Source organism: Dyella sp. (genome assembly GCF_035503745.1).
Taxonomy (GTDB): domain Bacteria; phylum Pseudomonadota; class Gammaproteobacteria; order Xanthomonadales; family Rhodanobacteraceae; genus Dyella_B.
Genome location: NZ_DATJTC010000018.1, coordinates 115,344 through 171,642, shown reverse-complemented (window position 1 = coordinate 171,642; position 56,299 = coordinate 115,344). Strand labels below are relative to the sequence as shown.

Genomic DNA, 56,299 nt, shown 5'->3' with positions numbered 1-56,299 from the left:
GAACCGGTAACACGCTCCATCGCAACATAGCCAGCCGAACCCTGCACGCTGCTCATCGCGGAGAGCATTTCGCCCAGACTGGTCGCCTGCAGGTCGCCATGGAACTGCTTGTCGAGGGTCTGCCGGCCGAGGTTGGCCTGCTCGATGCCCGGTGCGGCCGGCTGGGGCGCGAGTTTCACTTCGAAGGGACCGTTTGCTTGCATGATGGGAGGCTCCATTCGCTTTCCGGCCGTCACCTTAGTACAAGGTAGCGCATGACGATTGGAAAAACGCGACACGCCCGCGCCATCCGGAACGGCGCACCATGAATACGGACCTGGGCAAGCCCAGAGGGGTACTGCGCCAGCAGTTGGCGCACGGCCAGTACCAGCATGCCCGGCGCGCACCTTCGCCCGCCTTGGCCGGGTTGGTCGAGCACTACTGGCAAGTGTCGTGGGATCTGCGCGGCTTGCCCGCACAACTGCAGGAAACCCTGCCGCATCCGAACGTGCAGTTCGTTGTCGAAGCCGGCGCGACGGGCATTTATGGCGTGCACACCGGGCGCTTCAAGCGGCTGCTCGAAGGACAAGGCCGCGCCTTCGGCATCAAGTTCAAGGCCGGTGGCTTCTTTCCGTTTTACGGTGCGCCGGTGTCGCAGCTGATGGATCGCTCGCTCGCCGCGGCACGCGTTTTCGGCGACACCGCCGCGCACTTGGAGTCGGAGATCCTGGCCGCGCCGGACATGGATGCCATGGCGCTGCTCGCCGAACAACTGTTGCTGGCACACCGCCCCGCCGATGATGCGAACGTCGCGCGCATCAGCGCGCTGGTAGCAACCATCGCAGCGGACAGACTGCTCACCTCGGTCGAACAAGTGGTGGAACTGGCCGGGCTGTCCAAGCGCGCACTGCAGCGCCTGTTCCATCAATACGTCGGCATCGGCCCCAAGTGGGTAATCAACCGCTACCGGATCCACGAAGCAGTGGCGCAATTGCAAGCAGGCATGCCGGTCGCCCTGACCGAACTGGCGCTGCAATTAGGCTATTTCGACCAGGCGCATTTCGTACGCGATTTCCGCAAGCTGGTGGGCTGCCCGCCGGCCGAATATGCGCGTGCGCAGGCACGACCCGGGCTTTGACGTTTGATGCGCCGGCGATCGGCGCGAGTCCATGCAACGGCAATTTTTATGCGATTTATACGCGCGGCGGCACGGGGCGCTATCGCAATTTTATGCAGCGACGGCCCAGAATCATGTCATGAGAAAACCTGCCGTACATACCGCGCTGACGCCACGCACACTGCAAGGCTTGGGCCGTCTATTGCTTGCGCTGCTGTTCGTATTGTCGGTTTTCGAGCTTGCTCACTTGCCCGCCGCCGCCAGCCATGGCCTTGTCGATCTTTGGCGTGGCGCGGTCGCGGGTTCGTTGTTCTTGTTCTTCTGCTTTCCAGCACCGGCGCGCCCGCGCGCGGATCCCTGACACGTCAGGCTTACGCTTTTTTTTTGCCGTTCCATGAGGGGATGGCAAGCCGAACCACCGGCTCGATCCCTCTCCCGCGGGGGAGAGGGATTTTTGCAGCATCCTCGCCGAGCGGCATTTACGCCTTGCGATAAACCTCCGCGCCTTGCGCGCGGAATTGCGCCGCCTTCTCGGCCATGCCCTCGTCCAGCGCGGCCGTCTCGTCCACGCCATGTTCGGCGGCGTAGTCGCGCACGTCCTGAGTAATTTTCATCGAGCAGAACTTCGGTCCGCACATGGAGCAGAAGTGCGCGGACTTGTGCGCGTCCTTGGGCAGCGTTTCGTCGTGGAATTCGCGCGCTTTTTCCGGATCGAGGCCGAGGTTGAACTGATCGTCCCAGCGGAATTCGAAGCGCGCCTTGCTAAGTGCGTTGTCGCGCACCTGCGCGCCGGGATGGCCCTTGGCCAGGTCCGCCGCGTGTGCGGCGATCTTGTAGGCGATGATGCCGTCGCGCACGTCCTGCTTGTTGGGCAGTCCCAGATGCTCCTTGGGCGTGACATAACAAAGCATGGCGGTGCCGAACCAGCCGATCATCGCCGCGCCGATGGCGCTGGTGATGTGGTCGTAGCCGGGCGCGATGTCGGTGGTCAGCGGCCCCAGCGTATAGAACGGCGCTTCGTGGCATTTTTCCAGCTGGCGCTCCATGTTTTCCTTGATCAGCTGCATCGGCACGTGGCCGGGGCCTTCGATCATGGTCTGCACGTCGTGCTTCCAGGCGATCTGGGTGAGTTCGCCCAGCGTGTCCAGTTCGCCAAACTGCGCCGCGTCGTTCGCGTCGGCGATACAGCCCGGACGCAGGCCATCGCCGAGACTGAAGGACACGTCGTAGGCCTTCATGATTTCGCAGATGTCCTCGAAATGCGTATAGAGGAAATTTTCCTTGTGATGGGCCAGGCACCACTTGGCCATGATCGAGCCGCCGCGCGATACGATGCCGGTGACGCGCCTGGCCGTGAGCGGAACGAAACGCAGCAGCACGCCGGCGTGGATGGTGAAGTAATCCACGCCCTGCTCGGCCTGTTCGATCAGCGTGTCGCGGAACAGTTCCCAGGTGAGGTCCTCGGCCACGCCGCCGACCTTTTCCAGCGCCTGGTAGATCGGTACGGTGCCGATGGGCACCGGCGAATTGCGGATGATCCATTCGCGCGTTTCGTGGATGTTCTTGCCGGTGGAAAGGTCCATCACGGTGTCGCCGCCCCAGCGGATCGACCACACCAGCTTTTCCACTTCCTCGGCTATCCCCGAGGACACCGCGCTGTTGCCGATATTGGCGTTGATCTTGGTGAGAAAGTTGCGACCGATGATCATCGGCTCGCTTTCCGGATGGTTGATGTTGGCCGGGATGATGGCGCGCCCGCGCGCCACTTCGTCGCGCACGAATTGGGGCGTGATCAGCTTGGGCAACGCCGCACCGTACGACTCGCCCGGATGCTGCGTGCGCAACGCGCTGTCCTGCAGCGCTTCGATGCGCTGGTTCTCGCGGATGGCGATGTACTCCATTTCCGGCGTGACGATGCCGCGGCGCGCGTAGTGCATCTGCGTGACATTGGCGCCGGCCTTGGCGCGCAGGGGCTTGCGCAGATGGGCGAAGCGCACGGCATCGAGCCGGGTGTCGGCGGCACGCTCGCGGCCGAAGCGGGAGCTCAAGGCCGGCAGTTCTTCCACATCGCCGCGCTCGGCGATCCAGCCTGCGCGCAGCGCCGGCAGGCCGGCGGCGAGATCGGCGCGGTAGGCCGGATCGGTGTACGGGCCGGAGGTGTCGTAGACGGTGACCGGCGGGTTGGATTCGCCGCCGAACAGCGTGGGCGTCTGTGCCTGGCAGACTTCTCGCATCGGCACGTTAAGGTCTGGGCGGCTGCCCTGCACGTGGATCTTGCGCGAACCCGGGATGGGCCTGGTCACGGCTTCGGAGAGCTCTTGCGCGGCGCGCACCAGATCGGAGGGCAAGGCATTCATCGGCATTCGTCCTTCAGCAATCCGCGCGGCATGCGCGGAAGTTGGTGCGGAATCCGCACAGGATCGAAGCGACGGCGCCAACGCACGGTGTCCAGTGCGCAGAAGCTCCCTACACCGGTGCTAACCGGATCAGGTTCGAAGGGTGTCTCTCAGCCGACTGTGGTCGGCACCCCCGCTTCCAAGGCGTCTATTGGAACACGAAGCGGGGCTGCAGACGAGTGGGGCTCAGCGCGGAGCGTACGCGCGTAGAAACATGGCCACGCCGGCCAGGGCGTTTTCCTCGATTTCCCTGGCGTAGGTCTGCACGCAGTCGGCGCAGCCGAACATGCGGCGCATCATCATGTCGCCCTTGATCAGGGACATGAACTGGATGCCCGCGCGCGGCACATCCTCGATCTGGAGCTTGCCCGCATCGACCGCCTGCTGCAGCAGGCGCTCCATCAGGGCGCGCGTGCGCATCGGACCCTCTTCCCACATCAGCTTGCCGTAGCGGGGGTTGCCCTGGCGGCAATCGCTGAGGATGGCGCGGAAGGTACCGACGTTTTCCGGATCGCAATCCAGATGGGCGTGGATCAGGGCGACGCGGTTGAGGATGTCGCCGATCTTTGCGTTGGCGTCGAAACCATAGGTTTCTTCGGGCAGGAGGTCCTGGATGCGCGCGCGGATCACTTCGCGGAACAGGTTGTCCTTGTCGCCGAAATGGCTGTAGACGGTCAGCTTGGAAACGCCCGCTTCGGCGGCGATCGCATCCATGCTGGTGCCGGCGAAGGCGTTGCGGATGAACAGGGCCTTGGCCGCCTCAAGGATGGCCGCACGCTTTTCCATGTCCTTCGGGCGGCCTGGCCCGTGCGGCTTGGGAAGCGGGATCGAGTTCATGGTTGCACCTTCACAAATCAAATAACCCAATTTATTATACGAGACGGTTTAATTATTTCCTGAATCATACCCAATTCTGGACCAATGTGCGCGACTACCCCTGAATTGACGCTCAGCGCCCCCTACCGCACGGCGCAACGCCTGCTGGCGAGCTGGCTGGAAGGCGACCGCATCCGGGCGCGCAGCCAGGTTTTTGCCTTGCGCACGGCGCTGGCGGCATTGAACGCCACCGAGCGCCACAGCCTGTCGCGCTGGGTGGCTTGGCTATGCGTGGCGGCGGCCAGCCGGGGCGAGTCCATCCTGGGGCGCATCCGGCAGCTGGACGACATGCTCGGCAGAATGACTTTCCAGGCGCTTTCGCAGCTGCCCGCCGGCGGGCCTTTCCTGCTCGCCAGCCAGCACTGGAAAAGCGCGTAAATGTCCGCGGACACAGCAAGTTTCATGACTTACGTCAGGTTGTTGCGATGACTTCCGGCACTTCGTAGGCAAGGGTTCTGCCCGCAGGCTAACCATTGTCGAAACAGGGGTTAAACGCTTATCCTTTTTGACCTTTTTTCGATCCCCAAAGGCTTGGTTTCTCATGGCGATGAACTTCGATCAGGCGCGTCAAAACATGGTTGAAAACCAGGTGCGTCCCTGGGAGGTGCTGGATGCGCGCGTACTTGACGTGCTCGGCCGCGTTCGCCGCGAGGAGTTCGTCGCGCCCGCGCACCGCCAGCTGGCCTTCGCCGATCTGTGCCTGCCGCTGGGGCATGGCGAAGTGATGATGAAGCCGGTGCTGGAAGGCCGCGTGCTGCAGGCGCTGGCACTGAAGCCCCAAGACCAGGTGCTGGAAATCGGCACCGGCTCGGGCTTCCTCACCGCCTGCCTGGCCAGCCTGGCCGCGCACGTAACCAGCGTGGACATGCATCCGGATTTCACCGCCGCCGCCGGCCAGCGCCTCAAGGCCGCCGGCATTGAAAACGCGGAGCTGGTGACCGGCGATGCCGTGAACGCCTGGCAGCCGCAGGGCAGTTTCGACGCCGTGGTGGTTACGGGCGCCGTCTACCGTATCCCCGACCGCTTCCTGGGCTGGCTCAAGCCGGGCGGCCGCCTGCTGGCGATCCGCGGCGAGTCGCCGGTGCAGCAGGTCCTGGTGCTTACCCACGAGGGCAACGGCCGCTACCGCGAAGAGAGCTTGCTCGAAACCGACCTGCCCTACCTCGCCCACGCAGAACCACCCCGCCGTTTCGTTTTCTAACCCCGCTACCGACCCGAAACCCACGAGGCGAATCATGCGCTTGAAGCTTCTGACCCTTGCCCTGTCTATGGCCGCAGTGTCCCTGCCCAGCCATGGCGAGGATTTGCTGGATGCATATCGTCAGGCGCGTGCAAACGACCCTGTACTGGCCCAGGCCGATGCAACCAACCGCGCCGTTTACGAAGGCGTTCCGCAGGCACGCGCGCTGCTGCTGCCGCAAATCAATGGCAGCCTTGGCCTCACCCAGGAGAGCGGTAGTAGCAGCAGCGATTCGTCCCTGACCGACGGCGGCAGCAGCGGCCACATTCGCACGCGCTCGATGTCGGTGGAGCTGGACCAGACCATCCTCAACCTCGCCGACATCGCCAACCTGCAGGCGGCGCATTCCACTGCCGACTCGCAACAGCAGACCTACGAAGCCGCCGCGCAGGATCTGTTCGTGCGCGTGACCACGGCCTACTTCACCATCCTCAACGACCAGGAACAGCTCAAGTTCGCCAAGGCCAACGAAGACGCCTACCGCCTCACGTATGACCAGGCCGAACAGCAGTACAAGGTCGGCATCGCCGCCATCACCAACGTCTACCAGGCCAAGTCGTATTACGAAGCGGCCAAGGCGACCACGATCAGCACGGAAAACACCCTGCAAAACGATCGCCAGGCGCTCAGCGTCATCACCGGCAAGCCGGTCGGCGAACTGAAAACGCTGCGCGAAGACCTGCCGCTGGATCTGCCCGTGCCCGCCGATTCGCAGGCCTGGGTCGACAGCGCGATCAAGAACAATCCGACCCTGCTGGCCTCGCAGCTGTCGGTCGATGCCGCCGAACACAGCGTCAACGCCGCGCGCGCCGGCCACCTGCCCACCATCACCGCCAGCCTGGTCCACGGCAAGAGCAGCACCTGGCTGGAAAACGGCAGTTACGCCAACGGCAACGGCGCGGCGCTGGGCAACGGCCGCTGGGGCAACACCATCGGCGTGACGCTGTCGGTGCCGATCTTCGCGGGCGGCGCCACGCAGTCGAAGGTTCGCCAGTCGATCGACCAACGCGACGAAGCGCGCGATTCGCTGGAGCTGACCCGCCGCCAGACCGTGCAGAACACCATCAACGACTACAACGCGGTGATCGCCGGCATCAGCGAAGTAAAGTCGGGCAAGGCCGCGGTCGATTCCGCGCAGGAAGCGCTGGACGCCACCAAGGCGGGCTTCCAGGTCGGCACGCAGATCTTCCTGAATGTGCTCACCGCCATCCAAACCCTGACCCAGGACCAGAGCACCTACGCCACCGCGCGTCACCAGTTGGTGCTCAACCGCCTGCTGCTGCGCCAGTCGGCCGGCACGATCGACTACAAGGACATGGAATACGTCAACTCGCTGCTGCAGTAAGTCGGCATGCATGGCAAAAAGGCCGGGATTTCCCGGCCTTTTTCATTCCTGCAGCATGCGGTCGATGAGGCTCATCACCCGCCCCACCGCTCCGCGCTCGCTATCGAACACCACCCGCGCCTGCTGTCCCATCTGCTTGCAGCGCACCTGGTCCTGCAGCAACTCCAGCACCTCGTTGCCCAGCGCCTCGCTTTGCAGTACGCGTTTGGCGCCGCCGCCGCGGATCAACGCCAGCGTGATTTCCTCGAAATTGAAGGTATGCGGCCCCACCAGCACCGGCCGCGCCAGCGCCGCCGGTTCCAGCACGTTGTGGCCGCCGATCGGCACCAGGCTGCCGCCCACGAAGGCCAGATCGGACGCTGCGAAAAACGGCATCAGCTCGCCCATGGTGTCGATCAGAAACACCTGGTGCGAAGCGCCCGGGATACCATCGGCGCTGCGCATCGCCATGGAAAAACCCAGGCTGCGCACCGAATGCTCGACCACGCGAAAACGTTCCGGATGGCGCGGTGCGATCAGCAGCAATGCATCGGGTACGCGCCTTAGCACCTCCAGGTGCGCCTCGAGCACGGCCAGCTCTTCGCCTTCGTGCGTGCTCGCCGCAATCCACACCGGACGCAAATGGCCCCACTGCTGCCGGAACACGCTGCCGCCTTCCACCGCACCATCGGGCACCGGCATGTCGAATTTCAAATTGCCGCTGACGGTGACCAGCGCCGGGTCTGCACCCAGCAGCCGGTAGCGCGCGGCGTCGGTGCGCGACTGCGCCGCAATCTGCCGCACGCAACGCAGCGCCGAACGCAGCAGCGCGCGCATCGGCGCATAGCCGCGCAGCGAACGGCCGGAGAGGCGCGCGTTGACGATCATCAATGGGATGCCGCGCCGATGGCAGCCGAAATACAGGTTCGGCCAGATCTCCGTCTCCACGATCAGCGCCAGCCGCGGCCGCACCTGCTTGAGAAAGCGGTGCACCGAGAACGGCAGGTCGTAGGGCAGGTACACATGAAACACGCTGCCGCCGAACAACTGGTGCACGCGCGCCGAGCCGGTCGGCGTGACGGTGGTGACCACCAGCGGCGCATTCGGATAATCCTCGCGCAGGGCCTTGATCAGGGGCTCGGCCGCGTTGACCTCGCCCACCGACACCGCATGCACCCAGATGCTGCCGCGCAAATCCGGCGCCTTGAAAAAGCCGAAGCGCTCGGGCCAGCGCTGGTGATAATTGCCATAGCGCATGCCGCGCGTCAGCAGCCGCAGCACGATCAGCGGCGTGGCCAGGTACATGAGGATCGTATAGAGGTAGCGCAACGCAGATTCCCGGCAGTGACGCGGCAGTATAAGGGGCTCCACGCAAAGACCCGCCATCGGCAGCAGACCGCGCCGTGCCGCGCCGCTACAATGCGTCCGATGCCCGGTACGCCTTACCCCGCCTTCTCCCGCTCGCTGCTCGCTCCACGCCTCTGGCCGGCGTGGATCGGCGTGGGCATCATGAAACTGATCGCCATGCTGCCCTTCACGGCGCTGATGGCGATCGGACGCACGCTGGGCGCGATCATCGAGCGCGTTCCCTCGCCGCGCCGGCAGGTGGCCGCCACCAACGTCGCGCTGTGCTTCCCGGAACTGGATGCGGCGGCCCAGAAGCGGCTGGTGGACGCGCACTTGCGCGACATCGGCATGATGCTGATCGAGTTCGCGCTCGGCTGGATGGGCTCGGACCGAGCGATCGCACGCATCCCCGTGCAGTTTGAAGGGCTGGAGCATCTGCAAGCCGCGCACCGCGCAGGACGCGGCGTACTGCTGGTAGGCGGCCACTTTTCACACCTGGAGCTGTGCGCGCGGCTGGTGTCCCAGCGCATCCGCATCGCGGGCATGTACCGGCGCATGGACAACGCGGTATTCGAATGGGCGGTGCTGCGCGCGCGCCTGGGCTACGCGCGCGCCATGTTCGACAAGGACGACATCCGCGGCACGGTGAAATACCTGCGCGGCGGCGGCACGCTGTGGTACGCGCCCGACCAGGACATGCGCAGCAAGGACAACGCCTTCGTGCCGTTCTTCGGCGTGATCGCGGCCACCATCAACGCCACCCATCACCTGGCGCGAATGTCCAACTCGGTGGTCATCCCCTTCTTCCACCGCCGCCTGCCCGGCAACCAGGGCTACGCGCTGCGCCTGGGCGCGCCGCTGGAAAACCTGCCCAGCGAGGACGCCCAAGCCGATACCGCCCGCGTCAACCTGAGCATCGAGGAAATGGTGCGCGAGGCGCCGGAGCAGTACCTGTGGGTGCACAAGCGCTTCAAGACCCGTCCGGAGGGCGAACCGCCCATTTACTGAAGCCCGACAGGCAGGCGACAGGCAGCCCCGGTACATAAGCCGGCTGGCCTCTTTCCCCACCTCCATGTTCGATAGCCGTCCACACCCCCGCCCGGCCCTGGCGTTTGCCGTAAGCTTTGCCAGGTGGCCGATACGGAGCGCCGCATGACCGCAAGCGAAGGACAGGCTCGCGCCTGCCCGATTTTCATGTACCACAACATCGCCCAGGCGCCGCGCGGCCTGCGCCGCTGGCGCAGCCTGTACGTAAGCCCCGGCGCATTCGCGCGGCAGATGTGGCTGCTCAAGCGGATGGGCTACACGGGCCTGTCGATGTCCGATGCCATGCCTTACCTGCGCGGCGAGCGCAGCGGCCGCATCGCGGTGGTGACGCTGGATGACGGCTACGTCGATAACCTCCAGTCCGCGCTGCCCGTATTGCAACGCTACGGCTTCACCGCGACCTGCTACGTCGTCAGCGGCAGCATCGGCCGCTACAACGAATGGGATGCGGACAAACTCGGCGTGCGCAAGCCATTGATGACCGCCGCGCAGATCCGCGCCTGGCATGCGGGCGGCATGGAAATCGGCGCGCATACGCGCAGCCATCCGCACCTGACTCAATGCGACGACGCGCAGCTCAAGGACGAGATCGCCGGCAGCAAGAGCGACCTGGAAGACCAGCTCGGCGCGCCCGTCACGCAGTTCTGCTACCCCTATGGCGACATGAACGACCGCGTCGCCGACATCACGCGCGCAGCCGGTTACGCCGCCGCCACCACCACGCAGCGCGGGCGCGCCCTCGTCGGCACCGACCTGTGGCACCTGCCGCGCGTGCAAGTGGCGCGGCACCACGTGTTGCCGCAGTTCGCCATGCGTGCGTTCACCAATTACGAAAACAAACGCCACCAAAGCGTGCGTTACGACAGCGAGCGTCACGAGAGCCACCGCGCATGAAATTTCTTTTCGTCGGCACCAACCCAGAAAATACTGGGGCTGCCACGCACTTCGTGGCCCTGGCCCAGGCCCTGGTCGAAGCGGGCCATCAAGTCAGCGCCGTGGTTTATCCGGACAGCCTGATCGCCAATGCGCTGGCCAAGTCGGGCGTTCGCCTGTACAAGTCGCAGTTTCGCAACATCTTCGATCTGCGCGGCTATTTCGCCACCTTCAAGGCGGCGCGCGACCTGCGTCCGGACTGGCTGGTCGGCAACTTCGGCAAGGAATACTGGCCGCTGATCCTGATCAGCCGTCTGCTTAGCGTACCGGTGGCGCTGTTCCGCCATCGCACGCCGGCGATGGGCCGCGTGTCCGGCTATCTGGTGCCGCGCCTCGCGCAGCGCTTCTTCGCCGTTTCCAGCCACGCGCGCCAAGCCTATCTGGATCGCGGCGTGCCGGCGGCATTGGTGCGCGTGCTGTACAACCCGGTGAACATGGCGTTGTGCCGGCCCGATGCGGCAAAGCGCAGCGAGATTCTGCGCAACCTAGGCATGCCGCAGGATGCGATCGTGCTGGGTTATTTCGGACGTATCCATCACAGCAAGGGCATCTTCACCCTGCTGGAAGCGGCCGAAGGCGTGATGGCGCAGGAACCGCGCCTGCATTGCATGTGGCTCGGCCACGGTCCCGATTCGCAGGCGCTGGGCGAGCGCATCGACGCCGGCTCCTTCGCGCACCGTCATCATGTGCTGGGCTGGATCGACGATGTGCATCCGTACTACAGCGCGGTCTCGATGCTCGCGTTTCCGTCGATCGCCACCGAGACGTTCGGGCGTGTCTCGGTGGAGGCGCAGGCGGCCGGAGCGCCCGTGCTCGGCAGCAATATCGGCGGGATTCCCGAAACCTTATCGACCAATGTCACGGGAATGTTGCTGCCGCCCGGCAATGTCCCGGCATGGCGCAACGCGATTTTGCGCATGTGCGATGCCGACGTGCGCGAGCCGATGGGTTTGGCGGCGCGCGATTTCGTGGACCGGCATTTCAGTACGCGCGTGATCGCGGATGAATTCGTGCGGATTTTGGGGGATGGCTGAAGCCTCGGTGTTCACCGGTGGCGGCGCTTTTATCACGGCCTTCCTTTGATCCTGCGCGCTTCATGCAGCTTGGCGTATTTGAGAAAGACATAGAACGCGCCGAGCACGCTGGCGATGAAGCCGGCCCAGCCGCTGAGAAAATAACGCTTGAGCAGGTATTGGCGCAGGAAGAACAAGGGCGGGTAGATCACCATGCGAAAGCCGGTGAAACGCTGGCCGCGGCGCAATTTGTGCGCGACCATGCCGCTGCTGTAGCGGTTGATTTTTTCCACGCGGGCGGCGATGTCGCCGTCACCGTCGTTGACGAAGTCCGCACCCCATAGCGTTTTGACCGGGCCGCGCACTTCCACCGCCGCGTGCACTTCCACGTCGTTCATGCCGCCGCGCTTGCGGTTGAACAGGCGCAGGTGGCCGTTGCGGTGGCTCCAGCGGTGTTGCACGGTCCAGAACATGCGTTCGCGCCGCGGCAGGCGAAAGCCCGCGTGGCGGGGATCCTGCAGCGCTCGCTCGATGATGGCGCGCGTACCAGGCGAGAGAATCTCGTCGGCGTCGAGGTTGAGGATCCAGTCGTTGCGCGCAAGATCGTAGGCACGCTGTTTTTGCGGGCCGTAGTCGTCGAACGGATGCGTTTCCACGCGCGCGCCATGCATGCGCGCAATGGCGACGGTGTTGTCGGTGGAACCGGAATCGAGCACGATGATTTCATCGGCCCAATCCACTTCGCGCAGGCACGCATCGAGCGTGTCGCCGTTGTTGTAGGTGATCAGCACTACCGACAGCAGTTCACGCGCCATCGCCCTGCTCCTTCGTTCGCGCGTACAACGCCGCACACCACCATCCCAGCAACCAGGCAAACAGCAAACCCCACCAGGCCGAATAAAACGCCAGATGCGTGTTAAGCGGAAAGAGCATGGCCAGCAGGCATACCGTCACCGGAAAAGCGCCGTCGCGATCGGCGCTGTCCGCGCGTCGCCACGCTCGCCAGGCCACGACGGCGCCCGCCACCCACAGCAGCAAACCGATGGCACCGGTCTCGGTGAGGATTTCCAGCACGAGTTGGTGCGCGTGGCAGGCACCTTCGCCGTCGCCGCAGGTTTCGGCGGTCATGAAGTGGTCGTTCGCCGGCGCGTAATGCGGATAGGCGTAGCGAAAATCGCGCACGCCTACGCCGGTGAGCGGGTGCGCGGCAATCATCGCCACGCTGTTGCGCCAGATATCGAGCCGGCCGGTGGTGGCTTCGTTGATGTCCTGCGCGCTGCCGCCCAGCGCGGTTAGCGTGTGTTGCAGGCGCGTGTCGAAACGCGTGGAGGTTTTCCAGGCGATGCCCCCTGCAGCGAGTACCACGGCCGCGCCGATCGCGCAGACGGCGCCAAAGCGCCATGGCGAGCGGGCCTCGCGCCACGCGAACAGCAGCGCCACCACGCCGTAGCAGATCCACGCGCCACGCGAGCCACTGAGCATCACCGGCCCCAGCAGCAACAGGAAGGCGCCAATCAGCCCCGGCAAACCCCAGCGCCCACGCGCGGCCCACAAGGCCAGCGGGGCCAGCACCGACAGCGTCGGACCCAGCTTGGGATCGTCCGCGCCGAAGATGCCGGAAATGCGCTGCGGTTCGGCATGCCCGCGCAAACTCCAGCCGGTGAGCATCTGCATCCACGCATCGAGGGTCCAGAACGCGATCACCACCGCGACAGCCACGTAAAACCCTTGCAGGCGTTGCGCGCCGCGTAGGGCGTAGCACGCGTACAAACCCAGCGGCACGTAGCGCAGCAGCCCCAATACGGTGGACCAGCTCTTGCCCGGCGCCACGGCCATGAACGAAGAAAGCAGCGCCGCGCCGATGTAACAGGCCAGCAACGCCAGCAGCAGCCGTGCGCCGGGACGCTGGAACAACGCAGTGCGCTCGCGACGCCACGCCAGAACCGCGCCGACCAAACACGCAAACGTACCGAACTCGGCGCTGCGCCCAAACGGCAATAAGGCAACGACCAGCCAGAACGGCAGCAGCGGGGATGTGAGCAGGTTTTTAAGCACCAGCGTGGAGGAACTCATGCGCGATCCCGAACGGCCATCCGCGCATTGTAGGCGACAGACCGCCGCCGGTCGGTCAGCTGGCCACTTCCTCGTACAGGGCCAGCGCGGCGTGCTGCATGTCGATCAGGCGGTAACGCTGCAACGGCGAGATCGGCGGGGCGACGCGCAGCAACTCGGCGGCGCGCTCGACCAGGCGCTCGCGATCGCCGGGGGGCACGCGGCCGGCCGGATAGAGTTCGGCCAGCAGCTCGCCGACGCCGCCGTGGGCGTAGCCGAGCACCGGGCGGCATAGCGAAAGCGCCTCGACCACGGTGCGGCCGAACGCTTCGGGCTTGTTGGACAGCTGCAGCACCAGCGCGGACATGGCGTAGATATCGCGCACGTCATCGCGCGGCGGCGTCATCACCACCTGTGCGGCGATACCGCGGGCTTTGACCAGGTCGTTGAGCTCATTGACGTAGGCCTCGCGGCCGGGCTCGATCACACCCAGCAACAGCAGGCGCGTTTCAATGCCGCGCTGCTTCAGCTCGGCCACCAGTTCGATGGCGTCGCGGTGGCCTTTCAGGCGCGTGCCCCGGCCCGGCAAGGTCAGCAGCGGGGCGCCGGCCAGGTTCGGGTATTGCGCGAAGAACGCCTTCTGCCAGGTTTCGTCGGGCCGGTGGCCGTACGGAAACGCCTCCGGATCGATCCCGCGCGGGACGATGCGGATGCGCGCGGTGTCCAGGGTCCGGTAGTGGCTGATGAGGTAGTCGCGCACCGTTTGCGACACGACCACCACGCGCTCGCCGCGCAGCATGATGGAGCTGTAGCGGCCGGGTGAATTGAGCCCGTGCACGGTGGTAATGAAATGCGGCCGGGGCGACATGCCCTTGAGCGCCCACCAGCCCATCCAGGCCGGCAAGCGCGAACGCACGTGCACCACGTCGGGGTTGAGTTCGCGCAGGACTCGTCGCAAACGGCCCAGGCGCGCCAGCGTACCCAGCGACTTGCGGCCGATGTCCAACGTGATGTGCTCGCTGCCTTCGGCCTGGAGCTGGGCCGTCATGCGACCGCCCGCGGAGATCACCACCGAACGGTGGCCGGCCTGCACCAGCGCCTGCCCCACTTCCAGCACCGAGCGCTCCGCGCCTCCGGCGCGCAGCGCAGGGATCAACTGCACTACGGTCAGTGCCCGGGCCGGCGTGGCGGCAACAGACATGGTTCCCTCATTTGCAACTCTCATCCGTCAAAACAAGCACCAATCGTGCCGGTTGGCGCCTCCAGGCCCGGGCGGCGGGGGGTGCTCAGTCGCGCAGCACGTAATGCGCGCCACAGTAAGGGCAAATGGACTCGCCGCCGTCTTCGACGATGGGCAGATAGACCTTCGGGTGGGAGTTCCACAGCGCCATACCGGGCATCGGGCAGGACAGCGGAAGGTCCGAACGCGTCACTTCATAACGATTTTGGGCATTCGCCAGGATCGGCGTAACCGCGGCAGTGGAACCCGACATGGGAGGTTGCTCCGGGTAGGACAAAGGGACCAGCAATGGTAGCAGGCCGACGGCCGGCATGGCCTAAACAGCGCTTTTTCCGGACCAACAAAAAAGGGCCCGCGCCAGATGGCGCGAGCCCTTAGGTATGGCCAAAGCCCGGCGCTTACTTGCCCGAACCGTTGCCCGGCACCAAGGCTTCGGTGGTGATGTTGAGCTTGATCTCATCGCTCACCATGGGCACGTACGCGCCCAGGCCGAACTGCGAACGGTTCAGCGTGCCCGTGGCGTCGAAGCCGATCGCCTGTACCTTGTGCAGCGGATGCACGCCGGACTTGTTGAGCGTGGCGTTCAGGGTCACCGGCTTGGTCACGCCGTGCACGGTCAGGTTGCCGGTCACTTCGTACTGGTTGCCGCCCAGCGGCTTCACGCTGGTGCTTTTGAAGGTGATGGTCGGGTACTTGTCGGCATCGAAGAAATCGGGCTCCTTCAGGTGCTTGTCCAGCGCCGGCACGTGGGTGTCGAGGTTGGCGAGCGGCATGGTCACGTCCACCGAGGAATTGGCTGGGTTCTGCGCATCGAACACCAGCGTGCCCTCGCCGATGCCGATGTCAGCGACCGGGTGGGAGAAGCCCAGGTGGTTCCAGCTGAACAGCACCATGGTGTGGCTGGGATCGAGCTTGTAGGTGACCGGCGCGGCCTGGGCCGACATCGCCGCGCCGAGCAGGCCGGCCAGCATGACATAACGGAACGTACGCATCGGAGAATTCTCCTGTTTCAATGGCTAGGGGGTAGTGAAGGTAGCGCCGGCAACACCGGTGCGAATGACGCGGACTGCAAATCTGCCAGCGATGAGTAGTGCAACCTCGACGATATCCGGTTTACTCCACCCGGCACGTTTCGTCGAACGACAGGCGCGGGTTACGCGGGAACAGGTCGCGGCTGGCATCGCCGTAGCCGATGTTGATCAAGAAGTTCGACTTGACCGGCGTGCCGGCGAAAAACGCCCCGTCCACGCCCGCGTTGTCGAAACCGGACATCGGGCCGCAATCCAGCCCCAGCGCGCGCGCCGCCATGATCACGTAGGCGCCCTGCAGCGTGGCGTTGCGGAACGCGGCGCTATCGATCAGCGCCTGGTTGCCGACGAACCAACTGCGCGCGTCGGCATGCGGAAACAGCTGCGGCAGTTTCTCGTAGAACTCATGGTCGTTGGCAATGATCGCCGTGACCGGTGCGGCCATCGTCTTGGCCCGATTACCTTCGGACAGGAACGGCTTGAGCTTCTCCTTCGCGGCCGCCGATCGAACGAACACCACGCGCATGGGTGAGGAATTGGCGCTGGTGGGGCCGAACTTGGCCAGCTCATACAGCGCATGCAGCTTCTCGTCGGTCACTTCCTTGGGCAGGAAAGCGTTATAAGTGCGCGCATTGCGGAACAACTGGTCCAATGCCGCCTCGGCAAGCTTCTCGCTCATGGGTATCCTTTGCACGAAAGACGCGCCGCCACGGGCGCAACGGACCTCAGTGTAAGGGCAAGCCTGACACCCCACGAGTAAACGGAACGAAACGAACTGTGCACCAACGGGCGACAATCCCATGACCACCGCCGCCTTGCCGGGCGAATGCTGGGCCATCACCGACCATGCCGCGGGCAACCAGCGTCAGGCGCTGGCGCTGGCCGAACGGCTGGGCATGCCGGTGCGCCACCTGGTCCTGGCGCCGCGCGCGCCGTGGTCGTGGCTGGCGCCGCGACTGGCCCTGGGCGGCCCGCTGGCGCTGCCCGCCGCGCAGCGCGCGGTGTTCGTGCCGCCATGGCCGACGGTGGCCATCGGCTGCGGCCGTGGCGCGGCGCTGCTGACCCGGGTGCTGCGCCGCTGCGCGCAAGGGCATTGCTACACGGTGCAGATTCTGGACCCGCGCATCGATCCCAGGCACTGGAACACGGTCATCGCGCCGCGCCATGACGGCTTGAGCGGACCGAACGTACTGCAACCGCTGGGATCGCTCAATCCGATCGACGATGCCTGGTTGCAAGACGGCCGCGATGCGTTTCCGACCTTGGCCGCGCTGCCCCGCCCGCGCGTGGGCGTATTGCTTGGCGGCCCGCGTGGAAACCTGCGCATCGACCGGGCTTACGCCCAGCAGTTGTGCAGCCGGCTGCTCGCACACCAGCACAGCGAAGGCGGCAGCCTGCTGGTGCTCGGCTCGCGCCGCACGCCGGTGGAGGTGCTGGAGGCGATGCGCGCGCCACTGCGCGATGTACCCGGACTGATCTGGCCCGACCCCGGCAACGACGACAATCCCTACCCCGGCGTGCTGGGCTGGGCCGACCGGCTGGTGGTGACGCCCGATTCGGTGAACATGCTCAGCGAGGCCTGTGCGGTGGGCTGTGCGGTACAGACCTTCGTGCCGGTGCCGTTGGCGGGCAAGCTATCGCGCTTTCATCAAAGCCTGCGCGAGGCGGGGCTGCTGCATGATCTGGACAATGCTGCAACGTCCGACCAGGCACCGTTGCGCGAAACCCAGGCGATCGCCCAGACATTGCGCAGGCATATCCTGGTGCCTTGATGCCCCTACCTGCGCGCGCAGGGGCAAGGAGCCGTGACGCGGCTAGAACGAAAACCCCAGCGCGTGCGTCACAACCTTTACGTCGCTGCACAAGGCTTCCAGCTCCGCATCGCGCGGCGCAATACGCGAGCGCAGATCCAGCGTGCACAGCAACGCACGGCGCAACAGCTCCGCGTGCGCACGGGTAAGGCAGTTCGCCTGCGCGGTATCGAGCAGTCCCGCATCGCGGCAGGCTTCGATCAGGCCGGCATTGGCCGTCACCGACAGCAACGCGGGCCATTGCGCGGCATACGCCAGCACCAATCCCTGTAGCGCGAATTCGATATCCAGCAAAGCACCATGCCCCTGCTTGAGATCGATCAGCACCTCGCTCGAACGATCGCGTTCGGCACGCCAGCGCTGACGCATGCTGCTCACCTCGGCCAACACCGCCTTGCGCTCGCGCGGCGCGGAAAGGGTGCGGCGGCGCACCTGGGCCAGTTCCGTGTTGAGGACCGCATCGCCCGCCACCGGGCGCGCACGCAACAGCGCCTGATGCTCCCAGGTCCACGCGCGGCTTTCCTGATAGGCGACGAACGCTTCCAGGCTGCCCACCAGCAAACCTTTCGATCCGTCCGGACGCAGGCGCGTATCCACTTCGTAAAGGCGCCCGGCGCGCGTCAGCACGGTCAGCCAGTTCATGACGCGCTGGGTCAGGCGCTGATACCAGCGCGAGCCCTCCAGCGGACGCGGGCCATCGCTCATTTCCAGCGCGCGCTGCCCGTCGAAGACGAACACCAGGTCCAGGTCCGAGGCGAAACCCAGTTCCTCGCCCCCCAGGCTGCCATAGCCGAGCACCGAGAACCCCGAACCTTCGCCCGGCAAGCGGCCATGCTGCGCCACCACCTCGCGCTCGGCCAGCGCCGCCACCGCGTTCACCACCGACTCGGCCAGCGCCGCCAGCCGGCGCGCGGTGGCCACGGCATCGGCGCGGCCGTCATTGAAGGCCAGGCCCAGCCGGAAAGCAATGCTCGACTTGAATTCATTGATGCGCTCCAGCTCCGCCTCCGCTTCGCGCTCGTCCAGCGTGGTGAGCACGTGGGCGATCTCGGCGCTGATGTCGGCGCGCTTGAGCGGCAGCTGATCGATGCGCGGATCCAGCACGTCGTCCAGCAACAACGGCTGCGCGATCACCCGTTCGGCGAGAAAAGCGCTGTCGGCAAACAATTGCGCCAATCGCTTGCGCGCCGCGGGCTGCTCCTCCAGCAGGGCCAGATAGGAAGGCCGCCGCGCCACCGCCTGCACCAGCCGGTTCAAACGCAACAGGCATGGCACCGGCGCCGCCGTATCGCGCGCCACCGCCAGCAGCTGCGGCATCACATGATCCAACTGCTCGCGCGCACGCGCGGACATCGCTCGCAACTGCGCCGCCTGCTGCAATTTCAACAACGATTCGGCCGCTTCCGCGCCGGGCACAAAACCGGATGCCTCCATGGTCTTGGCATCGAGCGATTCATCGCACGCGCGCTGCCACAGCACCGCATCGGCCGCCGGCACGCTGGCGCGCGCGCCGCCTTCGGGCATCAGCACGGCCGCGAATTCGGTCGCCACTATGTCGCGATGCTTGGCCAGCTCCTGTTCCAGCGCCTCCCACGCCGGATAATCCAGGCCCAGCGCCAGGCGCTCGCGCGTCAGCGCATCTTCGGGCAGATCGTGGGTCTGCGCATCGCGCAGCATCTGCACACGGTTTTCCAGTTGACGCAAAAACACATAGGCTTCGCGCAAGGCGCGTGCGCGCGCCAACGGAATGTGCCCGCGCGCCTCGCACGCGCTGAGCGCCGGCAGCAGGCCGCGCACGCGCAGGCTCGGCTCGCGCCCGCCGCGAATCAGCTGCACCAGTTGCACGATGAATTCGATCTCGCGAATACCGCCCGGACCCAGCTTGAGGTTGTCGGCCAGATCCTTGCGCGCCACTTCCGCATCGATCAGCGCCTTCATCTCGCGCAACCCGGCAAACGCGGTGTAATCGAGATACTTGCGGTAGACGAACGGCCGCAGCATTTCCTGCAGTTGCTTGCCCTCGCTGCGATCGCCGGCCACCGTGCGCGCCTTGATCCACGCATAGCGCTCCCAGTCGCGGCCCTCGCGCTGGTAGTACTGCTCCATCGCGCTGAACGGCAAGGCCAGCCGGCCGGCATTGCCGAATGGGCGCAGGCGCAGGTCCACGCGCGCGCAGATGCCATCGGTGGTGGGCTCGTGCAGCAGGCGCACCAACTGGCGCCCGAGGCGCACGAAATATTCGCTGTTGTCCAGCGCGCGCGCGCCGTCGCTTTCGCCGCCGTGCGGATAGGCCAGCACAAGGTCGATATCGGATGAGAAATTAAGCTCGCCGCCGCCCAGCTTGCCAAAACCGATCACCACCAGCCGCTGCAGTTCGCCCTCGCCGTTGCGCGCATGGCCATAGCGCGTGGCCATCGCCTGCTCGGACCAGTCCAGCGCACGACCCAGCAGCGCTTCGTACAGCACGCTGGTGGCGGAAAGGATTTCCGGCAGTTCGTCCAGGCCGTTGGTGTCGCGAAACACCACGCGCAGCGCCTCGGCGTGGCGAAAGCGCCGCAATGCGGCCATGCATGCCGTTTCGTCGGCATCGAGCTTCAGCGCATCGATGCGCGCGGAGGCATCGCTGCCCGAACGCAGCCGCTCCAATCCCTGCGGCGATAGCAGCTGCGGCTGGCTGCGCCATGTCTCGAAAGCGAAATCGCTGGCCAGCAATGTGCGGCGGATACGTTCGGCCACACCCGCATCGTCGTGCAAGGGCACGCCGGCGGCACGGCAGCGGGCGACCAGCTGCGCGTAACGGTCATCGATCAGCGCGCGCAGCGCGGGGGATTCGAGCGAGGGCGATGCAACGGTCATCCACGCATTATGACCGCATCGTGCCTCCCGTTGATGAAAGGCCGCCGCCGGTCTCCCGCTGGCGCGCTCACGCCTCCAGCCGCCGCCATGAGCCGAGGGTGATGGGCGAGGCGCCTTGCGGCGGCTGGAATGCCTTGCTCGCCACCACCCGCCCCTGTGCATCGCAGCCGTAGACCGTCAACGACTGGATCTGCACGTCGATTGCATCACCCGCCGCCATAGCCTGGCCAAGCAGTTCGCGCTCGTTCCATTCGGCTTCGAGCGGTTCCTCCACCCCCGGCAGCAGCAGGCTCACACGCACCGCGCCCGCGACGCGCCGCACATTCAGCACGCGCGCCTGCCAGCCTTCGCGATGGAATTGCGTGGGAAAGATGTCCTGCGGCCGTATATGCAAGGCGATCGAGGCGATGCGCTCGTCGGCTAATCCGCCGATAGGCCATGCACGCCCCAGCGCACGCAAGGTTCCATTTGCCACTTCGACGGGTATCGCCTGGCCGCGCGCAATGAAACGCGACACGAACGGCGTGGCCGGATGGCGATGGATGTCCTGCGGCGTGCCGATCTGCTCGATGCGCCCGTCATTCATCACCACCACGCGATCGGCCATCTCCAGGGCCTCGTCCTGGTCGTGGGTGACAAACAAGGTCGTAATGCCCAGCGAGCGATGGAACTCGCGCAGCCAGCGTCGCAACGTCACACGCACCTGTGCATCCAGCGCACCGAATGGCTCGTCCAGCAGCAGCAGGCGCGGCTGGATCGCCAACGCGCGCGCCAGCGCCACGCGCTGGCGCTGCCCGCCGGAAAGCTGGGCCGGATAGCGCGCCGACAGATGCTCCAATTCCACCCGCCGCAACAACTCCTCCACGCGCTGCTTGATCGCCGACGCGCGCGGCCGCTGCCGCCACGGGCGCACGCGCAGGCCAAACGCCACGTTCTGCGCCACGGTCATGTGCGGAAACAGCGCGTAATGCTGAAACACCAGGCCCACGCCGCGACGACGCGCATCGAGGACGAGCAGATCCTCGCCATCGCGCTCGACGCTCCCCGCATCGGGCAGGTCGAGCCCGGCCAGAATGCGCAGCAGGCTCGTCTTGCCCGATCCGGAGGGCCCCAGCAACGCGACGAACTCGCCATCGGCAATCGAAAGACTGACATCGTCCAATGCGATGGATTGATGGAAGCGGCGCTGCAGATGGGAAATCTCGATACCCATGAAAACTCAGTCCCTCAATGCCCGTTGCGCGCGCCGCCATGGCGCCATTCCAGCCATCGCTTCAGCCCCAGGGTCAACAGCGTAAGCAAGGCCAAAAGCGAAGCCACCGCGAACGCGGCGGAAAAATTTTCCTGATAGAGCTGGTCCACCTGCAGCGGCAACGTGTTGGTCAAGCCAGGCAGATGCCCGGACACCACATACACGGCGCCGAATTCGCCCATGGCGCGCGCGTTGCACAACAGCACCCCGTAAAACAGCGCCCAACGCACGCGCGGCAGCGTCACGTGCCAAAAAATACGCCAACCGCTGGCGCCCAGCGTAAGCGCGGCTTCTTCCAGCTCCGATCCTTGCGCCTGCATCAGCGCGATCAGTTCGCGCGCCACGAACGGCAGCGTGACGAACACCGTCGCCAGCACCAGGCCCGGCAAAGCAAAAATCACCTGCACGCCGTGTGATTGGATCCACCCGCCCAGCCATCCGTCCTGGCCGAAGACCAGGATCAACATCATGCCGGCCACCACCGGCGACACTGAGAACGGCAGGTCGATCAGCGCGCTCAGCAGGGCTTTGCCGGGAAAAGCGAAGTGCGTCATCGCCCAGGCGGCGGCAAGGCCAAATACCAGGTTCAGCGGCACCGCAATCGCCGCAACCGTCAACGTCAGGCGCACGGCCGCCAGACTATCGGCCTGGCCGATCGCGTCCAGGTAAAACGACCAGCCCTGGCGCAACGCTTCGGTAAAAATCACCACGAGCGGCAGTACCAGCAACCATGCCAGCACCAGCAACGCCGCCGATATCAGCACGGCGCGCACTGCGCCGGCCGAACGCGACGGCCGCACACCGATCGACACCGCTGCCGCCGTCGCCGCCATCAGCGCGCCACCGCCCAGCGCCGCGTCCAACGCTGCAGCAAGGCCATGGCCACCAGCAGCAGCAAGGATGCCGCCAGCATCACCGTACCCAACGCCGCGGCGCCGCGGTAATCGTATTGCGAGTCGATCTTTTGCACGATCAGGTAGGGCGCGATCTCAGTCTTGAACAAGCGATTGCCGGAAATGAACACCACCGATCCGTACTCGCCGATCGCCCGCGCCAGCGCCAGCGCATAACCGGTCAGCAAGGTCGGCGCGAGCAGCGGCAGCAGTACGCGCCAGAAGCGCTGCAACGGCGAGGCGCCAAGCGTGTAGGCCGCCTCCTCCAGATCGCTTTCCATGCTCTCCAGCACCGGCTGCAAAGTACGCACGACAAACGGCAAGCCGACGAACACCATCGCCAGCAACACGCCAAGGCGTGTGTAGGCCACCTTGATGCCCAGCGGCGCCAGGCGGCTGCCGAGCCATCCATGGGGCGCGTACAGCGTCGTCAACGCGATGCCCGCCACCGCCGTGGGCAAGGCGAACGGCAGATCGACCAACGCATCGCACAGGCGGCGAAACGCGAAGCGATAGCGCACCAACACCCACGCCACCAGCAAGCCAAGCACCACGTCGATGCTCCCCGCCAGCAACGCCGTGCCGAAACTCAGCCGCAACGAGGCCAGCACACGCCTGGTGGCGATCTGCGCCCACCATCCGCCGGGCCCCAGTTCGCACGCCGTCCACACCAGGGCCGCCAGCGGCAGCAGCACGCTGCCGCCCAGCACGGCGAGCGTGTAGCCCATACTGAGGCGAAATCCCGGCAACACGTGGCGTGGCACGGCTCAGCGCTCCCCTTCGGTGATCTGGTCGAACACGCCGCCGTCAGCGAAGTAGGTGGCTTGTACCTTGCGCCAGTCGCCGAATTGCTCGGCGATGGTGAACGCTTTCACGGGCGGGAATTGTCCGGCATAAATAGCCGCGACCGACGCCAGTCGCGGGCGGAAGAAGTGTTTGGCGGCAATCGTCTGCCCCTCGGGCGTGTACAGAAATTGCACGAACGCCTCGGCGGCTTTCTGCGTGCCGCGCTTGGCTGCCACGGCATCGACCACCGCTACCGGCGGCTCGGCCACGATCGTCACCGACGGCACCACGATCTGGTAGCTGTCCTTGCCAAACTCCTGCTGGGTCAGCAGTGCCTCGCTTTCCCACGCGATCAGCACGTCACCCAGGCCGCGCTGCACGAACGTGTTGGTGGCGCCGCGCGAACCGGTGTCGAGCACCGGCACGTTCTTGTATAGCGCGCTCACGTAGGCGCGCGCTTTTTCCGCGCTGCCGCCGGGTTGGCGCTGTGCCCATCCCCACGCGGCCAGGAAATTCCAGCGTGCGCCGCCGGAGGTCTTCGGGTTGGGCGTAATCACCTGCACGTCCGGGCGAATCAGGTCGGGCCAGTCGCGGATATGTTTCGGATTGCCCTTGCGCACCAGGAACACCACCCGCGAGGTGTACGGCGAGCTGTTGTCCGGCAGGCGCGATTGCCAGTTCTTGGCGACCAGCCCTTTGTCCGCCAGCACGTCGATGTCGTAGGCGAGCGCCAGCGTCACCACGTCCGCCTGCAGTCCATCGAGTACCGCACGCGCCTGCTTGCCCGAACCGCCGTTGGAGGTGGTGACGGTGACGACATCGCCCGACTGCTTGGCCCATTGGGCCTGGAAGGCCGCGTCTTCGGCCTGAAACATCTCGCGCGTGGGATCGAACGACACGTTCAGCAACCGCGTATCGGCCGCCACCGCGTTGCCGACGGCGAAAGCGAGCAACACGACGGGCAAGACGAATGACCATGACATGCAAAGACCCTCCTTGAGGTAGGCGATGAACGCCCACCATGGACTTTAGGTTTGGATGGCCATACGGCTGAAAGCGCGAATGGTTCTATCCATATGGCCGCGCGAGACGTCCGGCTAGATGAAAATTTCAGCCCGCAACTCAAACACATGCGGATCGATGACCAGCCCTTTCTTATCGCTGAAGGCGCGGATGTAGTTCGCCTGCAAGCGCAGGTGCGTGCCCAGGTACCAATTGGCGCCGGCAGTCCAGTCATGCTCCGTGCCGCCGGACACCTTGCCGTCGTTCAGATCCAGCTCGCTGTAGCGCAAGGCAAGCTCGAAGGCGCCCCATGGATGCGCGGGGATCACGTTGGTGACGTTGCCATTATGGTATTGGCGCGATTCGCCGGTGAGCACCCAGGTGCCATAGGTATAGAAACCGCCGATGTCGTAATCGGGCTTGCCGTTGTCGAAGGTCGTCTGCGCGTGCAGGTATTCGCTTTGCACCGACCAGGGACCATCGATCCACAACTGCTCCAGGCCCAGCCGGTTGATGTGATCGACGTCGCTGAGCGTGCCCGAGCTGATCAGCGTTACCTTGGTGAGCCCCGCTTCGGGCGGCGTCTTGAAACTGGTGGTAGCCGGCTGCTGCACACCGGCTTCGTCAACGAGCCCGTAGGGACGTTCTTGCGAGGCGGAAATCCCCAGGTGCAGCACATCGTCCGCCTGGTGGATCGGGATCCATGCGGCGCGGCCCGCCCAGGTATGGCCGTGGTTCTTGCCCTGCAGGTTTTCGCCGTAATAGCCGGCGCTGGCCAGCCAATGCGTGCGCTGGATGGCCCAGTCCAGGCCGATGCGGCGGTTCTCGTAGATCGCCTGCGACGGCAGCGCCAGCTCGATGAAGGTGGTCTGGGTAGAGGTGGTATTGCCTTCGAAACTCAGCGGCGTCTTGCTCTGGCCGAAGCGCACGGCGCCCAGATCCTCGCCAAAAATCGCCTGGGTTTGCAGGCGCGCAAAGACGTCCTGCCATGCCTTGGACTGAAAGTCGTAATACACCGTGGCGTCGTAGACGCCGGGCTTCTTGACATAAAAGCCCAGGTATTTACGCCGATTGGTCTGCGCATCCTGGAACTTGTCGTCATCGTGCGAAAAGTCGTTGACGTCGTACTGATAGCGCAACACCAGGCCCACGTCGGTGCCATCGTTGAAGGTGTAGTGGGTGGGCCAGTTGTTGAGCCAGTCGTAGTCGCCGGCCCGGGCACCCGCCGGTACCAGTGCGGCCAGCAGGGCCGACGCGGCAAACGGCAAGGCGGCATTCGTGGACTTCGGTCTTCGCGGCATGCATTCCCTCCGGCGCCCGCCCGAGGCGGCGCCCTGTGTCGATTGAAAACCCCATGGGGAGCGTCGGGGACGGCGTCCCAGGATCCATGCTGCCCATCTTCATTCACGCAGCGGAAAGGAAGGAACGGCATGGAGATATGCCGCCCCATCATTTCCTCGGCAAAAAACGCGGTTCTAACATTTCACATCTAGTGAATGGACGTCTAAACGTCCATGGAAGACAAATATGACGGCCGCCATCCTTTCCCCCCTTCCCGAAGACAAGCACCCCCTCGTCGGCAGACTGATCGAAGGACTGGATGCGCCTGCGCTGCAGTGGCTTTCCGGCTACATCGCCGGCGTGGCGGCGCAGCGTCAGAATGGCGTGAAAGGCTCGGTTTCCGAGGCGCCGCCGGCCGCCAACGCTCAAGCGCAGAGCCGTCTGACGATCCTCTACGGCAGCCAGACCGGCAATGCCAAACGGCTGGCCGAAGACCTGGGTCGTCGTGCCGGTGCGGCGGGACTGGCCGCGCGCGTGGTGCGCGCCGATGCATATGCGGTGCGCGAACTCAAGCAAGAGAGCCTGCTCTACCTCGTCATCAGCACCCAGGGCGACGGCGAGCCGCCCGACGATGCCCGCGCGCTGGTGGAGTTTCTCGCCGGCGCACGAGCGCCCAAATTGGCGCAACTGCGCTACGCCGTGTTGGGCCTGGGCGATTCTAGCTACCCGCAGTTCTGCGCGGTCGGCCGCCAACTCGACGAGCGGCTGTCCGTGCTCGGCGCGCAGCGCCTGTTCGCCGCGGGCGAAGCCGACGTCGACGTGGAAACGGTCGCCACGCCCTGGCTGGAACTGGCCCTGCAGCAGGCGCGCGAGCAGTTGAAGGCGGCCACGCCGCTGGCCAAGGTCACCGCACTGCGCCCGGCGCGAAGCGGGCCGGCATGGCACCGCGAACAGCCATTCGGCGCATCCGTATTGCTCAACCAGCGGGTTACCGGCCGCGACAGCGATCGTGATGTCCGCCACGTGGAACTGTCGCTGGAAGGGTCCGGCCTGCGTTATGCGCCGGGCGACGCGCTGGGCGTGTGGCCCACGCAGTCGGTGACCCTGGTCGATGCGGTGCTTGAAACCTTGCGGCTGGACGGCCATACGCCCGTGCAAGTCGCCCAAGAAACGCTGCCGTTGCATACGTGGCTGACCGAGCGGCGCGAACTGACCCAGCTCACGCGCCCGTTCTTTGCCGCGCACGCGGAACGTCATGGCAGCCCGGCATTGCATTCACTGCTCGCAGCCGAAGCGCGCGATGCGTTGGCCGACCTCTTTTCCCAGTGGCAAGTGCTCGACCTGTTGCGCCGGCACCCGGCCGATTGGACCGCCGACGCCTTGGTCGCCGCGCTGCGCCCGCTGGCGCCGCGGCTGTACTCGATCGCGTCCAGCCAGGCGGTAGTGGGCGAGGAAGTGCATCTGCTGGTAAGCCACGTCGATTACGCCTTCGACGGGCAAGCACGCTGGGGCACCGCCAGCCGCTATCTGTCCGAGCGCGGCGAAGGCTCCACCACACCCGTGTTCGTGGAGACCAACGAACGCTTCCATCTTCCCACTGACGATCAGCGCGACATCGTGATGATCGGTGCCGGTACCGGCGTAGCGCCGTACCGTGCCTTCGTGCAGGAACGCGCCGAGCGCGGCGCGGCCGGCCGCAACTGGCTGCTGTTCGGCAATCCGCACTTTTATAGCGATTTTCTGTATCAGGTCGAATGGCAGCAGGCGCTGAAGAACGGCCAACTGCATCGCCTGGACCTCGCTTTCTCGCGCGACCAGGATCAAAAGATCTATGTGCAGCACCGCCTGCGGGAACAGGGACAACGCCTCTACGCATGGCTGGAAAGCGGTGCGCATCTCTACGTATGCGGCGATGCCACCCACATGGCCAAGGACGTGCACAAAACGCTGGTCGCCATCGTCGCCGAGCACGGCGCGCGCTCGACCGAAGATGCCCAAGCCTGGTTAAACCAGTTGATCCAGCAGGGCCGTTACGCCCGCGACGTGTATTGAGGCCCGCGATGAGCGATTCTTCCGTATCCGAATTCGAACAGATCAAGGCGCGCAGTCGCCTGCTGCGCGGCACGCTGGCCGAAAGCCTCGCCGATCCGGTGACCGGCGCAATCAGCGACGACGACAACAAGCTGCTGAAATTCCACGGCAGCTACCAGCAGGACGACCGCGACCTGCGCGAAGAACGCCGCAAGCAAAAACTCGAACCCGCCTACCAGTTCATGGTGCGCGCACGTCTGGCCGGCGGCGTGCTGAGCCCGGCGCAGTGGCTGTCGTTCGACCACATCGCGCGTACCTGGGCCAATGGCACGCTGCGCATCACCACGCGGCAGACGTTTCAGCTGCACGGCGTTCTCAAGCGCCATCTGAAGCACTCGATCGCGGGGCTGAACGCGGCGCTGGTCAGCACCATCGCCGCCTGCGGCGACGTGAACCGCAACGTGGTCGCCAGCGCCAACCCCGTGCAGACACCCGCCCATCGCCTTGCCTATCGCTGGGCGGAGCGGCTTTCCGAGCACCTGAAACCGCACACGCGCGCGTATCACGAAATCTGGCTGGACGAGCAACGCGTTGCCGGCGGCGAGGAGGAAAGCGAACCGCTATACGGACCGACCTACCTGCCGCGCAAATTCAAGATCGGCATCGCCGTGCCTCCCACCAACGACGTGGACGTGTTCGCGCAGGATCTGGGTTTCATCGCGATCATCGAACATGGCGAACTGCTCGGCTTCAACGTGGCAGTAGGCGGCGGCATGGGCGCCAGCCATGGCGATCCCAGCACCTACCCGCGCCTGGGCAGCGTGATCGGCTTCGTGGTACCGGAACAATTGCTGCGCATCGCCGAGGGCGTCATCGAAGTGCAGCGCGACCGCGGCGATCGCAAGGAACGCAAACACGCGCGACTGAAGTACACCCTCGACCGCATGGGGCTGGCTGCATTCAAGGCCGAACTTCAACAACGCATCGGCTTTGCGCTGCAGCCCTCGCGCGCATTTCATTTCGATCACAATGGCGACCGCTACGGCTGGACCGAAGGCGACGACGGCCGCTGGCACCTTACCCTGCAGATCGAATCGGGACGGCTGGCCGACCTGCCCGGCCAGCCGCACCTGAGCGGCTTGCGCGCGATTGCCCAAGTGCACCAGGGCGATTTCCGCCTCACCTGCAACCAGAACCTGATCATCGCCAACGTACCCTCGGCGCAACGCGCGCAGATCGATGCGCTGGTGGCCCAATACAAGCTGGATGGCCACCGTCGCCTGAGCGGCGTCCGCCAGCATGCCGTGGCATGCGTGGCGCTACCTACCTGCGGTCTGGCGATGGCTGAAAGCGAACGTTATCTGCCGCAGCTGCTGCCCAAACTGGAAGCACTGCTGGAGCGCCACGGGTTGCGCGAGGAGCCGATCCTGCTGCGTCTTTCCGGTTGCCCGAACGGCTGTTCGCGCCCGTATCTGGGCGAGATTGCGTTGGTAGGGCGCGCGATCGGCCGCTACGACCTGCGCCTGGGCGCCGATTTCGCCGGGCGGCGACTGAACCGCACGCTGCGCGAAAACATCGATGAAACCCAGATTCTGCAGGAGCTGGATGGCTTGTTCGCGCGCTACGCCGCCGAGCGGCAGGCGGGCGAACGGTTTGGCGACTTCCTCGTGCGCAGCGACGTACTGCCACCGCCACGGCATGCCATCGACGCGGAGGTTTTCGCATGACGCCGGCGACGCCCAGCGAGGCCGCCGTCGATCGGCAGGCCTTGATCAAGCTGGACGCATGGCTGCTGGCGCAGAGCGCGCAGGAGCGCGTGGACTGGGCGTTGCGGCAGCTTCCAGGCCAGTACGTGCTGTCCTCCAGCTTCGGCGCGCAATCGGCGGTGTCGCTGCATTTGCTGACGCAGCGGCTACCGTCGATCCCGGTCGTGGTGGTGGATACCGGCTATCTGTTCGCGGAAACGTATCGCTTCATCGACGAACTCACCGAACGCCTGTCGCTGAACCTGCGCGTGGTCCGTCCGCAGTTATCGCCCGCATGGCTCCAGGCCCGCCACGGCGAGCTATGGAAGCAGGGCCGCGAGGGCCTGGATCACTACAACCGCCTGGTAAAGGTTGAGCCCATGCAGCATGCGCTGGCCGATCTTGGCGCCGGCACCTGGTTTGCCGGGCTGCGCCGCCAGCAATCGCTCAGCCGCGCCACCGCGCCCGTGCTCGATCACCGTCACGGCCGCTGGAAGGTGCATCCGATCCTCGATTGGACCGATCGTGACGTCGGATTGTATCTGCGCCGCCACGATCTGCCCTATCACCCCTTATGGGACAAGGGTTATGTCTCGATCGGCGATACGCACACCACGCGCCGCTGGGAGCCTGGCATGCGCGAGGAGGACACCCGCTTTTTCGGCATCAAGCGCGAATGCGGTTTGCATTTGGATGTCTAAACGCAACTACACCATAACGATCGATCATTGCCCCGAGAAGGAAACGCCATGAAAGCCGTCGCCGCCGAGCTTGTTTCGGCCGAACTGGATGCGCTCATCCCGCCGCACGGCGGCGTGCTGCGCGAACTTTACCTACCCGCCGCCGAAGCGTCGGCACTCAAGCGCGATAGCGCGTCGCTGCCGCAGTGGACGCTCAACCAGCGCCAGCTGTGCGACCTGGAACTGCTGCTCAACGGCGGCTTTTCGCCGCTGCAGGGTTTTCTTGGCCGCGCCGATTACGACCGTGTGGTAAAGGACATGCGCCTGGCCGACGGCACGCTCTGGCCGATGCCGATCACGCTGGATGTCGACGAAGCGTTCGCCGCAGGCCTGCCCGATGGCGCGCAGATCAGTCTCAACGACGTGCAAGGCACGCCGCTGGCGGTGCTGACGGTGCAAGACGTTTATTTTCCCGATCGCATCGCCGAGGCGCGCGCCGTGTTCGGCACCACCGACCGCACCCATCCGGGCGTGGCCGAACTGCTCGATCGCACCGGCCCTGTCTACCTGGGTGGACGCGTACAAGGCATCCAGCCCCCGGCGCATTACGACTTTTCCGCGCTGCGCCACAGCCCGCGCCAATTGCGCCAATGGTTCATCCAGCATGGCTGGGAGCGCATCGTGGCGTTCCAGACGCGCAACCCGATGCATCGCGCGCACCGCGAACTGACCCTGCGCGCGGCCGAACAGGTCGGTGCGAAATTGCTGATCCAGCCGTCGGTAGGACGCACCAAGCCCGGCGACGTGGACCACTACACGCGCGTGCGCTGCTATCGCGCCCTGCTCGAACACTATCCGCGCGACCGCGCCACGCTGTCGCTGTTGCCGCTGGCCATGCGCATGGGCGGCCCGCGCGAAGCGCTGTGGCACGCGATCATCCGCAAGAACTATGGCGCCAGCCATTTCATCGTCGGCCGCGATCACGCCGGCCCCGGTACCGGCGCGGACGGCAAACCGTTCTACGAACCTTATGCGGCACAGCATCTGCTCGCCGCGCACGAAGAGGAGCTGGGCATTCGCATCGTGCCCTTCCACGCGATGGTGTACGCAGCCAACCGCGACGCGTATCTGCCGCAGACCGAAGTGACCGGCCAGGACGACATCCGCGATATCTCCGGCACCGAACTGCGCCGGCGCCTGCATAGCGGCGAGACGATCCCGGAGTGGTTCACCTTTCCCGAGGTGGCGGACATTCTGCGCGAGCGCCATCCGGCGAATGCGCAGCAGGGCTACACGCTGTTTTTCACCGGCCTGTCCGGCTCGGGCAAGTCCACCTTGGCGCAGGCCGTGCTATCGCGCCTGCTGGAGACCGGCAGCCGCCCGGTCACCGTGCTCGACGGCGACGAAGTGCGCCGGCATCTATCCAAGGGGCTGGGTTTTTCGCGCGAGGATCGCGACGCCAACATCACGCGCATCGGTTATGTAGCGAGCGAAGTCGTGCGCCATGGCGGCATCGCGATCTGCGCACCGATTGCACCTTATGCCAACGCGCGCGCGCAGGCGCGGCAGCTGGTGCAGGCGCATGGGCGCTTCGTGGAAATCCACGTGTCCACACCGCTGCAGGTATGTGAAGCGCGCGACCGCAAGGGACTTTATGCGGCCGCGCGCGCGGGCAAAATCAAGGGATTCACCGGTATTGACGATCCCTACGAAGTGCCCGCCGCGCCGGAACTGCGCCTGGATACCAGCGAGCTTTCCGTGGCGCAGGCCGCAGAACTTGTGGTGGAGTGGCTGCGCGGGCAGGCGCTGGCGTGATCGGCGCGAGGAGCATCCCGGCAAACGCCGGGATGAAACGGGCGAATAGGCAAAGCGCGTCGCGCCGCCGGTCAGGCGGCGCGGGAAGCCACGCGCCGCGCGGTGCTGCGCGGCTGCAACTCGCTCCACAGCGGTGCCACGGGCCAGTTGGGTTCGGCGTGACCGGCCACCACGCGCCGCAGTTCCGCCTCGTCGATCTGCGGCGCGACGAAACGCGCCAGCTGTGCCACATAACTGCGCAGCACATGATCGCGCCGCAGTACCAGCCAGCTGGTGCAAACCGGCAACAGGCCATCGATGTCCAGCGTAACCAGTTCGCGCGCGTCGCCAGGGCCGATGGCCATTTCCGCCAGGATGCCGACGCCCAGGCCGGCCAGCACGTAGGTTTTGATCAGATCGGCATCGGCCGAGGTGCAGGCGATGCGCGGCGCCAGCCCCGCCGCCGCGAAGGCGCGGCGCAGCGAGGACTCCGGCTGCAGCGAGGATTCGTAGCTGACCAGCGGATGCTCCGCCAGGTCCTGGATGCGCAGCCGGCGACCCAGCTTGGCCAGCGGGTGGCCGTGCGGCACCACCGCGCGGCGGTGCCAGCGGAACAGCGGCACGGCGATGCCGCCTTCGGGCGCGTGGCCGCTGGTGCTGACCATCGCCAGATCCACTTCGCCGCTTTCGAACAGGCCGATGATGCGGCCCTCACCCTGCGGGCGGATGTGCACGCCAAGCTCGGGATAATGCTGCTTGAGGCGGGCGATGGCCTCGGGCAGCACGAAGCGCGCCTGCGTGTGCGTGGTAGCCAGCGACAGCTCGCCGTGCGCTTCTTCGCGCAGGTTGGCCGCCAGGGCGCGGATGTTGCGCGCTTCATGCAGGATGCTGCGTGCGCGCTCCAGTACCTGGCTGCCGGCCGGCGTCACCGCGTCCAGGCTCTTGCCGCGACGGGTGAACACCTGGAAGCCCAGCTCGCCTTCGAGCTGCTTGAGCTGCTTGCTGATGCCCGACTGGGTGGCGTGGACGTTGTCGGCGGCGAGGGTGATGTTGAGGCCGGCGTCGGCGATGGCGACGATGTAGCGAAGTTGCGTAAGGGTCATGAGAGCGGCTCCGGGATGGACGACGTGCAGGGCTGTGCGTTGCGCATCACGCAGCACATACAGCTCGCGAACCACCCTGAACGGCGTTTCATCACGATCTCCGCTATCGGCGCAATATCGGCCGTCTTTCGACCTTAACACAGCGTTATTTGGACGTCTATACATCTATAAGTCCCTTGGTTTCCGTTGTAACGGCTATGCCTTGCCGGCATATCGTCGGTCCGAGCGACCATTTCCACGCCCGCGGCGCCGGCGTTAGCGTGTTGATCCACTTCCGTGATGCGGACCCACGCCATGCAGCTGTACCCGCTTTTCGCCGATCTTGCCGGACGCCCCGTGCTGGTGGTGGGCGGCGGCGACGTGGCCGCCCGCAAGGCCGCGATGCTGCTGCGGGCCGGCGCCCAGGTCACCGTCGGCGCGCCGATGCTGGGGCCGGAGCTGCGCCAATGGGTGCAGCAGGGACGCATTGCTTATCGTGCCGGCGCCTATCAATCGGATTGGCTGGCCGGCGCGTGGCTGGTAATCGCCGCCACCCGTTCGCGCCCCTTGAACGCGCGCATCGCCGCGGACGGCCATGCGCAACAGCGTCTGGTGAACGTGGTGGACGATCCGGCGCTATCGAGTTTCCAGGTGCCGGCGATCATCGACCGGTCGCCGCTGCTGGTAGCCATCTCCAGCGGCGGCGTGGCACCGGTGCTTGCACGGCGCCTGCGCGAGCGCCTGGAAAGCCTGCTCGATCCTACACTGGGACCGCTGCTGCAGCTGGCGCAGCGTTATCGCGCGCGCATACGCGCCCGTCATGCCGATCTCGCCGCACGCCGCCGTTTTTACGATTGGCTGCACGATGGTCCGGTGCGCGCCCTGCTGCGCGCGGCGCAGCCCGTGCGCGCCGAACAGCAACTGGTGGCGGCGCTGTCGCTTCACCAGGAACCGAAGGCGCAAGGCTCCGTGATCCTGGTAGGCGCGGGCCCGGGCGATCCGGGCTTGCTGACCTTGCGTGCGCTGCGTGCATTGAATGAAGCGGACGTCATTCTCCACGACGCCTTGATCGATGCGCGCATACTGGACCTTGCGCGCCGCGATGCCGAGCAGATCGCTGTCGGCAAGCGCGGTGGCGGCGCACATACGCCGCAGGAAACCATCCACGCGCTACTGCTCGAACACGCGCGCGCCGGCCGGCGCGTCGTGCGACTGAAGGGCGGCGATCCCTTTGTGTTTGGGCGCGGCGGCGAAGAACTCCAATTTCTGCACGCGCACGGCATCGCCTGCGAAGTGGTGCCGGGCATCACCGCCGCGCTCGCCTGCGCCGCCTACAGCGGCGTGCCGCTGACGCACCGGGATCATGCGCAGGCCGTGCGCCTGGTGACGGCCCAATGCCAGCACGCGCTTACTCAATTGAATTGGCCGGAGCTTGCCCAGGACCGCCAGACGTTGGCCGTCTATATGGGCGTGAGCAAACTCGACGAGCTGACCCGACAACTGCTTGCCCATGGACGCGCGCCTTCCACGCCATTCGCACTGATCGAGAACGGCTCGCTGCCCAGCCAGCGCACGCTGGTCGGCACGCTGCACGAGTTGCCCGCGCTTGCCGCGCAACACGCTATTGAAGCGCCCGCACTGCTGATTCTGGGCGAAGTCGCCGCAGTGGCCGAGGCATCGCACTGGCATGGCCAATTGCTCGGCAGATATGCAACCCGATCGTCCACCGCCACCCTGGCCGACGCGGCCTGACTCGCTCGCACCTCGACGGAGATCTTCATGAGCCTGCAACTGGGCGAAATCGCCCCCGACTTCACTCTCGATTCCACCCAAGGCCCGGTCGGCCTGCATGACTACATCGGCGACCACTGGCTGGTGTTCTTTTCGCATCCCAAGGATTTCACGCCCGTGTGCACGACCGAACTGGGCGCGTTCGCACGCAGCAAGGCGCAGTTCGACCAGCGCAACACGCGCCTGCTTGGCCTGTCGGTCGATCCGGTGAGCGAGCACCTTGCCTGGATCAAAGACGTCGAAGAGGTGGGCGGCGCGGCGGTGAATTACCCGATCCTGGCCGACCCCGACCTCACCGTGGCCAAGCTCTACGGCATGTTCCATCCCAAGGCCGACCCCAAGGTCACGGTGCGTTCGGTCTTCATCATCGACCCGCAGAAAAAAGTGCGCCTGACCCTCACCTACCCGCCCAGCGCCGGCCGCAACGTGGACGAGATCCTGCGCGTGCTCGATTCGCTGCAACTGACGGACGGCCGCAAGCTCACCACGCCGGTGGACTGGCGCCCGGGCGAGGACGTGATCATCGCCCCCTCGGTCTCCGACGAAGATGCTCGCCAGCTGTTCCCGGAAGGCTGGCGCACGCTCAAGCCGTATCTGCGATTGTTGCGGTTCAGCCATACGCAACACTGAGCAAAACCCTTCTCCGTATGGCCGGGCGCATCGCGCGCCCGGCTCTCTTTTGCGTGAAAATTCCGCAAGTTAGGCCTGGACAGGGCTGAATCCGCCCTGATGTCTTCCGGAGCGCCTGACAACCGATTCATGTCAGTAGCGTTACAGTGCGCATTCCCTGGCATGGCAGGTCGCCGGACTGACTGCATGACACCCTCCTATTCCAGCTTTTTTTCCCGACGCGGCCTCGCCGTGCGCGTGGCGTTGGTCGTCGCCGTGGCGGCGGCGTTCGTGCTGCTGACCGGACGGCTGGACGGCAATGACGGCGTCGCCGCAGCGCAATTGCTCGCCCAGCCCGCGTTCCCCTTGGCCAACGCGATGCCTGGCGTGCTGGCCGCCCTGTTGCTGCTGCTGTTGACGCGGCGACTATTGCTGTCGTTCGGCCTGGCCTATCTGGCGCAGGCCGTGGTGTATGGCGTGAACACGCTGAAGGTCGCCAACCTGGGCACGCCGCTGGTTCCGGCCGACTTTCGCATGGTCGGCCAATTGGGCAAGGGCGGCATGCACGTGCTGGGCAGCTATCTGCCGCACAGTCCGTGGCCGTACCTGGCCATGCTCGCCGGCATCGCATTGATCGCAGCCCTGTGGTGGCTGGAGCCGCCGCTGTTCGCCCGGCGCACCGGCGGCAGGCGGCTGCTGGCCGGTAGCGTGCTGGCCGCCGTGCTGGCGACGCTGCTGCTGGGTGTTCCCGGCTGGGGCAACTTGTACAACGGCCGCAAGCTCTGGCTGGAACCCTGGTCGGCCGCGGCCACCGCCAGTCACTCGGGCCTGGTCAGTTCGCTGGTGATGTTCCACCTGCAGGACCGCCACACCAAACAGAAAGCCGACCCGAATGCCGTAAGCGACCTGCTGCACAGCACCGGCGACCAGGTGCGCGCACGCATGCAGGCGCAGGCGGCACCGAATGCGGCCCTGCCGGACATCGTAGTGGTCCAGAGCGAATCGTTTTTCGATCCGAGCATTCTGCGCGGCTACGAGCATGCCAACCTCACGCCCAACCTCGACCGCCTCGCCGCGCAAGGCATGAGCGGCCCGCTGCACGTGCCGACCTTCGGCGGCGGCACGATCCGTACCGAGTTCGAAATGCTGACCGGGCTGTCGCTGCGCTACTTCAGCGCCATGCAGTTTCCCTATCTGCAGCTGGACAACAAAGTGGTGCCTAGCATGGTGCGCGTGCTGCGCGCGCACGGCTATGAAACGGTGGCCATCCACGGCAACGACCCCACTTTCTGGAATCGCAACACCGCCTTCAAGGCGCTTGGCTTTGACCGTTTCGTATCGCAATCGGGCTTCCCGGCCAACGCGCCGATGGATGGCAAGTACATGGCCGATAGCGCGATGACCGACGAGATCATGGCGCAGCTGAAGGATTCAGGGCCGCCGCAGTTCCTGTTTGCGATCAGCCTGGAAGCGCATGGCCCCTACGACGTAACGCCCAAGGACACCGCCGCGCGCGACGCGATCGCGGTACCGGCTTCGGTGCCTGCCGCAGACAAGGTGCTGGTGCAGAATTATCTCTATCACATGCAGCACGCCGACCAGGAACTGGGCCGGCTTGCCGCCCTGCTGGCGAAGCGCAACCGCCCCACCTTGCTGCTGTTCTACGGCGACCACCTGCCAGGCCTGGACAACGCCTACCGCGCCACCGGTTTCGTCGACGGCCAGAACATGCTCACCGAGCCCGGTACCTGGCTGCTGATCGATCCGCGCAATCCCGGCGATGCGCAGCGCATGGACATGGCCTCGTGGCTGCTGCCGGGCTTGCTGCTGGAGCGCGCCGGCATTCATGACGATGCGTATTTCGCGCTGACCCAGGTACTGGCGCCCTCACTGGCCAAGCTCACGCGTGCACCCGGCGCAACCCCGCCGCCGACCGATCCGCAGCAGCAGTTGTTCGACAAGGATATGGCCAGCGTCGCGGTGCTGCGCATGCACGGCAAGCTGGACAAGCTGCTGCCGGCCGACCTGCTCCCGCCCACCGCGGTGGTAGCCAGGCAAGACGATGTCCCGTCCGAGCCGGCCAGTGCGTCGATGGGCATGCATCGCTGAGCGCTTTTGCCGGCATGCGCCCGACGCCTCAAAAACCCCGCTTTTGCGGTTTTTCCGGGGCCGCGCAAACATCGTCGCAGCGCTTACGCAGGCCCGCCCGCGCTGGCGGCCACGTCGCCCGCATCCAGGGTTGCCGGCGTGGGCGGCCATGCCTCGCCTAGATCGTCGGTGCGCGTCCACGCGCGCAGAAAGCGCCCGTGCGAGTCGAACGACAACAGGGTGGAATACCGCACGCGGTGGGGCCTGTTGCCGACGCTTTCCATGTGCACCCGAGCGTACTGGATCACGCTGTCGCCGCTATCGGTGCGAACCGTTTTGACCGGCTGACCCAGCGTCGCCTCGACCTGGCCGAGCGTGGTCACGCCGGCCTGAAACGAGGCGAGCGTGAGGGGACTTACCGCGGTGCCGCTCGTCTTCGCCGATGCGGGCGCGACACCACCCGTACTGCTGCAGCCGGCCTGCACAAGCGCAGCCAGCGCGATCACGGCAACGAGCTTTTTCATTGCGACCTCCTGCCGCCGGAATTTCCCCGATCACGCGCCAGCGGCTGTCTCGTTGCCTTTATACCAGCGGCGCAGGCATGGCGCATCGCCATCGCAAGCGGGCGCCTGAGCTTTCGCCTGCGTAGCGCAGGGAGCAACGAAAAGCCCCGCTTGCGCGGGGCTTTCCTTGCAACGTACAGCTTGGGCATGCAGGACTTAGAAGTCCATGCCACCCATGCCGCCCATGCCGCCGCCCGGGGCGCCGCCATGGTTGTGCTCTTCCTTCTTCGGCAGCTCCGCCACCATCGCTTCGGTGGTGATGAGCAGGCCGGCCACGGAGGAGGCGTACTGCAGGGCCGAGCGCGTGACCTTGGTCGGGTCCAGGATGCCGAACTCGATCATGTCGCCGAACTCGCCGGTGGCGGCGTTGTAGCCGTAGTTGCCCTTGCCTTCCTTGACCTGGTTGACGATCACGGACGGCTCGGCGCCGGCGTTGAACACGATCTCGCGCAGCGGCGCTTCGAGCGCGCGGCGGGTAATGGCGATACCGTGGTTCTGGTCTTCGTTCTCGCCCTTGAGGCCTTCGATGGCCTTGAGCGTGCGGATCAGCGCCACGCCACCGCCGGGGACCACGCCTTCTTCAACCGCTGCGCGCGTGGCGTGCAGGGCGTCTTCGACGCGGGCCTTCTTTTCCTTCATTTCGACTTCGGTGGCGGCACCGACCTTGATCACGGCAACGCCGCCGGCCAGCTTGGCCACGCGTTCCTGCAGCTTCTCGCGGTCGTAGTCGGAGGAGGTCTCCTCGATCTGCGCCTTGATCTGGCCGATGCGCGACTGGATCTTCGCCGCTTCGCCGGCACCGTCGATGATGGTGGTGTTTTCCTTGGTCACTACGACCTTCTTGGCGCGGCCAAGATCGGCGATGGTGGCCTTCTCCAGCTGCAGGCCCACTTCTTCGGAGATGACCTGGCCGTTGGTGAGGATGGCCATGTCTTCCAGCATCGCCTTGCGGCGATCGCCGAAGCCCGGCGCCTTGACGGCGGCAACCTTGACGATGCCGCGGATCGTGTTGACCACCAGCGTGGCCAGCGCTTCGCCTTCCACTTCCTCGGCGACGATCAGCAGCGGCTTGCCGGCCTTGGCCACGCCTTCGAGGATCGGCAGCATTTCGCGCACGTTGGAGATCTTCTTGTCGTGCAGCAGGATGAAGGGATCGTCCAGCTCGACCTGCTGGCTCTGCTGGTTGTTGATGAAGTACGGGGAGAGGTAGCCGCGGTCGAACTGCATGCCTTCGACGACGTCCAGTTCGTTCTCCAGGCCCGAGCCTTCCTCGACCGTGATCACGCCTTCCTTGCCGACCTTCTTCATCGCGGTGGCAATGATGTCGCCCACGGCGACGTCGGAGTTGGCCGAGATGGTACCGACCTGGGCGATGGCCTTGTCGTCGGCGGTGGGCTTGGAGAGCTTCTTGAGCTCTTCCACGGCCGCGATCACGGCCTTGTCGATGCCGCGCTTGAGGTCCATCGGGTTCATGCCGGCGGCAACGGCCTTGAGGCCTTCGCGCACGAACGCCTGGGCCAGCACGGTAGCGGTGGTGGTGCCGTCACCGGCGTTGTCGGAAGTCTTGGAAGCGGCTTCCTTGACGATCTGGGCGCCCATGTTCTCGTAGGCGTCGGCCAGTTCGATTTCCTTGGCGACGGACACGCCGTCCTTGGTGACGGTCGGGGCGCCGAAGCTCTTCTGGAGCACGACGTTGCGGCCCTTCGGACCGAGGGTGACCTTGACCGCGTTGGCCAGGGTGTTCACGCCCTTGAGGATGCGAGCGCGGGAGTCTTCGCCGAAGCGAACTTCTTTGGCAGCCATGTATGTATTCCTTCGAATTCAATAAGTGGGTGGAAGAGAGGGGCGGGAGAGGCCGATCAGCCTTCGATCACCGCAACGATGTCGTCTTCCTTCAGGAAGACCAGCTCTTCGCCGTCGATCTTGATTTCCTGGCCGGCGTACTTGCCGAACAGCACCACTTCGCCCGCCTTGACCGACATCGGACGGACCTTGCCGTCTTCCAGGATGCGGCCTTCGCCGGCAGCGATGACCTTGCCGCGGGTCGGCTTCTCGGTGGCGCTGTCGGGGATGACGATGCCGCCGGCGGAGACACGCTCCTCTTCCAGGCGCTTGACGATGACGCGATCGTGCAGCGGACGCAGTTTGCTCATGGGAAAACTCCAGCTATGGCTTGAGGTAAGAAAATGTGGGCGACCCCGGTGCCGGCCCTTGCAGGCTGTTAGCACTCAGGAAGCACGAGTGCCAATTTTAGCCTCCAAAAAAACCCCTGGTATAGGGGCCGGTCGAGCTCTGCAAGGCTCAATAAGGGTTGGCGGTCGGCTTTCAAGGGGCCGGCCGAAACGACGTGGTTCTGAAATGAGGCCCCGAATGCCCCCTCGCCACGCGCGCAGATGACACGGCGGGCAAAAATGCCGACGATGCCGGGTCTCCACAGAACGATCGGGCAGCCAGGCAGTGAGCACGGAACGGACATTACGCGACCAGATCGTCGCCCACGGGTTGAAGCTGACGCCCTCGGGCCTGAGCCAGGGCACCTCGGGCAACTTGAGCATCCGCCATGGGCAGGGCTTTTTGATCACCCCCAGCGGCATGCCCTACGGCGAGATCGCCGCCCAGGACATCGTGCCGGTGGCGATGGACGGACGTTACGAGCACACCCGCGCTCCGTCCAGCGAATGGCGCTTTCACCGCGACATCTACGCCGCGCGCCCTGATGTGCACGCCATCGTCCACGCGCATCCGCCCTACAGCACCGGGCTTGCGATGTGCCGGATGGACATTCCCGCCGCGCATTACATGATCGCGGTGGGCGGCGGCGATTCGATCCGCTGCTCGGACTACTACACCTACGGCACCCAGGAGCTGTCCGACGCGGTCGTGCGTGCCTTGGACGGACGCCTGGCCTGCCTGATGGCCAACCACGGCATGATCGCCGCCGGCGCGACCATGGAACAGGCGATGTGGCGCGCGATCGAAGTGGAAACCCTGGCCAGGCAGTACGCCATCGCATTGCAGGTGGGCAAGCCGGTGCTGCTGAACGATGAGGAAGTGACGCAAGTGATCGAGAAATTTGGCAACTACGGCCTGATGTCCAGGAAATGATTGCCCAGGAAACACCGCCATGGCCGATCCCGATACCGTTTTGCTTTGCTACTGCACCTGCCCCAACGCCGACAGCGCGCAGCACCTGGCGCACGCTCTGGTCAGCGAAGGGCTGGCCGCGTGCGTCAACCGCATCCCGGCGGTGCATTCCACCTACCGCTGGAAAGGCGAAGTGACCACCGACAGCGAGGAGTTGCTGCTGATCAAGACCACCGCAGCGCGCCTGGAGGCGCTCAAGGAGCGCGTGCTCGCCCTGCACCCGTACGAGCTGCCGGAGCTGATCGCGGTGCCGGTGGAACTGGGCCACGGCGCCTATCTGGACTGGGTGCGCCGCGCCGGAGCGGACTGAGCATCGGCGCGACCGGGCGGCAAGTGGTTATGTGCACATGCCATAAGGTGGCTATTTTGCCCAGCCACTGCCAAGCCTAGTCTTGGCTCCAGCCACCGCTACGCCGCCATGGAACCTGCACCATGATCGATCTGTACTTTTCCCCCACCCCGAATGGCCTCAAGGCCCGGCTGTTTCTGGAAGAGGCGGCCCTCGCCTACCGCCTGATGCCGGTGGCGCTGGGCAAGGGCGAGCAGTTCCGGCCGGACTTTCTGGCCATCTCGCCCAATGGCAAGATCCCGGCGATCGTCGATCACGAACCGGCCGGCGGCGGCGCACCGATCACGTTGTTCGAATCGGGCGCGATCATGCTGTATCTGGCGGAAAAGTGCGGCCGCCTGATCCCCTCCGACATCCACGGCCGCGCCCGCGTGCTGCAATGGCTGTTCTGGCAGATGGCCGGGCTCGGGCCGATGGCCGGACAGATCGGCCATTTCAATGTCTATGCACCGGAAAAGGTGCCTTACGCGATCGACCGCTATACGCGCGAAACGCATCGCCTGTACGGCGTGCTCGACCGGCAGCTGGCCGATCATGCGTTCGTAGCAGGCGATTTTTCGATCGCCGATATCGCCTGCTATCCGTGGATCGTGCCGCACGAGGCGCACGGGCAGAAGCTGAGCGATTTTCCGCATCTCAAGCGCTGGTTCGACGCCATCGCAACCCGTCCGGCCACCTTGCGCACTTATGAGGGCGTGGAAAACGTCTACGCGCCCCGGCAGCAAGCCGTCTCCCAAGAGGAACGCCGCGTGCTGTTCGGCCAGGGCGCCAGGCCGTGAAACCTTTGGCCGCCAACAAACGAAACGTCTACTGACAGGCTCTGTCAGTGCGCGCGCCTAAATTAGGTGCCTGCGAACCCTCCTGAATGCCGCCCATGAAAAAGTCCGACGTCGCCGTGCTGTTGCTGCTGGGCGCCCTGTGGGGGGCGTCGTTCCTGTTCATGCGCATGGGCGCCAACCAGTTCGGCGGCATGGCGATGGCCGGCGCGCGCGCGATCGGCGCGGCGATCTGCTCGCTGCCGCTGTTGCTTTCGCGCCAGCGGCTGGCGGAAATGCGTGCGCATTGGCGTGCAATTAGCTTGATCGGCCTGGTCAATTCGGCGTTGCCGTTCGTGTTGTTCGCTTACGCGGCCCAAAGCCTGCCAGCGGGGCTCTCGGCGATCTTCGATGCCATCGCACCGCTGCTGGTGGCGGCGTCGGGCTGGCTGTGGCTCAACGAAAAACTCGATGCTTCCCGTGGCGCCGGGCTGTTGATCGGCCTGACCGGCGTGGTGTGGCTGATCGGCGGCACCATCGGCTTCGGGCATGGCGGCGCCACCGCAGGCTGGGCAATGGCGGCGTGTTTGGGCGCCAATGTCTGCTATACCTTCGGCGTCCATTACAGCCACCGGCGTTTGCGCGAGGTGTCGCCGCTGGGCATCGCCGCCGGCAGCCAGTTGGCGGCGGCGGTGATACTGCTGCCGTTCACCGTGTGGCTATGGCCGGCCAAGACACCCACGCTGCCGGCCTGGGCGGCGATGATTGGCCTGGCCAGCTGCTGTACCTCGCTCGCGCTGGTGCTGTTCTACCGGCTGCTGGCACGCGTCGGTTCGACACGGTCGATGGCGGTGCTGTACCTGATCCCGGTGTTCGGTGTGCTGTGGGGCGCGGTGTTCCTGGGCGAAACCGTAACGATCGCGATGGCGGGCGGTTGCGCGGTCATCCTGCTCGGCGTTGCGCTGACCACCGGCGTGCTGCGTCCACGCGCCACTCCCACGGCTGCGTTGGAAGCGACCGAAGCTGAGCCATAATCCCTCATATCCCCTCGCACTTGAGCGCCATCGAGCCTGCTGGAGTCCCCATGCGTTCGTTTTTCCAAGGCCGCGCCGCGGTCCATCTGCTGGTCCTGCTGGCCTTGCTGTGCGGTGCCACGGCAGGCCTGGCCCAGGACACCGCCAACCTGCTGCCGGTTACCGAGGCGTACAAGCTGAGCGCCGACGCCGGCACGCCCGGCGTACTGAAACTGCACTGGACCATCGCGCAGGACTACTACCTTTATCGCGGCCGCATGAATTTCAAAGGCGGCGACGGCGTCACCCTGGGCACGCCGCAGTTGCCCGATGGGGAGAAGCACGACGATCAGTACCTGGGCCCGGTCGAGACCTATCACCACAGCATCGACGCCACCATTCCCTACACGCTCGCTCCCGGCACCACCCGGCTGACGCTGAGCGTGCGCTACCAGGGCTGTCACGAAACCGATCCGAAGGTCTGCTACCCGCCCCATACCGAGCAGCTGGATCTTGCCGTTCCCGCCGCGCCTGGCGGCGCAAACAAGCTGAGCGCGGCGCTCGGTGCGCCGCCTACATCGCTGCCCACGTCGCTGGATGCAAACCACGGTGCGCCGTTGCCGGCCGAGCAGGCGTTTCACTTCGAGGCCATCGCACAGGATGCGCATCACCTGCTGCTGCGCTGGACCATGCCCAAGGGCTATTACCTGTATCGCGACCAGACCACGCTGTCGTTGCAGGACGCGCCGCAGTTGTCGCTGACACCGGCGTGGCCGGCCGGCACGCTGCACCAGGACGCGCACTTGGGCAACACCACCGTGTATTTCGATGAAGTGGACCTGCCGGTGACGGTGAACGGCGATGTGTCGGCATTGAAGTCGCTCGCGCTCAACGCCAGTTTCCAAGGCTGCCAGGATGGCGGCTTGTGCTATCCGCTGATGACGCGCCAGGCGAACATCGATCTCGTGGGCGGTACCGCTACGGGCCAAACCGTGGCAGGACCGGCACCGGAAATGCCGCCGGCCAACCTCAAGGGCGGTTCATCCGATATCGGCCTGCTGTATGCGTTGCTGCTCGCGCTCGGCGGCGGATTGCTGCTGAACTTCATGCCGTGCGTGTTGCCCGTGTTGTCAATCAAGGTTGTTGGACTGGTCGAGAGCGGCGAGAGTCCCGCGCGGCGCCGTTCGCACGCATTCATGTATTCGGCGGGCGTGCTAGCCAGCTTCATCACCCTTGGGCTGGTGATCATCGCTTTGAGAGCGGCGTGGGGCACTCAGTTGCAAAACCCGCTGTTGGTCGCAGCGCTGTCGCTGGTGATGTTCGCGGTGGCGTTGTCGATGTCGGGGGTCGTGCAGTTCGGCGCGTCGCTAGGCAACACTGGCAGTTCGCTGGCCAATCGCTCCGGCGCCGCTGGCGATTTCTTTACCGGGGTGTTGGCGGTAGTGGTCGCAAGTCCCTGCACGACGCCACTCATGGGCCCGGCGCTGACGTATGCGTTCGCCGCGCCCGCCCTGGATGCATTGTGCGTGTTCATCGTGCTGGGATTTGGGCTTGCTCTGCCGTTTCTTGCGATAGGTCTCGTACCGGCGTTGTCGCGCTTGCTACCACGCCCGGGAAGCTGGATGGAAACGCTCAAGCAGGTGCTGGCGTTTCCGATGTACCTGACGGCGGCGTGGCTGGCGTGGGTGCTGGCAAACCAGCGCGGCGCCGATGCGGTGGGCCTGCTGATGGTGGCGGCGGTGTTGCTGGCGATGACGCTGTGGTGGTTCGAGCGCAGCCGCGGACAAGGTCTGCCCAGTCGTGCCGGCGTCGCGCTGTTGGCGCTGATCACGCTGGTGCCGATGTATGACCTCGCCACCCTGCCCGCGAGTACGCAGGCTACCGCCGCCCTCTCCGGCGGCGCGGTGGCCTACTCGCCGGAAAAACTCGCCGCACTGCGCAGCCAGGGCGTGCCGGTGTTCGTGGACATGACCGCCGACTGGTGCGTCACCTGCAAGGCCAATGAGCACGCAGTACTCGATGGCGGCAGTTTCCACGCGCTGCTCAAGCGCACCGGAACGGTCTATATGAAGGGCGATTGGACCGACGTGAACCCCACCATCTCGGCCTTCCTCGCGCAGTACCACTCGCCGGGCGTGCCGCTTTATGTGGTTTTTCCGAAGGATGGCGGCCCGGGCAAGCAGTTGCCGACCGTGCTGACCTCGGCGCTGGTTGAAGACGCGCTGACCGAGGCGGCCAAATGACGCCGCGCCCGCCCCTCCCCCTGCTTGCAGGGGAAGGCTGGGAGGGGGTTACGCGCTTGCTCTATAGGGAGGGCTCCACCCCACCCCGACCCTCCCCTGCTGCACGCAGGGGAGGGGGCACCAGCATGCTGAGTCGCGGCAACCTGTTCAGCCGAAGACGCGCTGACAGAGGTGGCCAAGTGACGCCGTGCCCACCCCTCCCCCTGCTTGCAGGGGGAGGCTGGGAGGGGGTTACGCGCTTGCTCTATGGGAAGGGCTTCACCCCACCCCGACCCTCCCCTGCTGCACGCAGGGGAGGGGGCACAAGCATGCTGAGTCGCGGCAACCTGTTCAGCCGAAGACGCGCTGACCAAGGTGGCCAAATGACGCCGCACCCGCCCCTCCCCCTGCTTGCAGGGGGAGGCTGGGAGGGGGTTACGCTTTTGCCCTATGGGAAGGCTTCACCCCACCCCAGCCCTCCCCTGCCGCACGCAGGGGAGGCGGCAGAAGCATGCTGAGCCGCGGCAATCTGCTGATCCTCGGCTTCGCCCTGCTGGCCGCCATCGCGGGCGGCTGGCTGCAACACGAAAGCCGTCTGGCCCGCGTGCCAGCGGGCGTCCAAGTGGCGAACGTCGGCGATCTTCGCCCGGACCTGGCACTCGTGGGCATGGACGGCAAGGAACATCGCCTGTCGGACTACCGCGGTCAACGCGTGCTGCTCAATTTCTGGGCAAGCTGGTGCGTGCCCTGCCTCAAAGAGATGCCCCAGTTGAACGCGGCCCAGCGCAAGTTCGGCGATCAGGGAGCGATCGTGCTGGGTATCGCGATGGATGATCCTGCCAACGTACGGGCATTTCTCGCCGCTCATCCGGTCGATTATCCGGTCCTGATCGGTCAGCTCGGCGAGCCCAGCACCTCGCTGCGCCTGGGTGACGGCGACGAAGTGCTGCCTTTCAGCGTGCTGCTGGACGCGAACGGACGCATCCTTGCCACCCGCCGCGGGCCACTGGACGCCCAGCAGCTGGCCCACTGGCTGACGCCGGCAACCGCGCCCTGATGCGGTTTCCAGGCTACATACGTCCACGCACGGTTTAACGCGCACTTCTCCGTCAAACATCGTCGATCTGCGCCGAACTGGACAACATCACCGGATGGCATCACACTGCGCCCATTCCGAGGCGCCCGGGGGCGCCTGGAGCCATCCATGGCAAAGCTGCTGGTCCTGCACGGACCCAACCTCAACCTGCTCGGTGCGCGCGAACCGGAGATCTACGGCCGGGAAACGCTGGCCGACATCAACAACACCTTGGCCCAGCGCGCCCAGGCGGCGGGGCATGAGCTTGCCTGGTATCAGTCCAACGCCGAGCACGAGCTGATCGGACGCATCCACCAGGCGCGCGATGAGCAGATCGCCTTCATCCTGATCAATCCCGGCGCGTTCACCCACACCAGCGTCGCCCTGCGCGACGCGCTGGCGGCGGTGGCGATCCCCTTTATCGAGCTGCACATGAGCAACGTGCACGCCCGCGAGCCGTTCCGGCACCACTCTTATCTGTCGGATCTGGCGGTGGGCGTCATTTGCGGCTTCGGCAGCGACAGCTACCGCCTGGCGCTGAATGCCGCGCTCGCCAAACTTGAACCCAAGCCTGCCGGCTAGTCCGCATTTACCACTTTCGTTCACTTTCCGGCCGCCAAGCTGTGGCCCCCAGACCCTGAGAAGGCAAGCCCCATGGATCTGCGCAAGATCAAAAAACTGATCGACCTGCTCGAGGAGTCCAACCTCGCGGAACTTGAAATCAAGGAAGGCGAAGAAGTCGTCCGCCTGTCCCGCGTGCCCAAGGGAACGGTCACCGTCGCCAGCGCGCCCACCGTGCAGATGCCCGCACCCGCCGCGGTCGCCGCCGCGCCGGTCGCTGCGGCCCCGGCCGCGGCGGAGCCGGCCGTCCCCGGCCTTCCCGCCGGCCACGTGGTGAAGGCGCCGATGGTCGGCACCTTCTACGCCTCGGCCACCCCGGGCGCCGCAGCGTTCGTGAAAGTGGGCCAGCAGGTGAAGGCCGGCGAGACGCTGGGCATCATCGAGGCGATGAAGATGTTCAACCAGATCGAGGCCGACGTCGGCGGCACCGTGCAGGCCATCCTGGTCGACAACGGCCAGCCGGTGGAATTCGACCAGCCGATGTTCGTGATCGCCTAACCTTGGTCTGACGACAATGCAGAAGCTCGAAAAGGTCGTTATCGCCAATCGCGGCGAAATCGCATTGCGCATCCTGCGCGCGTGCCACAGCCTCGGTATCAAGACCGTGGCGGTGCACTCCACCGCCGATCGCAATCTCAAGCACGTAGGCCTTGCCGATGAAGCCATCTGCATCGGGCCCGCGCCTTCGGTCGACAGCTACCTCAACATTCCGCGCATCATCGCCGCAGCGGAAATCACCGACGCCAACGCGATCCATCCCGGCTACGGCTTCCTGGCCGAACGCGCGGACTTCGCCGAGCAAGTGGAGCAATCGGGCTTCATTTTCATCGGCCCGACCGCCGAGGTGATTCGCATGATGGGCGACAAGGTCGAAGCGATCCGCGCGATGAAATCCGCGGGCGTGCCGTGCGTGCCCGGCTCCGGCGGTCCGCTCGGCGAAAACGTCGAAGAAAACATGCGCATCGCGCGCGAGATCGGTTATCCGGTGATCATCAAGGCCTCCGGCGGTGGCGGCGGTCGCGGCATGCGCGTGGTGCGCACCGAGGCGCACCTGGGCAACGCCATCACCATGACCAAGCAGGAGGCCAAGGCGGCGTTCGGCAACGACCAGGTGTACATGGAGAAATTCCTGGAAAATCCGCGCCACGTGGAAATCCAGGTGCTGGCCGACGGCCAGGGCAATGCCATCCACCTGGGCGAGCGCGATTGTTCGATGCAGCGCCGCCACCAGAAAGTGGTCGAAGAAGCGCCCGCGCCGGGCGTCACGCCGGAACTGCGCGCGCAGATCGGCAAGGTATGCGTGGATGCATGCCTGCGCATCGGCTATCGCGGCGCGGGCACATTCGAATTCCTGTTCGAGAACGGCCATTTCTACTTCATCGAAATGAACACTCGCATCCAGGTGGAACATCCGGTGACGGAGTTGATCACCGGCGTGGATCTGGTGCGCGAGCAGTTGCGCATCGCCGCGGGCGAAAAGCTTTCGATCAAGCAGGAAGCCGTCAAGATTCAGGGCCATGCGATCGAGTGCCGCATCAACGCGGAAGACCCGGAAACCTTCATGCCCTCGCCAGGCACCGTAAAGCGTTTCGAAGCGCCGGGCGGCCCCGGCGTGCGCGTGGATACGCATCTGTACGACGGTTACAAGATTCCGCCGAACTACGATTCGATGATCGGCAAGCTGATCGTGCATGGCCCGGATCGCGAAACAGCCATCGCGCGCATGCGCCTTGCGCTGGCCGAAACCGTGATCGAAGGGGTCAAGTGCAACCTTCCGCTGCAGCAGCGCATCATGAACGACGTGGGTTTCCAGCAAGGCGGACAAAACATCCACTACCTGGAAAAGCGCATGGCCGAACACAAGGAACATCCGCATAGCGGGCATTGATCGGCATGCTTTTCCTCCTCTCCCCTTGGGGATGCAGGGAGCGGCCAAGGACGGCCGTGCCCTGAAGAGCGAGGAGGACGATTGAGGCAAGCGGCCATCCCTGCGGCCACCTGGCAGCGACATTCGTTGCCAGGTGACGCTCATCGCAAGATGGCCCCTTGAGCCTACCCTCTCCCTAGCGGGGAGAGGGAAAATCCGTCAAACCCTTTCTCACGCTGCACGGACCGCCCATGCCCTGGCTCGAACTCTCCCTGATTGCCCGCGCCGAACAGCAGCCCCGCGTCGAGGAAGCGCTGGACGACCTGGGCGCGCTATCGATCACGCTGCAGGACGCCGACGCCGAAACGCCCGACGAACAAGCCATCTTCGAACCGGGCGTGGGCCAATTGCCGCTGTGGCCCACCATCACCCTCAACGCACTCTTCGATGCCGACACCGATCGCCGGGGGCTGGCGCAAGCTCTGGGCGAACTGCTGCCCTGGCTCGAACCGGAGCAGCTGATCTTTCGCGACGTGGCCGACGAAGACTGGGAACGCGCATGGATGGACCAGTTCAAGCCCATGCCGTTCGGGCGGCGGCTGTGGATCTATCCGTGGAACATCGAGCCGCCCGAGGACGACAGCATCGTCGTGCGGCTGGATCCGGGCCTGGCCTTCGGCAGCGGCACCCATCCCACCACTGCGCTGTGCCTGGAATGGCTGGACGGCCAACAACTGGCCGGCAAGCGCGTGATCGATTTCGGCTGCGGCTCGGGCATTCTTGCCATCGCGGCGCTGAAGCTGGGCGCGGCCGCCGCGGTGGGCATCGATAACGACCCGCAGGCGCTTATCGCCTCGGCCAACAACGCCGAACGCAACGACGTCGCCGAACGGCTGGCGCTGTACCTGCCCGAGGATTTCGCGGGCGAGCCGGCCGATGTCTTCGTCGCCAACATCCTGGCCGGCCCGCTGGGCGAACTGGCGCCGACCTTCGCCGCCGCCACCCGGCCCGGCGCGCCGTTCGCCATCTCCGGCATCCTCAAGGGCCAGGAGGACGAGCTGCTTGCGCGTTATGCCCCGTGGTTCGATGCATTGCGTGTGGACATATGCCAAGACTGGGTCCGCATCAGCGGCCATCGCCGCGCCTTCTAAGCCCCGCCAAGCGGGTCGGATGAGGTGACAGCCTTGCGTTGCGGGTGATTGGAAGTACGCTTCGATGAGATCAATGCAAGCCCCGCCCCTTCATCCCGACCCTGTTCCCGAAAGGGACAGCAAGCGAACGCAAAAAGCCATTCCCAAGCATGTATACGCAATGCCCTGAATGCATGTCCGTGTTTGCAGTGGATGCGCGCACGCTCGCGCAAGCGCACGGCTTTGTCATGTGCGGTCATTGCGGCGCCGGCTTCGACAGCATCAGCACGCTTGCCGATCAGCTTCCGCCTGAACCGTTTACCGAGCTGCCCTCGCACGAGCCGGGCGTGGAGCCGCCGCATGTCGAGCTGGTGGTTTATCGGCCCAAACCGGAAACCGAGCCCGACGCGGCGACATCCGAAACACAGGCCGCGCAGGACGCCTTCGCCGACCTGATCGTTACGCCGCGCTTCGCGCGCGAACAGCGCGACACGCGTGCGCGTCGCTGGCCATGGGTACTGGCCTGTGTCGCCTTGTTGCTGGGCCTTTGCGCGCAGCTTGCGTGGGCATTGCGCGATACGCTGGTGGCCGACCCCACCGTAGGCGGGATGCTCAGACAAGCTTGCGCCGCGCTGAACTGCCGCTTGCCCGAGGTGCGCGATGTCGCGCAACTGCACTTGTTGGCACGTGACGTGCAGACGCATCCCACCGTACCCGGCGCGCTGCTGATAAGCGCCACTTTGCGCAACGATGCCCCGTTCACGCAACCATGGCCGGTGGTAACCATTCGCCTTTCTGACGCCAACGGCAAAGTGCTGGCCATGCGCCGGCTCAATCCGTATGAATACCTTGACGACACCGAGCAATTGCGGCAAGGACTGCCCCCCGGCGCAAGCACGGCGTTGATCTTCGAAGTGGAAGATCCCGGCCGCAAGGCCGTCGCCTTTGATCTTAGCTTTGAATAACCTGCGCTTAGTGCCTGTCCCGCCTAGCGTTAGCATTTTTCCTGGCGCCACCTCTTAATTTTGTCGCCGACCGCGAGTACACTCGATCCCTCGCGTAAAGCTTGAGCGCGTTTGCCAAACCGCCGCGTAAGCGGTAACTGCCATAAACATGGCGACGGCCAATGCAGCCGTTGCGTGAGTACGTGAGGGGAAATGTCCTTGAACGCCGTCAGACTGCCTGCCAACGAGGCCGTTCGTGAATCCGCGTCCTCGTCGCAGAGCGCACTGAGTGAATGCGTCAGTCGCACCGTTCGCCGCTACCTGGCGGACATCGGCGACACCTCGTGCGACGAAGGCCTGCACGCGCTGGTCATTCGCGAAGTCGAAGGCCCCCTGCTGCGCGAAGTGCTCGCGTTCCACGACGGCAACCAGAGCCGCGCCGCGGCGGTACTGGGCATCAACCGCGCCACGCTGCGCAAAAAGCTCGCCGCGCACGGCTTGCTTTGATCCGACTGCGCGTATAGCGCGCATCGCCATTTAGCCATCCAAACCGATTCCATGCGCGCTACGGCAGGCCATGCCGTGGCGCGCTATAATGCGCGGCTTTACCGCTTCGGAAACCGCCATGTCCGCATCCGCCGTCACCCCCGTCCGCCGCGCCTTGATCAGCGTTTCGGATAAAACCGGGCTGATCGAACTGGGCCGCCGCCTGGCCGCCGCCAAGGTGGAACTGCTTTCCACCGGCGGCAGCGCCAAGGCCCTGCGCGAAGCCGGCGTGGCCGTGCAGGACGTCAGCGCACTCACCGGCTTCCCCGAGATCATGGACGGCCGCGTCAAGACCCTGCACCCGAAGGTCCACGGCGGCCTGCTGGGACGCCGTGGCACCGACGATGCCGTGATGGCCGAACTGGACATCGCCCCGATCGACCTGCTGGTGCTGAACCTGTATCCGTTCGAAGCCACCGTGGCGCGCCCCGACTGCACGCTGGAGCAGGCGATCGAGAACATCGACATCGGCGGCCCGGCAATGCTGCGCTCGGCGGCCAAGAACTGGAACGACGTCGGCGTGCTCACCTCGCCCGACCAATACGACGAAGCGCTGACGCAGATCGAACAACACGGTGGCCTCACCCGCGCCACGCGCTTCAAGCTGTCCGTCGACGCGTTCAATCGCGTGTCCAATTACGACGCCGCGATCAGCGATTATCTCTCCGGCTTGAAGCTCAACGATGCGCAGGATGCCATCGCCGGCCACGAAGCGTTCCCGGGCCAGGCCAATGGCCGTTTCGTGAAAGTGATGGATCTTCGCTACGGCGAAAATCCGCATCAGCAGGCGGCGTTTTATCGCGATTTGTATCCGTCGCCCGGCACGCTCGCGACGCTGCGCCAGTTACAGGGCAAGGAACTGTCGTTCAACAACATCGCCGATTCGGATGCGGCGTGGGAGTGCGTGCGCAGCTTCGTCAAGCCCGCCTGCGTCATCGTCAAGCACGCCAATCCCTGCGGTGTCGCGGTCAGCCTCGAAGGCATCCAGCGCGCCTACGATCTGGCCTTCCAAACCGATCCCACCTCGGCCTTCGGCGGCATCATCGCATTCAACCGCCAGGTGGATGCCGAAACGGCGCGTGCGATCGTCGACCGTCAATTCGTGGAAGTGGTGCTGGCGCCGGGCTATACGGACGATGCACTAAAGACCTTCGCCAAGAAGACCAACGTACGCGTGCTGGAAATCCCGGTGCCCAAGGATGCCGACTTGAACGCCGCGCATCCGGGCAACGACGCGCGCCGCGTCGGCTCCGGCTTGCTGATCCAGACCGCCGACCGCGGCATGATCACCGCCAACGACCTGAAGATCGTCACGCGCCGCACGCCCACCGCCGAGGAGATCAACGACCTGATCTTCGCCTGGAAAGTAGCCAAGTACGTCAAGAGCAACGCCATCGTCTACGCACGCGACCGCCAGACCATCGGCATCGGCGCCGGGCAGATGAGCCGCGTTTACAGCGCGCGCATCGCCGGCATCAAGGCCGCCGACGAAAAGCTGGAAGTGCGCGGCTCGGTGATGGCCTCCGATGCATTCTTCCCGTTCCGCGACGGCATCGACGCCGCGGCGGCCGCAGGCATTCGCGCGGTGATCCAGCCAGGCGGCTCGATGCGCGACGCCGAAGTGATCGCCGCCGCCGACGAACACGACATGGCGATGGTGTTCACCGGCATGCGCCACTTCCGGCACTGATGTTGGCGCGATCCCTCAGTCGGCCGCCGCGGTTTCGGCGGGGCCGATGCTGCGGGAGCGGTTGACCCCGGCGCGCTCGGCATAGCGGCGCGCCAGCACCGCGCACGTCATCAGCTGGATCTGGTGGAACAGCATGATCGGCAGCACGATCATGCCCAGCGCGTGCGCGGGAAACAGCACCTTCGCCATCGGCACGCCGCTGGCCAGGCTTTTCTTCGAGCCGCAGAACACGATGGTGATTTCATCATCGCGATCGAAGCCCAGTGCACGCGAACCGTAACGCGTAACGATCAACGCCACCGCCAGCAGCACCGCATTGACGATCAGCAAACCGCCGAGTACCGGCAGCGGCACCTGCTTCCACAAGCCCTGCAGCACGGCCGCACTGAACGCGGTATACACCACCAGCAAAATCGAGCCCTGATCGACCATGCCGATCAGCGGACGATGCCGCTGCACCCATCCGCCGATCCAGCGCTGCGCTACCTGTCCGGCCACGAACGGCACGAACAACTGCAACACGATATCGCCCACCGCGCCCCACGACATGGCACCGGCACCATGCGATTGCAGTACCACGCCCGTCAGCAGTGGCGTGACCACGATGCCGATCAGGCTCGACGCCGACGCCGAACACACCGCCGCCGACACATTGCCGCGCGCCATCGAGGTAAACGCGATCGACGACTGCACGGTGGAGGGCAAGGTGCACAGAAACAACACGCCGATATAAAGCTCCGGCGTAACCAGCGGCGCGAGGATCGGCTTCAGCGCCAGCCCCAGCAGCGGAAACAGCGCGAAGGTGCTGGCCAGCACCGTCAGGTGCAGACGCCAGTTGGTAAGCCCCGATACCACCGCCTCGCGCGACAGCTTCGCGCCATGCAGAAAGAACAGCAGCGCGATGGCAAGGTCCGTCAGCAGGTTAAATACCTGGGCCGCGCCGCCCCGGCACGGCAATAAGCTCGCCGTGATGACCGTGGCGATCAGGCAGAGGGTGAAATTGTCCGGCAGGAAACGGCGCAGTGACATGGCGATCACCGAAAAGCATGGGGGATTGGCGCGTATTGCACTGCCCGCCTATTGATAAATCAAATCGTTTTATTGTATTCATTGATACTAAATGAGCATGAATATCAGCCTGCGGCAGTTGCGTGCATTCCTGGCGGTGGCCCGCCAGCGCCACTTCCGCCGCGCGGCCGAGCATCTGCACCTGAGCCAGCCCGCGGTAAGCCGGCACATCGCCGACCTGGAAGAAGAGCTGGGCGTGCGCCTGTTCGACCGCAACACGCGCGAGGTGGTCCCCACCGAAGCCGGCCGTTACCTGGAAAGCGCGATCGAGCGCGTGCTGGACGAGTTGGAAGAGGTGCTCGAACACGTGCATTCGGAAGGCGAGCGGCGGCGCGGCAAAGTGCGCATTGCGTCGGTGCCCACACTCTCCGCCAGCCTGATGCCGGCATGTATCGCCGATTGCGCGCGCCACTATCCGGAACTGAGCATCCAGTTGTCCGACCAGGCGCAGACGCTGGTGCTGGACAGCGTGCGCGGCGGCGAAGTGGACTTCGGCATCGCCATCGATCCGCCGGAAGGCGGCGATTTCGATTGCGAAACGATCACGCGCGATCCGTTCTGCCTCGCCTGCCCGCCCAGCCATCCGTTGGCGCGATTGAAAACGGTGGCGTGGAAAAAACTGCAAAACCAGCCCCTGATTCTGCTGGACTATTCCTCCGGCAGCCGCCGCCTGATCGACGAGGCGCTGCACAAGCACAACGTAGAGGCCAACGTGGTGCAACAGACCGGTCACACCTATACGGCATTTCGCATGGTGGAAGCAGGGCTCGGCATCACCATCACGCCGATGCTTTCCGCACCGCCGCCCTCGTTGGCAATACGCCCGCTGACGCCGACCGAGCAACGCAGCGTAATGCTGATCCGCCGCCACCATCGCTCGCTCTCGCCGCTCGCCGCGCTGGTGTGGGAACGCCTGCGCTTATTGGCCGCAAACGGCATTCTCACATCGGATTGAACCGCCATGGCGTAGGCTAGAGGCAGGCGGCTACGCGGACACGGCGATGCGTTACGAACTGTATTACTGGACCGGCATCCAGGGGCGCGGCGAATTCGTGCGACTGGCATTGGAAGATGCCGGCGCCGACTACCTGGACGTTGCGCGCAAACGCGGCGACAAGGCCATCATGAACTACCTGGACGGCATGCACGATGGCGCGTTGCCATTCGCACCACCGTTCCTCAAGGCCGGCCGCCTGGTCATCGCGCAGACCGGTACCATCCTCGCCTATCTCGGGCCGCGCCTGGGCCTGGTGCCCGGCGGCGAGGCCGCCGAGTTTCATGCGCAGCAACTGCAACAAACCATTGGCGATGTCGTGATGGAAGCGCACGATACCCATCACCCCATTGCGGCGAGCCAATACTACGAAGAACAGCGCGCGCCCGCGCGCAAGCGCGCCAAGGTATTTCGCGAAGAACGCTTGCCGAAGTTTCTGCTCTACTTCGAAAGCGTGATCGAACGCGGCAACGGCAGGCAGGCACTGAGCCGCCATTCGTATGTGGATTTGTCGCTGTTCCAACTGGTCAGCGGACTCGATTATGCGTTTCCCTACGCCATGCAACGCATGCGCGGACGCATACCGCGACTGCGTGCGCTGGCCGAGCGGGTTGCCGATCGGCCTAATATTGCCGCGTATCTGCAATCGGCGCGGCGTGTCGCGTTCAATGAACAAGGAATCTTTCGCCATTACCGCGCGCTGGATCCGGCGAGTTGAACAACACTTCGCTTGATGGCTGATGCCGTCTTGCGTAGCCGTCACTCCCGTACAGGTCGCAGTCCCGTGGCCTTGGTTTCTTTCTGCGCGCCATCGCCAGTTCGCTTTTTCGCGCGGCGTGCGTTTCGTCAATCTGCCGAACGTGCAATCCCCCATTACTTTCCACCAACACCGCGCCCGCAGCGGCAACGCTTTTGGTCCTGGCTCTTCGCCTTCGTTCTTCGCCTTAGATTTTGCTTCTCCAAATAGTGCGCCCTTCGCGCGCTGCTCTTAACGGGGGCCCCGTAGAGCGCGGCGAACGGGTGGA

At 65.3% G+C, this 56,299-nt stretch carries 52 protein-coding genes and 1 riboswitch (1 of these 53 running past the window's edge); of the genes, 31 read left to right on the top strand and 21 right to left on the bottom strand.

The window, feature by feature from the left end:
• A protein-coding gene (locus tag VME63_RS07460) for a DUF3224 domain-containing protein (RefSeq protein WP_325431838.1) crosses the window boundary here: on the bottom strand, positions 1-203 show its 5' portion. It extends 187 nt beyond the left edge of the window; the window shows 203 of its 390 coding nt (coding positions 1-203); the start codon lies at positions 201-203; the stop codon falls past the left edge of the window.
• Between the two features lie 101 nt (positions 204-304).
• On the opposite strand from VME63_RS07460, the gene VME63_RS07455 reads away from it, so the two are divergent.
• Both VME63_RS07455 and VME63_RS07450 read left to right on the top strand, forming a co-directional pair.
• Entirely contained in the window at positions 305-1,117 is an 813-nt protein-coding gene (locus tag VME63_RS07455) for a helix-turn-helix transcriptional regulator (RefSeq protein WP_325431836.1), read from the top strand.
• A gap of 118 nt (positions 1,118-1,235) precedes the next feature.
• Positions 1,236-1,457 carry a hypothetical protein gene (locus VME63_RS07450; RefSeq protein ID WP_325431834.1) on the top strand — a complete coding sequence of 74 codons (222 nt, stop codon included), beginning with the start codon at positions 1,236-1,238 and terminating at the stop codon, positions 1,455-1,457.
• Positions 1,458-1,575: 118 nt separating this feature from the next.
• On the opposite strand, the gene thiC is transcribed toward VME63_RS07450, so the two are convergent.
• Together thiC and VME63_RS07440 are read right to left on the bottom strand one after the other, a co-directional pair.
• Positions 1,576-3,453 carry a phosphomethylpyrimidine synthase ThiC gene (gene thiC / locus VME63_RS07445; RefSeq protein WP_325431832.1) on the bottom strand — a complete coding sequence of 626 codons (1,878 nt, stop codon included), beginning with the start codon at positions 3,451-3,453 and terminating at the stop codon, positions 1,576-1,578.
• Positions 3,454-3,542: 89 nt separating this feature from the next.
• A riboswitch (TPP riboswitch) is annotated at positions 3,543-3,637 on the bottom strand.
• A gap of 41 nt (positions 3,638-3,678) precedes the next feature.
• Complete coding sequence (locus VME63_RS07440; protein ID WP_325431830.1) at positions 3,679-4,329, bottom strand: TetR/AcrR family transcriptional regulator; 651 nt, start codon at positions 4,327-4,329, stop codon at positions 3,679-3,681.
• Between the two features lie 105 nt (positions 4,330-4,434).
• On the opposite strand from VME63_RS07440, the gene VME63_RS07435 reads away from it, so the two are divergent.
• The 3 genes from VME63_RS07435 to VME63_RS07425 all read left to right on the top strand — a co-directional run bounded on the left by VME63_RS07435 (position 4,435) and on the right by VME63_RS07425 (position 6,953).
• Entirely contained in the window at positions 4,435-4,746 is a 312-nt protein-coding gene (locus VME63_RS07435; protein WP_325431828.1) for a hypothetical protein, read from the top strand.
• 163 nt (positions 4,747-4,909) lie between these two features.
• Positions 4,910-5,569 carry a protein-L-isoaspartate O-methyltransferase gene (locus VME63_RS07430; RefSeq protein ID WP_325431826.1) on the top strand — a complete coding sequence of 220 codons (660 nt, stop codon included), beginning with the start codon at positions 4,910-4,912 and terminating at the stop codon, positions 5,567-5,569.
• A gap of 34 nt (positions 5,570-5,603) precedes the next feature.
• Positions 5,604-6,953 (top strand): TolC family outer membrane protein, encoded by a 1,350-nt coding sequence (locus tag VME63_RS07425; protein WP_325431824.1) that lies wholly within the window; start codon positions 5,604-5,606, stop codon positions 6,951-6,953.
• A gap of 42 nt (positions 6,954-6,995) precedes the next feature.
• On the opposite strand, the gene waaA is transcribed toward VME63_RS07425, so the two are convergent.
• Entirely contained in the window at positions 6,996-8,261 is a 1,266-nt protein-coding gene (gene waaA / locus VME63_RS07420) for a lipid IV(A) 3-deoxy-D-manno-octulosonic acid transferase (RefSeq protein ID WP_325431822.1), read from the bottom strand.
• Positions 8,262-8,351: 90 nt separating this feature from the next.
• Here waaA and lpxL point away from each other — a divergent pair, with 90 nt between their 5' ends.
• The 3 genes from lpxL (at position 8,352) to VME63_RS07405 (ending at position 11,293) form a co-directional block, all read left to right on the top strand.
• A complete protein-coding gene (gene lpxL / locus VME63_RS07415; protein ID WP_325431820.1) occupies positions 8,352-9,287 on the top strand; it encodes an LpxL/LpxP family Kdo(2)-lipid IV(A) lauroyl/palmitoleoyl acyltransferase in 936 nt (311 codons plus the stop codon).
• 144 nt (positions 9,288-9,431) lie between these two features.
• Entirely contained in the window at positions 9,432-10,220 is a 789-nt protein-coding gene (locus VME63_RS07410; RefSeq protein ID WP_325431818.1) for a polysaccharide deacetylase family protein, read from the top strand.
• Complete coding sequence (locus tag VME63_RS07405; RefSeq protein ID WP_325431816.1) at positions 10,217-11,293, top strand: glycosyltransferase family 4 protein; 1,077 nt, start codon at positions 10,217-10,219, stop codon at positions 11,291-11,293. The genes VME63_RS07410 and VME63_RS07405 overlap by 4 nt, the downstream gene beginning before the upstream one ends.
• A gap of 32 nt (positions 11,294-11,325) precedes the next feature.
• Here the strand turns inward: VME63_RS07405 and VME63_RS07400 are convergent, their stop codons facing one another.
• The 6 genes from VME63_RS07400 to VME63_RS07375 form a co-directional block, all read right to left on the bottom strand.
• The gene (locus VME63_RS07400; protein WP_325431814.1) at positions 11,326-12,087 is read right to left on the bottom strand and encodes a glycosyltransferase family 2 protein; all 762 of its coding nucleotides are present in this window, start codon (positions 12,085-12,087) and stop codon (positions 11,326-11,328) included.
• A complete protein-coding gene (locus tag VME63_RS07395) occupies positions 12,077-13,345 on the bottom strand; it encodes an O-antigen ligase family protein (RefSeq protein ID WP_325431812.1) in 1,269 nt (422 codons plus the stop codon). Before VME63_RS07395 ends, VME63_RS07400 begins: the two co-directional genes overlap by 11 nt.
• A 55-nt stretch (positions 13,346-13,400) precedes the next feature.
• The gene (locus tag VME63_RS07390; RefSeq protein ID WP_325431810.1) at positions 13,401-14,525 is read right to left on the bottom strand and encodes a glycosyltransferase; all 1,125 of its coding nucleotides are present in this window, start codon (positions 14,523-14,525) and stop codon (positions 13,401-13,403) included.
• Positions 14,526-14,610: 85 nt separating this feature from the next.
• A complete protein-coding gene (locus tag VME63_RS07385; protein WP_115479641.1) occupies positions 14,611-14,817 on the bottom strand; it encodes a zinc-finger domain-containing protein in 207 nt (68 codons plus the stop codon).
• 145 nt (positions 14,818-14,962) lie between these two features.
• Positions 14,963-15,556 (bottom strand): YceI family protein, encoded by a 594-nt coding sequence (locus VME63_RS07380; RefSeq protein WP_325431808.1) that lies wholly within the window; start codon positions 15,554-15,556, stop codon positions 14,963-14,965.
• A gap of 121 nt (positions 15,557-15,677) precedes the next feature.
• Positions 15,678-16,271: a malonic semialdehyde reductase gene (locus VME63_RS07375; protein ID WP_325431806.1), complete on the bottom strand. Its 594-nt coding sequence runs from the start codon at positions 16,269-16,271 to the stop codon at positions 15,678-15,680.
• 121 nt (positions 16,272-16,392) lie between these two features.
• Here VME63_RS07375 and VME63_RS07370 point away from each other — a divergent pair, with 121 nt between their 5' ends.
• Complete coding sequence (locus tag VME63_RS07370) at positions 16,393-17,364, top strand: mitochondrial fission ELM1 family protein (RefSeq protein ID WP_325431804.1); 972 nt, start codon at positions 16,393-16,395, stop codon at positions 17,362-17,364.
• 42 nt (positions 17,365-17,406) lie between these two features.
• Here VME63_RS07370 and glnE read toward each other — a convergent pair whose 3' ends face one another.
• The 6 genes from glnE to VME63_RS07340 form a co-directional block, all read right to left on the bottom strand.
• Positions 17,407-20,259 carry a bifunctional [glutamate--ammonia ligase]-adenylyl-L-tyrosine phosphorylase/[glutamate--ammonia-ligase] adenylyltransferase gene (gene glnE, locus VME63_RS07365; protein ID WP_325431802.1) on the bottom strand — a complete coding sequence of 951 codons (2,853 nt, stop codon included), beginning with the start codon at positions 20,257-20,259 and terminating at the stop codon, positions 17,407-17,409.
• A 67-nt stretch (positions 20,260-20,326) separates the two neighbouring features.
• Positions 20,327-21,472 (bottom strand): sulfate/molybdate ABC transporter ATP-binding protein, encoded by a 1,146-nt coding sequence (locus VME63_RS07360; RefSeq protein WP_325431800.1) that lies wholly within the window; start codon positions 21,470-21,472, stop codon positions 20,327-20,329.
• Positions 21,473-21,486: 14 nt separating this feature from the next.
• Positions 21,487-22,344, bottom strand: coding sequence for a sulfate ABC transporter permease subunit CysW (gene cysW, locus VME63_RS07355; RefSeq protein ID WP_325431905.1), 858 nt, complete (start codon positions 22,342-22,344; stop codon positions 21,487-21,489).
• Entirely contained in the window at positions 22,344-23,132 is a 789-nt protein-coding gene (gene cysT / locus VME63_RS07350; RefSeq protein WP_325431903.1) for a sulfate ABC transporter permease subunit CysT, read from the bottom strand. The genes cysW and cysT overlap by 1 nt, the downstream gene beginning before the upstream one ends.
• Before the next feature lie 39 nt (positions 23,133-23,171).
• Positions 23,172-24,173, bottom strand: coding sequence for a sulfate ABC transporter substrate-binding protein (locus VME63_RS07345; protein ID WP_325431798.1), 1,002 nt, complete (start codon positions 24,171-24,173; stop codon positions 23,172-23,174).
• A gap of 114 nt (positions 24,174-24,287) precedes the next feature.
• A complete protein-coding gene (locus VME63_RS07340; RefSeq protein WP_325431796.1) occupies positions 24,288-25,493 on the bottom strand; it encodes an OprO/OprP family phosphate-selective porin in 1,206 nt (401 codons plus the stop codon).
• 226 nt (positions 25,494-25,719) lie between these two features.
• Between VME63_RS07340 and VME63_RS07335 the strand changes: the two genes are divergently transcribed.
• The 4 genes from VME63_RS07335 to VME63_RS07320 are packed head-to-tail and all read left to right on the top strand — an operon-like array spanning position 25,720 to position 31,744.
• Positions 25,720-27,525 carry an assimilatory sulfite reductase (NADPH) flavoprotein subunit gene (locus VME63_RS07335; protein ID WP_325431794.1) on the top strand — a complete coding sequence of 602 codons (1,806 nt, stop codon included), beginning with the start codon at positions 25,720-25,722 and terminating at the stop codon, positions 27,523-27,525.
• 8 nt (positions 27,526-27,533) lie between these two features.
• On the top strand, positions 27,534-29,231 hold the full coding sequence (cysI, locus tag VME63_RS07330; protein WP_325431792.1) for an assimilatory sulfite reductase (NADPH) hemoprotein subunit: 1,698 nt from the start codon (positions 27,534-27,536) through the stop codon (positions 29,229-29,231).
• Entirely contained in the window at positions 29,228-29,950 is a 723-nt protein-coding gene (locus VME63_RS07325; RefSeq protein WP_325431790.1) for a phosphoadenylyl-sulfate reductase, read from the top strand. Before cysI ends, VME63_RS07325 begins: the two co-directional genes overlap by 4 nt.
• 48 nt (positions 29,951-29,998) lie before the next feature.
• Positions 29,999-31,744, top strand: coding sequence for a bifunctional sulfate adenylyltransferase/adenylylsulfate kinase (locus tag VME63_RS07320; protein ID WP_325431788.1), 1,746 nt, complete (start codon positions 29,999-30,001; stop codon positions 31,742-31,744).
• Between the two features lie 71 nt (positions 31,745-31,815).
• On the opposite strand, the gene VME63_RS07315 is transcribed toward VME63_RS07320, so the two are convergent.
• Positions 31,816-32,826 (bottom strand): LysR substrate-binding domain-containing protein, encoded by a 1,011-nt coding sequence (locus tag VME63_RS07315; protein ID WP_325431785.1) that lies wholly within the window; start codon positions 32,824-32,826, stop codon positions 31,816-31,818.
• A gap of 294 nt (positions 32,827-33,120) precedes the next feature.
• On the opposite strand from VME63_RS07315, the gene cysG reads away from it, so the two are divergent.
• The 3 genes from cysG to VME63_RS07300 all read left to right on the top strand — a co-directional run bounded on the left by cysG (position 33,121) and on the right by VME63_RS07300 (position 37,314).
• On the top strand, positions 33,121-34,557 hold the full coding sequence (gene cysG / locus VME63_RS07310; RefSeq protein WP_325431783.1) for a siroheme synthase CysG: 1,437 nt from the start codon (positions 33,121-33,123) through the stop codon (positions 34,555-34,557).
• A gap of 27 nt (positions 34,558-34,584) precedes the next feature.
• A complete protein-coding gene (locus tag VME63_RS07305) occupies positions 34,585-35,226 on the top strand; it encodes a peroxiredoxin (protein WP_325431781.1) in 642 nt (213 codons plus the stop codon).
• Positions 35,227-35,412: 186 nt separating this feature from the next.
• Positions 35,413-37,314 carry an LTA synthase family protein gene (locus VME63_RS07300; protein ID WP_325431779.1) on the top strand — a complete coding sequence of 634 codons (1,902 nt, stop codon included), beginning with the start codon at positions 35,413-35,415 and terminating at the stop codon, positions 37,312-37,314.
• An 83-nt stretch (positions 37,315-37,397) separates the two neighbouring features.
• On the opposite strand, the gene VME63_RS07295 is transcribed toward VME63_RS07300, so the two are convergent.
• The 3 genes from VME63_RS07295 to groES all read right to left on the bottom strand — a co-directional run bounded on the left by VME63_RS07295 (position 37,398) and on the right by groES (position 40,009).
• Complete coding sequence (locus VME63_RS07295) at positions 37,398-37,817, bottom strand: hypothetical protein (protein WP_325431777.1); 420 nt, start codon at positions 37,815-37,817, stop codon at positions 37,398-37,400.
• A 195-nt stretch (positions 37,818-38,012) separates the two neighbouring features.
• Entirely contained in the window at positions 38,013-39,659 is a 1,647-nt protein-coding gene (gene groL, locus VME63_RS07290; RefSeq protein WP_325431775.1) for a chaperonin GroEL, read from the bottom strand.
• A gap of 56 nt (positions 39,660-39,715) precedes the next feature.
• Positions 39,716-40,009: a co-chaperone GroES gene (groES, locus tag VME63_RS07285; protein ID WP_325431773.1), complete on the bottom strand. Its 294-nt coding sequence runs from the start codon at positions 40,007-40,009 to the stop codon at positions 39,716-39,718.
• A 304-nt stretch (positions 40,010-40,313) separates the two neighbouring features.
• Here groES and VME63_RS07280 point away from each other — a divergent pair, with 304 nt between their 5' ends.
• From VME63_RS07280 to purH, 13 genes are all read left to right on the top strand, one after another.
• Entirely contained in the window at positions 40,314-40,961 is a 648-nt protein-coding gene (locus VME63_RS07280; RefSeq protein WP_325431771.1) for a class II aldolase/adducin family protein, read from the top strand.
• Between the two features lie 19 nt (positions 40,962-40,980).
• Positions 40,981-41,310 (top strand): divalent-cation tolerance protein CutA, encoded by a 330-nt coding sequence (cutA, locus tag VME63_RS07275; protein WP_325431769.1) that lies wholly within the window; start codon positions 40,981-40,983, stop codon positions 41,308-41,310.
• Between the two features lie 122 nt (positions 41,311-41,432).
• Positions 41,433-42,128, top strand: coding sequence for a glutathione binding-like protein (locus VME63_RS07270; RefSeq protein WP_325431767.1), 696 nt, complete (start codon positions 41,433-41,435; stop codon positions 42,126-42,128).
• A gap of 95 nt (positions 42,129-42,223) precedes the next feature.
• Positions 42,224-43,138: a DMT family transporter gene (locus tag VME63_RS07265; RefSeq protein WP_325431765.1), complete on the top strand. Its 915-nt coding sequence runs from the start codon at positions 42,224-42,226 to the stop codon at positions 43,136-43,138.
• A 50-nt stretch (positions 43,139-43,188) separates the two neighbouring features.
• A complete protein-coding gene (locus VME63_RS07260; protein ID WP_325431763.1) occupies positions 43,189-45,360 on the top strand; it encodes a protein-disulfide reductase DsbD in 2,172 nt (723 codons plus the stop codon).
• Between the two features lie 490 nt (positions 45,361-45,850).
• Positions 45,851-46,396: a TlpA disulfide reductase family protein gene (locus tag VME63_RS07255; RefSeq protein ID WP_325431761.1), complete on the top strand. Its 546-nt coding sequence runs from the start codon at positions 45,851-45,853 to the stop codon at positions 46,394-46,396.
• A 147-nt stretch (positions 46,397-46,543) separates the two neighbouring features.
• Positions 46,544-46,996, top strand: a complete 453-nt coding sequence (gene aroQ, locus VME63_RS07250; RefSeq protein WP_325431759.1) for a type II 3-dehydroquinate dehydratase — start codon at positions 46,544-46,546, stop codon at positions 46,994-46,996.
• Between the two features lie 72 nt (positions 46,997-47,068).
• On the top strand, positions 47,069-47,533 hold the full coding sequence (gene accB, locus VME63_RS07245; protein WP_325431757.1) for an acetyl-CoA carboxylase biotin carboxyl carrier protein: 465 nt from the start codon (positions 47,069-47,071) through the stop codon (positions 47,531-47,533).
• 16 nt (positions 47,534-47,549) lie between these two features.
• A complete protein-coding gene (gene accC / locus VME63_RS07240; RefSeq protein ID WP_325431755.1) occupies positions 47,550-48,923 on the top strand; it encodes an acetyl-CoA carboxylase biotin carboxylase subunit in 1,374 nt (457 codons plus the stop codon).
• 230 nt (positions 48,924-49,153) lie between these two features.
• A complete protein-coding gene (prmA, locus tag VME63_RS07235) occupies positions 49,154-50,053 on the top strand; it encodes a 50S ribosomal protein L11 methyltransferase (protein ID WP_325431753.1) in 900 nt (299 codons plus the stop codon).
• 149 nt (positions 50,054-50,202) lie between these two features.
• Complete coding sequence (locus VME63_RS07230; RefSeq protein ID WP_325431751.1) at positions 50,203-50,997, top strand: zinc-ribbon and DUF3426 domain-containing protein; 795 nt, start codon at positions 50,203-50,205, stop codon at positions 50,995-50,997.
• Positions 50,998-51,189: 192 nt separating this feature from the next.
• Entirely contained in the window at positions 51,190-51,483 is a 294-nt protein-coding gene (locus VME63_RS07225; RefSeq protein WP_325431750.1) for a helix-turn-helix domain-containing protein, read from the top strand.
• Positions 51,484-51,601: 118 nt separating this feature from the next.
• The gene (gene purH / locus VME63_RS07220) at positions 51,602-53,212 is read left to right on the top strand and encodes a bifunctional phosphoribosylaminoimidazolecarboxamide formyltransferase/IMP cyclohydrolase (RefSeq protein WP_325431748.1); all 1,611 of its coding nucleotides are present in this window, start codon (positions 51,602-51,604) and stop codon (positions 53,210-53,212) included.
• 15 nt (positions 53,213-53,227) lie between these two features.
• Here purH and VME63_RS07215 read toward each other — a convergent pair whose 3' ends face one another.
• Positions 53,228-54,241, bottom strand: a complete 1,014-nt coding sequence (locus VME63_RS07215; protein ID WP_325431746.1) for a bile acid:sodium symporter family protein — start codon at positions 54,239-54,241, stop codon at positions 53,228-53,230.
• Between the two features lie 91 nt (positions 54,242-54,332).
• Between VME63_RS07215 and VME63_RS07210 the strand changes: the two genes are divergently transcribed.
• Together VME63_RS07210 and VME63_RS07205 are read left to right on the top strand one after the other, a co-directional pair.
• Complete coding sequence (locus VME63_RS07210; protein WP_325431744.1) at positions 54,333-55,235, top strand: LysR family transcriptional regulator; 903 nt, start codon at positions 54,333-54,335, stop codon at positions 55,233-55,235.
• A gap of 46 nt (positions 55,236-55,281) precedes the next feature.
• Entirely contained in the window at positions 55,282-55,992 is a 711-nt protein-coding gene (locus tag VME63_RS07205; RefSeq protein WP_325431742.1) for a glutathione S-transferase, read from the top strand.
• Positions 55,993-56,299: the final 307 nt, after the last annotated feature.

What these genes read in the sequence shown, in the direction of transcription:
- VME63_RS07455 (WP_325431836.1), top strand. Translation starts at nt 305, where the DNA reads ATGAATACGGACCTGGGCAAGCCCAGAGGGGTACTGCGCCAGCAGTTG.
- VME63_RS07450 (WP_325431834.1), top strand. Translation starts at nt 1,236, where the DNA reads ATGAGAAAACCTGCCGTACATACCGCGCTGACGCCACGCACACTGCAA.
- thiC (WP_325431832.1), bottom strand. Translation starts at nt 3,453, where the DNA reads ATGAATGCCTTGCCCTCCGATCTGGTGCGCGCCGCGCAAGAGCTCTCC.
- VME63_RS07440 (WP_325431830.1), bottom strand. Translation starts at nt 4,329, where the DNA reads ATGAACTCGATCCCGCTTCCCAAGCCGCACGGGCCAGGCCGCCCGAAG.
- VME63_RS07430 (WP_325431826.1), top strand. Translation starts at nt 4,910, where the DNA reads ATGGCGATGAACTTCGATCAGGCGCGTCAAAACATGGTTGAAAACCAG.
- VME63_RS07425 (WP_325431824.1), top strand. Translation starts at nt 5,604, where the DNA reads ATGCGCTTGAAGCTTCTGACCCTTGCCCTGTCTATGGCCGCAGTGTCC.
- lpxL (WP_325431820.1), top strand. Translation starts at nt 8,352, where the DNA reads ATGCGTCCGATGCCCGGTACGCCTTACCCCGCCTTCTCCCGCTCGCTG.
- VME63_RS07410 (WP_325431818.1), top strand. Translation starts at nt 9,432, where the DNA reads ATGACCGCAAGCGAAGGACAGGCTCGCGCCTGCCCGATTTTCATGTAC.
- VME63_RS07405 (WP_325431816.1), top strand. Translation starts at nt 10,217, where the DNA reads ATGAAATTTCTTTTCGTCGGCACCAACCCAGAAAATACTGGGGCTGCC.
- VME63_RS07400 (WP_325431814.1), bottom strand. Translation starts at nt 12,087, where the DNA reads ATGGCGCGTGAACTGCTGTCGGTAGTGCTGATCACCTACAACAACGGC.
- VME63_RS07395 (WP_325431812.1), bottom strand. Translation starts at nt 13,345, where the DNA reads ATGAGTTCCTCCACGCTGGTGCTTAAAAACCTGCTCACATCCCCGCTG.
- VME63_RS07390 (WP_325431810.1), bottom strand. Translation starts at nt 14,525, where the DNA reads ATGTCTGTTGCCGCCACGCCGGCCCGGGCACTGACCGTAGTGCAGTTG.
- VME63_RS07385 (WP_115479641.1), bottom strand. Translation starts at nt 14,817, where the DNA reads ATGTCGGGTTCCACTGCCGCGGTTACGCCGATCCTGGCGAATGCCCAA.
- VME63_RS07380 (WP_325431808.1), bottom strand. Translation starts at nt 15,556, where the DNA reads ATGCGTACGTTCCGTTATGTCATGCTGGCCGGCCTGCTCGGCGCGGCG.
- VME63_RS07375 (WP_325431806.1), bottom strand. Translation starts at nt 16,271, where the DNA reads ATGAGCGAGAAGCTTGCCGAGGCGGCATTGGACCAGTTGTTCCGCAAT.
- VME63_RS07370 (WP_325431804.1), top strand. Translation starts at nt 16,393, where the DNA reads ATGACCACCGCCGCCTTGCCGGGCGAATGCTGGGCCATCACCGACCAT.
- glnE (WP_325431802.1), bottom strand. Translation starts at nt 20,259, where the DNA reads ATGACCGTTGCATCGCCCTCGCTCGAATCCCCCGCGCTGCGCGCGCTG.
- VME63_RS07360 (WP_325431800.1), bottom strand. Translation starts at nt 21,472, where the DNA reads ATGGGTATCGAGATTTCCCATCTGCAGCGCCGCTTCCATCAATCCATC.
- cysW (WP_325431905.1), bottom strand. Translation starts at nt 22,344, where the DNA reads ATGGCGGCGACGGCGGCAGCGGTGTCGATCGGTGTGCGGCCGTCGCGT.
- cysT (WP_325431903.1), bottom strand. Translation starts at nt 23,132, where the DNA reads ATGGGCTACACGCTCGCCGTGCTGGGCGGCAGCGTGCTGCTGCCGCTG.
- VME63_RS07345 (WP_325431798.1), bottom strand. Translation starts at nt 24,173, where the DNA reads ATGTCATGGTCATTCGTCTTGCCCGTCGTGTTGCTCGCTTTCGCCGTC.
- VME63_RS07340 (WP_325431796.1), bottom strand. Translation starts at nt 25,493, where the DNA reads ATGCCGCGAAGACCGAAGTCCACGAATGCCGCCTTGCCGTTTGCCGCG.
- VME63_RS07335 (WP_325431794.1), top strand. Translation starts at nt 25,720, where the DNA reads ATGACGGCCGCCATCCTTTCCCCCCTTCCCGAAGACAAGCACCCCCTC.
- cysI (WP_325431792.1), top strand. Translation starts at nt 27,534, where the DNA reads ATGAGCGATTCTTCCGTATCCGAATTCGAACAGATCAAGGCGCGCAGT.
- VME63_RS07325 (WP_325431790.1), top strand. Translation starts at nt 29,228, where the DNA reads ATGACGCCGGCGACGCCCAGCGAGGCCGCCGTCGATCGGCAGGCCTTG.
- VME63_RS07320 (WP_325431788.1), top strand. Translation starts at nt 29,999, where the DNA reads ATGAAAGCCGTCGCCGCCGAGCTTGTTTCGGCCGAACTGGATGCGCTC.
- VME63_RS07315 (WP_325431785.1), bottom strand. Translation starts at nt 32,826, where the DNA reads ATGACCCTTACGCAACTTCGCTACATCGTCGCCATCGCCGACGCCGGC.
- cysG (WP_325431783.1), top strand. Translation starts at nt 33,121, where the DNA reads ATGCAGCTGTACCCGCTTTTCGCCGATCTTGCCGGACGCCCCGTGCTG.
- VME63_RS07305 (WP_325431781.1), top strand. Translation starts at nt 34,585, where the DNA reads ATGAGCCTGCAACTGGGCGAAATCGCCCCCGACTTCACTCTCGATTCC.
- VME63_RS07300 (WP_325431779.1), top strand. Translation starts at nt 35,413, where the DNA reads ATGACACCCTCCTATTCCAGCTTTTTTTCCCGACGCGGCCTCGCCGTG.
- VME63_RS07295 (WP_325431777.1), bottom strand. Translation starts at nt 37,817, where the DNA reads ATGAAAAAGCTCGTTGCCGTGATCGCGCTGGCTGCGCTTGTGCAGGCC.
- groL (WP_325431775.1), bottom strand. Translation starts at nt 39,659, where the DNA reads ATGGCTGCCAAAGAAGTTCGCTTCGGCGAAGACTCCCGCGCTCGCATC.
- groES (WP_325431773.1), bottom strand. Translation starts at nt 40,009, where the DNA reads ATGAGCAAACTGCGTCCGCTGCACGATCGCGTCATCGTCAAGCGCCTG.
- cutA (WP_325431769.1), top strand. Translation starts at nt 40,981, where the DNA reads ATGGCCGATCCCGATACCGTTTTGCTTTGCTACTGCACCTGCCCCAAC.
- VME63_RS07270 (WP_325431767.1), top strand. Translation starts at nt 41,433, where the DNA reads ATGATCGATCTGTACTTTTCCCCCACCCCGAATGGCCTCAAGGCCCGG.
- VME63_RS07265 (WP_325431765.1), top strand. Translation starts at nt 42,224, where the DNA reads ATGAAAAAGTCCGACGTCGCCGTGCTGTTGCTGCTGGGCGCCCTGTGG.
- VME63_RS07260 (WP_325431763.1), top strand. Translation starts at nt 43,189, where the DNA reads ATGCGTTCGTTTTTCCAAGGCCGCGCCGCGGTCCATCTGCTGGTCCTG.
- VME63_RS07255 (WP_325431761.1), top strand. Translation starts at nt 45,851, where the DNA reads ATGCTGAGCCGCGGCAATCTGCTGATCCTCGGCTTCGCCCTGCTGGCC.
- aroQ (WP_325431759.1), top strand. Translation starts at nt 46,544, where the DNA reads ATGGCAAAGCTGCTGGTCCTGCACGGACCCAACCTCAACCTGCTCGGT.
- accB (WP_325431757.1), top strand. Translation starts at nt 47,069, where the DNA reads ATGGATCTGCGCAAGATCAAAAAACTGATCGACCTGCTCGAGGAGTCC.
- accC (WP_325431755.1), top strand. Translation starts at nt 47,550, where the DNA reads ATGCAGAAGCTCGAAAAGGTCGTTATCGCCAATCGCGGCGAAATCGCA.
- prmA (WP_325431753.1), top strand. Translation starts at nt 49,154, where the DNA reads ATGCCCTGGCTCGAACTCTCCCTGATTGCCCGCGCCGAACAGCAGCCC.
- VME63_RS07230 (WP_325431751.1), top strand. Translation starts at nt 50,203, where the DNA reads ATGTATACGCAATGCCCTGAATGCATGTCCGTGTTTGCAGTGGATGCG.
- VME63_RS07225 (WP_325431750.1), top strand. Translation starts at nt 51,190, where the DNA reads ATGTCCTTGAACGCCGTCAGACTGCCTGCCAACGAGGCCGTTCGTGAA.
- purH (WP_325431748.1), top strand. Translation starts at nt 51,602, where the DNA reads ATGTCCGCATCCGCCGTCACCCCCGTCCGCCGCGCCTTGATCAGCGTT.
- VME63_RS07215 (WP_325431746.1), bottom strand. Translation starts at nt 54,241, where the DNA reads ATGTCACTGCGCCGTTTCCTGCCGGACAATTTCACCCTCTGCCTGATC.
- VME63_RS07210 (WP_325431744.1), top strand. Translation starts at nt 54,333, where the DNA reads ATGAGCATGAATATCAGCCTGCGGCAGTTGCGTGCATTCCTGGCGGTG.
- VME63_RS07205 (WP_325431742.1), top strand. Translation starts at nt 55,282, where the DNA reads ATGCGTTACGAACTGTATTACTGGACCGGCATCCAGGGGCGCGGCGAA.